The organism is Flavobacterium sp. LB2P53, assembly GCF_003970305.1.
GTDB lineage: Bacteria > Bacteroidota > Bacteroidia > Flavobacteriales > Flavobacteriaceae > Flavobacterium.
Window position 1 is genome coordinate 1 of sequence record NZ_RYDG01000016.1, and the last position, 52,610, is coordinate 52,610.

At 35.6% G+C, this 52,610-nt stretch carries 51 protein-coding genes and 1 tRNA gene; 47 read left to right on the forward strand and 5 right to left on the reverse strand.

What is annotated here, in order from left to right; genetic code table 11:
- Window positions 1–54 precede the first annotated feature (54 nt).
- Window positions 55–1,971: a two-component regulator propeller domain-containing protein gene (locus EKL95_RS14270; RefSeq protein WP_126564488.1), complete on the reverse strand. Its 1,917-nt coding sequence runs from the start codon at window positions 1,969–1,971 to the stop codon at window positions 55–57.
- 230 nt (window positions 1,972–2,201) lie between these two features.
- Here EKL95_RS14270 and EKL95_RS14275 point away from each other — a divergent pair, with 230 nt between their 5' ends.
- From EKL95_RS14275 to EKL95_RS14300, 6 genes are all read left to right on the forward strand, one after another.
- A complete protein-coding gene (locus EKL95_RS14275) occupies window positions 2,202–5,276 on the forward strand; it encodes a SusC/RagA family TonB-linked outer membrane protein (RefSeq protein WP_126564489.1) in 3,075 nt (1,024 codons plus the stop codon).
- A gap of 25 nt (window positions 5,277–5,301) precedes the next feature.
- Window positions 5,302–6,813, forward strand: a complete 1,512-nt coding sequence (locus EKL95_RS14280) for a RagB/SusD family nutrient uptake outer membrane protein (protein ID WP_126564490.1) — start codon at window positions 5,302–5,304, stop codon at window positions 6,811–6,813.
- A gap of 91 nt (window positions 6,814–6,904) precedes the next feature.
- Window positions 6,905–7,990, forward strand: coding sequence for a family 43 glycosylhydrolase (locus tag EKL95_RS14285; protein ID WP_231507428.1), 1,086 nt, complete (start codon window positions 6,905–6,907; stop codon window positions 7,988–7,990).
- A gap of 139 nt (window positions 7,991–8,129) precedes the next feature.
- On the forward strand, window positions 8,130–9,200 hold the full coding sequence (locus EKL95_RS14290) for a glycoside hydrolase family 2 TIM barrel-domain containing protein (protein WP_126564491.1): 1,071 nt from the start codon (window positions 8,130–8,132) through the stop codon (window positions 9,198–9,200).
- A gap of 107 nt (window positions 9,201–9,307) precedes the next feature.
- A complete protein-coding gene (locus EKL95_RS14295; protein WP_126564492.1) occupies window positions 9,308–11,050 on the forward strand; it encodes a family 43 glycosylhydrolase in 1,743 nt (580 codons plus the stop codon).
- Window positions 11,051–11,112: 62 nt separating this feature from the next.
- A complete protein-coding gene (locus tag EKL95_RS14300) occupies window positions 11,113–12,249 on the forward strand; it encodes an aldose epimerase family protein (protein WP_126564493.1) in 1,137 nt (378 codons plus the stop codon).
- 371 nt (window positions 12,250–12,620) lie between these two features.
- Here the strand turns inward: EKL95_RS14300 and EKL95_RS14305 are convergent, their stop codons facing one another.
- Window positions 12,621–13,619 carry a GntR family transcriptional regulator gene (locus EKL95_RS14305; RefSeq protein ID WP_126564494.1) on the reverse strand — a complete coding sequence of 333 codons (999 nt, stop codon included), beginning with the start codon at window positions 13,617–13,619 and terminating at the stop codon, window positions 12,621–12,623.
- A 101-nt stretch (window positions 13,620–13,720) separates the two neighbouring features.
- On the opposite strand from EKL95_RS14305, the gene EKL95_RS14310 reads away from it, so the two are divergent.
- From EKL95_RS14310 to EKL95_RS14330, 5 genes are all read left to right on the forward strand, one after another.
- Complete coding sequence (locus EKL95_RS14310; protein WP_199736853.1) at window positions 13,721–14,773, forward strand: aldose epimerase family protein; 1,053 nt, start codon at window positions 13,721–13,723, stop codon at window positions 14,771–14,773.
- 1 nt (window position 14,774) lies between these two features.
- Complete coding sequence (locus EKL95_RS14315) at window positions 14,775–15,821, forward strand: arabinogalactan endo-beta-1,4-galactanase (RefSeq protein WP_126564495.1); 1,047 nt, start codon at window positions 14,775–14,777, stop codon at window positions 15,819–15,821.
- 487 nt (window positions 15,822–16,308) lie between these two features.
- Window positions 16,309–17,475, forward strand: a complete 1,167-nt coding sequence (gene galK / locus EKL95_RS14320) for a galactokinase (protein WP_126564496.1) — start codon at window positions 16,309–16,311, stop codon at window positions 17,473–17,475.
- Between the two features lie 3 nt (window positions 17,476–17,478).
- Window positions 17,479–18,528, forward strand: coding sequence for a galactose-1-phosphate uridylyltransferase (gene galT / locus EKL95_RS14325; RefSeq protein ID WP_126561267.1), 1,050 nt, complete (start codon window positions 17,479–17,481; stop codon window positions 18,526–18,528).
- A gap of 31 nt (window positions 18,529–18,559) precedes the next feature.
- On the forward strand, window positions 18,560–20,230 hold the full coding sequence (locus EKL95_RS14330) for a sodium/sugar symporter (RefSeq protein ID WP_126458206.1): 1,671 nt from the start codon (window positions 18,560–18,562) through the stop codon (window positions 20,228–20,230).
- Between the two features lie 534 nt (window positions 20,231–20,764).
- Here EKL95_RS14330 and EKL95_RS14335 read toward each other — a convergent pair.
- On the reverse strand, window positions 20,765–21,109 hold the full coding sequence (locus EKL95_RS14335; RefSeq protein ID WP_126561266.1) for a toxin-antitoxin system YwqK family antitoxin: 345 nt from the start codon (window positions 21,107–21,109) through the stop codon (window positions 20,765–20,767).
- Between the two features lie 226 nt (window positions 21,110–21,335).
- On the opposite strand from EKL95_RS14335, the gene aspS reads away from it, so the two are divergent.
- The 18 genes from aspS (at window position 21,336) to EKL95_RS14425 (ending at window position 39,475) form a co-directional block, all read left to right on the forward strand.
- Complete coding sequence (gene aspS, locus EKL95_RS14340; RefSeq protein ID WP_126458214.1) at window positions 21,336–23,081, forward strand: aspartate--tRNA ligase; 1,746 nt, start codon at window positions 21,336–21,338, stop codon at window positions 23,079–23,081.
- Window positions 23,082–23,213: 132 nt separating this feature from the next.
- A complete protein-coding gene (locus tag EKL95_RS14345) occupies window positions 23,214–23,408 on the forward strand; it encodes a cold-shock protein (protein WP_007137066.1) in 195 nt (64 codons plus the stop codon).
- A gap of 289 nt (window positions 23,409–23,697) precedes the next feature.
- Window positions 23,698–24,063, forward strand: a complete 366-nt coding sequence (locus EKL95_RS14350) for an NADH-quinone oxidoreductase subunit A (RefSeq protein WP_126458217.1) — start codon at window positions 23,698–23,700, stop codon at window positions 24,061–24,063.
- Between the two features lie 87 nt (window positions 24,064–24,150).
- On the forward strand, window positions 24,151–24,699 hold the full coding sequence (locus tag EKL95_RS14355) for an NADH-quinone oxidoreductase subunit B (protein ID WP_113664545.1): 549 nt from the start codon (window positions 24,151–24,153) through the stop codon (window positions 24,697–24,699).
- Between the two features lie 4 nt (window positions 24,700–24,703).
- Complete coding sequence (locus EKL95_RS14360) at window positions 24,704–25,225, forward strand: NADH-quinone oxidoreductase subunit C (RefSeq protein ID WP_126458220.1); 522 nt, start codon at window positions 24,704–24,706, stop codon at window positions 25,223–25,225.
- A 32-nt stretch (window positions 25,226–25,257) separates the two neighbouring features.
- Window positions 25,258–26,496: an NADH-quinone oxidoreductase subunit D gene (locus EKL95_RS14365; protein ID WP_126453972.1), complete on the forward strand. Its 1,239-nt coding sequence runs from the start codon at window positions 25,258–25,260 to the stop codon at window positions 26,494–26,496.
- An 86-nt stretch (window positions 26,497–26,582) separates the two neighbouring features.
- Window positions 26,583–27,113 (forward strand): complex I 24 kDa subunit family protein, encoded by a 531-nt coding sequence (locus EKL95_RS14370; protein WP_126515160.1) that lies wholly within the window; start codon window positions 26,583–26,585, stop codon window positions 27,111–27,113.
- Between the two features lies 1 nt (window position 27,114).
- On the forward strand, window positions 27,115–28,482 hold the full coding sequence (gene nuoF, locus EKL95_RS14375) for an NADH-quinone oxidoreductase subunit NuoF (RefSeq protein ID WP_126553081.1): 1,368 nt from the start codon (window positions 27,115–27,117) through the stop codon (window positions 28,480–28,482).
- A gap of 67 nt (window positions 28,483–28,549) precedes the next feature.
- The gene (locus EKL95_RS14380; RefSeq protein WP_126453964.1) at window positions 28,550–29,599 is read left to right on the forward strand and encodes a 2Fe-2S iron-sulfur cluster-binding protein; all 1,050 of its coding nucleotides are present in this window, start codon (window positions 28,550–28,552) and stop codon (window positions 29,597–29,599) included.
- Window positions 29,592–30,644, forward strand: a complete 1,053-nt coding sequence (gene nuoH, locus EKL95_RS14385; RefSeq protein WP_126453962.1) for an NADH-quinone oxidoreductase subunit NuoH — start codon at window positions 29,592–29,594, stop codon at window positions 30,642–30,644. The genes EKL95_RS14380 and nuoH overlap by 8 nt, the downstream gene beginning before the upstream one ends.
- A 205-nt stretch (window positions 30,645–30,849) precedes the next feature.
- Window positions 30,850–31,395, forward strand: coding sequence for a NuoI/complex I 23 kDa subunit family protein (locus EKL95_RS14390; protein WP_126458232.1), 546 nt, complete (start codon window positions 30,850–30,852; stop codon window positions 31,393–31,395).
- On the forward strand, window positions 31,396–31,908 hold the full coding sequence (locus EKL95_RS14395; protein WP_126453958.1) for an NADH-quinone oxidoreductase subunit J: 513 nt from the start codon (window positions 31,396–31,398) through the stop codon (window positions 31,906–31,908).
- Window position 31,909: 1 nt separating this feature from the next.
- The gene (gene nuoK, locus EKL95_RS14400; RefSeq protein WP_066079401.1) at window positions 31,910–32,230 is read left to right on the forward strand and encodes an NADH-quinone oxidoreductase subunit NuoK; all 321 of its coding nucleotides are present in this window, start codon (window positions 31,910–31,912) and stop codon (window positions 32,228–32,230) included.
- Between the two features lie 6 nt (window positions 32,231–32,236).
- A complete protein-coding gene (gene nuoL, locus EKL95_RS14405; protein ID WP_126564497.1) occupies window positions 32,237–34,120 on the forward strand; it encodes an NADH-quinone oxidoreductase subunit L in 1,884 nt (627 codons plus the stop codon).
- Window positions 34,121–34,227: 107 nt separating this feature from the next.
- On the forward strand, window positions 34,228–35,670 hold the full coding sequence (locus EKL95_RS14410) for a NuoM family protein (protein WP_126553087.1): 1,443 nt from the start codon (window positions 34,228–34,230) through the stop codon (window positions 35,668–35,670).
- Between the two features lie 13 nt (window positions 35,671–35,683).
- Window positions 35,684–37,054, forward strand: a complete 1,371-nt coding sequence (locus EKL95_RS14415; RefSeq protein ID WP_126458241.1) for an NADH-quinone oxidoreductase subunit N — start codon at window positions 35,684–35,686, stop codon at window positions 37,052–37,054.
- A gap of 538 nt (window positions 37,055–37,592) precedes the next feature.
- A complete protein-coding gene (locus EKL95_RS14420) occupies window positions 37,593–38,270 on the forward strand; it encodes a glycerophosphodiester phosphodiesterase (RefSeq protein WP_126564498.1) in 678 nt (225 codons plus the stop codon).
- The gene (locus EKL95_RS14425) at window positions 38,267–39,475 is read left to right on the forward strand and encodes an NAD(P)/FAD-dependent oxidoreductase (RefSeq protein WP_126564499.1); all 1,209 of its coding nucleotides are present in this window, start codon (window positions 38,267–38,269) and stop codon (window positions 39,473–39,475) included. Before EKL95_RS14420 ends, EKL95_RS14425 begins: the two co-directional genes overlap by 4 nt.
- A 44-nt stretch (window positions 39,476–39,519) precedes the next feature.
- Here the strand turns inward: EKL95_RS14425 and EKL95_RS14430 are convergent, their stop codons facing one another.
- Entirely contained in the window at window positions 39,520–39,999 is a 480-nt protein-coding gene (locus EKL95_RS14430; RefSeq protein WP_126564500.1) for a TspO/MBR family protein, read from the reverse strand.
- A gap of 113 nt (window positions 40,000–40,112) precedes the next feature.
- Here EKL95_RS14430 and EKL95_RS14435 point away from each other — a divergent pair, with 113 nt between their 5' ends.
- The 4 genes from EKL95_RS14435 to EKL95_RS14450 all read left to right on the forward strand — a co-directional run bounded on the left by EKL95_RS14435 (window position 40,113) and on the right by EKL95_RS14450 (window position 43,499).
- Window positions 40,113–41,213 (forward strand): diphosphomevalonate/mevalonate 3,5-bisphosphate decarboxylase family protein, encoded by a 1,101-nt coding sequence (locus EKL95_RS14435; protein ID WP_126561262.1) that lies wholly within the window; start codon window positions 40,113–40,115, stop codon window positions 41,211–41,213.
- A 44-nt stretch (window positions 41,214–41,257) separates the two neighbouring features.
- Window positions 41,258–41,452, forward strand: a complete 195-nt coding sequence (locus tag EKL95_RS14440) for a hypothetical protein (RefSeq protein ID WP_126458256.1) — start codon at window positions 41,258–41,260, stop codon at window positions 41,450–41,452.
- A gap of 59 nt (window positions 41,453–41,511) precedes the next feature.
- Window positions 41,512–42,450 (forward strand): mevalonate kinase, encoded by a 939-nt coding sequence (locus EKL95_RS14445; protein WP_126458259.1) that lies wholly within the window; start codon window positions 41,512–41,514, stop codon window positions 42,448–42,450.
- Window positions 42,451–42,542: 92 nt separating this feature from the next.
- Window positions 42,543–43,499, forward strand: a complete 957-nt coding sequence (locus tag EKL95_RS14450) for a geranylgeranylglycerol-phosphate geranylgeranyltransferase (protein WP_126458262.1) — start codon at window positions 42,543–42,545, stop codon at window positions 43,497–43,499.
- A 613-nt stretch (window positions 43,500–44,112) separates the two neighbouring features.
- On the opposite strand, the gene EKL95_RS14455 is transcribed toward EKL95_RS14450, so the two are convergent.
- On the reverse strand, window positions 44,113–44,808 hold the full coding sequence (locus tag EKL95_RS14455) for a helix-turn-helix transcriptional regulator (protein ID WP_126564501.1): 696 nt from the start codon (window positions 44,806–44,808) through the stop codon (window positions 44,113–44,115).
- 87 nt (window positions 44,809–44,895) lie between these two features.
- Here EKL95_RS14455 and EKL95_RS14460 point away from each other — a divergent pair, with 87 nt between their 5' ends.
- The 14 genes from EKL95_RS14460 to EKL95_RS14525 all read left to right on the forward strand — a co-directional run bounded on the left by EKL95_RS14460 (window position 44,896) and on the right by EKL95_RS14525 (window position 52,507).
- Window positions 44,896–45,108, forward strand: coding sequence for a hypothetical protein (locus tag EKL95_RS14460; protein WP_126564502.1), 213 nt, complete (start codon window positions 44,896–44,898; stop codon window positions 45,106–45,108).
- Between the two features lie 141 nt (window positions 45,109–45,249).
- Window positions 45,250–47,316: a hypothetical protein gene (locus EKL95_RS14465; RefSeq protein WP_126564503.1), complete on the forward strand. Its 2,067-nt coding sequence runs from the start codon at window positions 45,250–45,252 to the stop codon at window positions 47,314–47,316.
- Window positions 47,313–48,245, forward strand: coding sequence for an AAA family ATPase (locus EKL95_RS14470; protein WP_126564504.1), 933 nt, complete (start codon window positions 47,313–47,315; stop codon window positions 48,243–48,245). Before EKL95_RS14465 ends, EKL95_RS14470 begins: the two co-directional genes overlap by 4 nt.
- Entirely contained in the window at window positions 48,245–48,889 is a 645-nt protein-coding gene (locus tag EKL95_RS14475; RefSeq protein ID WP_126564505.1) for a hypothetical protein, read from the forward strand. The genes EKL95_RS14470 and EKL95_RS14475 overlap by 1 nt, the downstream gene beginning before the upstream one ends.
- A 4-nt stretch (window positions 48,890–48,893) precedes the next feature.
- A complete protein-coding gene (locus tag EKL95_RS14480) occupies window positions 48,894–49,253 on the forward strand; it encodes a hypothetical protein (protein ID WP_126564506.1) in 360 nt (119 codons plus the stop codon).
- A 178-nt stretch (window positions 49,254–49,431) separates the two neighbouring features.
- Window positions 49,432–49,728: a hypothetical protein gene (locus EKL95_RS14490; protein WP_126564508.1), complete on the forward strand. Its 297-nt coding sequence runs from the start codon at window positions 49,432–49,434 to the stop codon at window positions 49,726–49,728.
- Between the two features lie 16 nt (window positions 49,729–49,744).
- Window positions 49,745–50,455, forward strand: a complete 711-nt coding sequence (locus tag EKL95_RS14495; protein WP_126564509.1) for a DUF3164 family protein — start codon at window positions 49,745–49,747, stop codon at window positions 50,453–50,455.
- 107 nt (window positions 50,456–50,562) lie between these two features.
- The gene (locus EKL95_RS14500) at window positions 50,563–50,769 is read left to right on the forward strand and encodes a hypothetical protein (protein WP_126564510.1); all 207 of its coding nucleotides are present in this window, start codon (window positions 50,563–50,565) and stop codon (window positions 50,767–50,769) included.
- Window positions 50,770–50,781: 12 nt separating this feature from the next.
- Window positions 50,782–50,898, forward strand: a tRNA-OTHER gene (locus tag EKL95_RS14980).
- 22 nt (window positions 50,899–50,920) lie between these two features.
- Window positions 50,921–51,169, forward strand: a complete 249-nt coding sequence (locus EKL95_RS14505) for a hypothetical protein (protein WP_126564511.1) — start codon at window positions 50,921–50,923, stop codon at window positions 51,167–51,169.
- Window positions 51,156–51,515 carry a hypothetical protein gene (locus EKL95_RS14510; protein WP_126564512.1) on the forward strand — a complete coding sequence of 120 codons (360 nt, stop codon included), beginning with the start codon at window positions 51,156–51,158 and terminating at the stop codon, window positions 51,513–51,515. The genes EKL95_RS14505 and EKL95_RS14510 overlap by 14 nt, the downstream gene beginning before the upstream one ends.
- A gap of 1 nt (window position 51,516) precedes the next feature.
- Window positions 51,517–51,729 carry a hypothetical protein gene (locus tag EKL95_RS14515; protein WP_126564513.1) on the forward strand — a complete coding sequence of 71 codons (213 nt, stop codon included), beginning with the start codon at window positions 51,517–51,519 and terminating at the stop codon, window positions 51,727–51,729.
- Window positions 51,730–51,860: 131 nt separating this feature from the next.
- The gene (locus tag EKL95_RS14520; protein WP_126564514.1) at window positions 51,861–52,202 is read left to right on the forward strand and encodes a hypothetical protein; all 342 of its coding nucleotides are present in this window, start codon (window positions 51,861–51,863) and stop codon (window positions 52,200–52,202) included.
- Window positions 52,199–52,507, forward strand: coding sequence for a DUF4406 domain-containing protein (locus tag EKL95_RS14525; protein WP_126564515.1), 309 nt, complete (start codon window positions 52,199–52,201; stop codon window positions 52,505–52,507). Before EKL95_RS14520 ends, EKL95_RS14525 begins: the two co-directional genes overlap by 4 nt.
- Window positions 52,508–52,610: the final 103 nt, after the last annotated feature.

Below are 52,610 nucleotides of genomic sequence, written 5' to 3' on the forward strand. Positions count from 1 at the left end.
AATCGAATTCGACCTTTAGTGCTTAAAAATCAAAAAGATGCAATATAAAATTCCTTAACTTAATGACATTGCGCTCGTGCTGCCAAAATAAATCATACCGTTTTTGTCTTTGTAAGCCGAATTATAATTGAATTGATTGTTTAACAGACCATTGTCTTCCGTATACACCTTAATTTTTTTTGACTCTTGATCGAATTCAGCCAGACCTTTTGAAGTACTTATCCAAAGAATATTTTTTTCACCTCCAATAATTGAGTAAAATACATTGCTGGGAAATCCATCTTTAGTAGTATAATTTTTAAATTCATTGCTCTTATAATTATATACATTTAGCCCATTTTCAGTTGCAATCCATAAATCATTTTTATAGTCTTGGAAGATGCCGTTTATAGCATTATTACTGATGCTTTTTGAATTGTCTTTATTATGTTTAAAAACAGTGCGCTTATTAGTCTTTGGATTATAACTAATTAAACCATCCCAATAGGTACCATCCCAAAGAATGCCTTTTTTATCTTCCATAAATGAAGTATAAAAAACCCGTTCTGCAAATCCTTTTATGTTGATGAATTTATCTTTTCCTGCATCGTAAGTTTGTATACCCGTTGAAGTAATAACAAAAATTTGTTTTGAAATATTTTGATAAAGTGTGTAAACAAAATTACTGGACAGACCATGACCATCTCCTACACTGTAATGTTTGATAACTTTTCCAGTGTCGGTATCCATGATGTCAATTCCACGGTCAAACGTTCCGATCCACAGTTTATTTTCTTTGATTAATAGTCCATGAATGTTGTTATGGGTCAATAAGTTGCTATTTTTGGGAAGATCGTAATTAGTAAAAAGTCCCGTCTTGGGATTAAACTTATTAAGTCCAGCATCCTCAGTACCAATCCATAAATTCCCATTTGGGTCCGAACGAATTTCACGAACTGCATTACCGCTAATTGAATTTTCACCAAGTTTTGGATAATATTTTTTGAATTGTATGTACTGTTTTGGATAATAATTAATGCCCCCAAAATAAGTACCTATCCAAACGCCTCCTTCAGAATCTGCTGTCAAGGAATAAACTGCATTATCGGAAATAGAGTAGGGATTATTATAGCTTTTAGTTAAATTTTTATACCTAGAACTCTTCAAATTATAGATAATTAAGCCGGATTCTGTTGCAATCCACAACTCGTTTGGATTAATTTTTAAAAAATCTCTTATGTATAAAGGTTCACCATTATGCAGACGCAATCGTTTGATACTATTGTTACGAATATGATAAACTAGCACACCACTATTTTGTGTTCCGATAAAAATATTATTTTCACCTTCACATATTATTTTGCTAATATTTATGGGAAGTTTGTTTTTTGTGGAGATGTTAATACTAATTTTTTTAAACGAATTTGTTTCTTTATTGTAACCATATAGATTATTATTAAATGCTACCCAAATTCTTCCATCAGGTGCTCTGGTTATTTCTTCTACATTAAACAATAGTTTATTTTTATAACTAACCGTCTTTTTAGTTGCTATTGTGTACTTGAATAAAGTTAAGTCTGCAATGTACCATAGGTTTCCATCATTATCATTCTCAATGTCAACAATGGGTTTGTTTAAAGACTTTCTTAAAAGGCTGAAATCTTCTGCTTTTTCATTGTATTTGAATAATCCATTATTAGTTCCCACCCACAATTGACCATTGTATTCGTGGAGACATTCAATAAAATTACTCCCTATGCTATTAGGACTATTAGTGTCATTTCGAAAAGTTTTAAAAGTGTAGCCATCAAATCTGTTTAACCCATCTTTGGTGCCAAACCACATAAACCCTTTTTTATCTTGAAGAGAGCTAAGCACAGTATTATGTGATAAACCATTTTCGCTTTTATACTTTTTAAAATAAAACTCTTGCCCAAATGAAGAATTGGTCAAGAAATAAATTATGAAGAGGTGAACGATGTATTTTTTCATTTTTTAATCTTAATACTAATTTTGTGAATAAAAGTAAATAAATAGAATGCCAATTTTCAATTCATATTATCCTATAATTATACAATTCATTCCATAAATAATAATATTACTGATAAAATAAATATTATAATTGATTTGTATAAAAAATGACACGTTAAATATAGATTTATTTTTTTTTTTGACCGTGTTTTGTTTAGAAATAACCAAATAACCAAATAAACTATTACAAAATGAAAAAAAATGTACCAAAATTAATTAAATTAGTCATTACCTTAACATTTTGCTTATTTGCGTTCCTAAACAACGCTTATTCTCAAGGCCAAATTAATATTAGCGGTGAAATTAAAGGTAGTGATGGAACTCCATTACCGGGTGCCAATGTCTTAATTTCAGGAACTCAGCTTGGATCTACTGCCGATTTTGATGGGAAATTCACATTGAAAAATGTTTCTTCTAATGCTGTGTTAGACTTTAGCTATATTGGTTATCAGAGCCAATCAATTAAAGTCAATGGACGTACTACAATTAATGTTGTTTTAATTTCAGACAGCGGTAATTTAGACGAGGTGGTCATAATTGGATACCAATCGATACGAAAAAGTGATTTAACAGGTGCTATTGCTGTTATTGATCCAACTAAAACAAATAAAAACATCTCAAACTCCCTTGCTGAATCTCTGCAAGGATTAGCCGCAGGTGTAACTGTTAGAAACGGTGGACAACCGGGACAAAATTCTCAAATAGAGATAAGAGGATCAGCTAGCTTTGTTAATTCTAATCCATTATACATTATTGACGGAATGATTACTGACGCAAATCAAACCATAAATAATAATGATATTGAGTCTATCCAAATTTTAAAAGATGCATCTGCAGCAGCGATTTACGGTTCAAGAGCTGCCAATGGAGTTATTATTATTAAAACTAAATCAGGCAAAGAAGGACCACTTAAAATTTCCGTTACGCTTAACACTGGGATACAACAAATTCCTAAAACTTGGGATGTAATGAACAATGCCCAATATGCCGAATTACAAAAAACAAGTTATACAAATTCTGGATTAATGCCTCCTTTATCAATTGGAGCAAATTTTAATCCCAATATCAATACAAATTGGCAGGATGAAGTGACGAGAACCGGAAATACTGTAGACTTAAACATTGGCGCCTCTGGGGGTACTAAAACTTCTTCCTATTTTCTTTCTGCAAGCCAGTTTGAAAACAAAGGAGTGCTAATTGGAAGGTCTTTTCAAAGAACATCTTTTAGAGTGAATACCCAGATGAAAAAAGGTATCGTAACTATCGGAGAAAATTTATTAATATCTAATTCAACCACAAAACAACCTTTAGGATCTTTTGATACGGGTAATCCTTTTTTCGATATGGTGACTATGTTGCCTGTTATTCCTGTAAAAGGTGACGGGTACATAAATGCTAATAATCCTGGAGGTTGGGGAATAGGAACTGTAGATGCCGTTTCATTTTCAAAGAATCAAGTTGCCGTTACTGATGTTTTACGTGAAAACATAAATTTTGCGAAATTAGTTGGTAATGCTTTTGTAAATGTGGAGATAATAGAGGGTTTAAGCTATAAATTTAATGTTGGTGTTGATGCAAGTTTTGACTTTTCTAAAGGAATAAGACGAAATGGAGTTACCCAATTTAATGCTGCAGTTCGCCCTAGTTTTATCGCTGACAATAGATCAAGATTTATCAGTGTTTTGATGGAACATACCCTTAATTTTAACAAAAAAGTAGGGAAACATAATTTAAATGGTGTAGTAGGTATTTCTGACCAACAAACAAAAAGAGATTTCTCTTTAGCTATGAGAAGTAACATTACGGAATTGGGAGATCAAATATTTACCCAAATAAATTCAACAACAGGAACATCAACTAGCGAAGGTGCAATCACAGATGATTATAGAACTTTTGGTTATCTAGGGCGAATAAATTATGATTATGCCAGTAAATATTATGTAACCCTTACAGGAAGAATTGACAAAGACAGTCGTTTTAGTAAAGACAATAGAACAGGTAATTTTCCATCAATAGCGGGTGCTTGGAGAATTAGTAAAGAAGATTTTTTTAATGTTCCTTGGATTGATGATTTGAAAATAAATGCTTCGTATGGTGAGTTGGGAATCGTAACCTTGGGTTCTTTTGATTGGCAAGGAACAATAAATAACAATACAAGAGCGATTCTTGGCGGTATGCCTCAAGTGGGTTCCTATCAAGCTACATTGGTGAACCCGGATTTACGTTGGGAAAATAGAAAAACACAAAATTATGGTCTAGAAACATCATTATTTAAAAATACAGTAAAACTGTCTGCGGCATATTATAATTCATTGTCTGAAGATGCCTTAGTTACTAATTTGCCTATTGCCGTTTATTTAGGTAATTTAGGGGGTACTCCTCCAGTAAATGCAGGCTCAATTAGAAATACTGGATTTGAACTTGAAGCTTCATACGCGAACAATGTCAATGAATTTAAATGGAATGTTGGTTTAAATTTTACAACCATAAAAAACCGTGTTGAAAAAGTTGGAAACCGTGGAGAAGGCATAGATTACATACAAACTGGATTGACAAGGTCCAAGGTGGGACAACCTTTAGGCCAATGGTATTTGTTAAAAACAGATGGTATTTTTCAAAACCAATCTGAAATAGATGCTCACTCGTTAAATGGCAATTTGATTCAGCCTTTTGCAAAACCTGGAGATGTCAAATTTGTAGACAGCAATGCGGATGGAAGAATATCTGATACGGACAGAGACTTTAGTGGATCTTCATCATGGCCAACTTTACAAACAGGATTACAACTTGGAGCTAATTATAAGAATTTTGATTTAAGTGCGCAGTTTGTGGGGATCTTTGGAAATGAAATATTTAATAGTGTGAGACAACAGTTAGATTCCTATCAAAATACAAACTTTAGAAGTGATGTAAATCCCTGGACCCCAACAAATACAAATACAAGTGACCCGAGAATTGGTGTAGCAACAAATGATCAAGGTTTGGTTGACAACGCTAGATTTAGTTCAGATAGATGGTTGGAAGATGGCTCATACCTTAGATTGCGAAATATTCAACTAGGATATTCATTTGAAGACAGTATTCTAAAAAAATTAAAAATGACTGGATTGCGTGTTTATGCAACAGGACAAAATTTATTTACAATTACCAAATATTCTGGACTTGATTCCGATGTGCAAGGTAATGGTATTCTCGAAAGAGGTGTGGACAACGGAAACTGGCCTTCAAATCGAATTCTTGCATTTGGTGTAAATCTAGAATTTTAAAAACAAAAAACTAAAGTAAAAAATTATGAAAAATATATTAATATTATTTGTACTGTTAACAATTTTTTCTTCTTGTAGTGACGAGTTAGATAAAGTTAACCCAAACGAAGTAACTAACCAAAGTTTTTGGCAGAATGAAAGAGATGCTGTAAAAGGTATTAATGCCTGTTATAGTACCTTGCACAGAGGAGGATTTTCAAGATGGCAACCCATGCTTTATGATTTGCGATCCGATGTGGGTGTAAGTTATAGCCCCTGGAGTGATTTGGCCAATGCGATGAATAATTTCATACAACCAGACTCTAATTTTGGACCAATGGTTGATGTTTATTTTGATAATTATGTTGGAATCAATAGAGCAAATGCTGTCCTTGCAAATGTGCCGGCTATAACTATGGATTCAAACTTGAAAGCAAGAGTATTGGGCGAAGCCTATTTTTTCAGAGGAATGCATTATTATCATTTAGCCAGTTTGTGGGGCAATGTTGTTTTGCAATTAAAACCATCTGCACCAACAGATTTACCAACAACTTCGACTGAGGCTAAAGTTTGGGCTCAAGTAGTTAAGGATTTAACGGAAGCCGTTGCCAGTTTACCAAAGAGCTATGCGGATCCAAAAGATCAAGGAAGAATTACTAAAGGCGGTGCCAATGCTTTATTAGCAAAAGCCTACATGCAATTAGGCGATTACGAAGCTGCTAAAAAAGCGCTTGATTATTTAGTTGTTGGCGATGGAGCTAGTGCCTATAATTTAGTGTCGAATTATTCCGAAAATTTCAAAATCACTTCAGAATTTAATACAGAATCCGTAATTGAATGGAGCTATATTGAAAATCCTACAGAAGGAACAGATAATGACGTACAAACCGCTAACCATAATTATGGAACATCTATTGGTCAATTCTATGCACCACCTGGAGTAGGGTTTTCAGATGCTGAAGCATTAAGATGGGTAGTTGATGAATTTGAAATTGAAAAAACGGTTTCAAACGAAAGAGATCCCAGACTGCCGGCAACATTTTTATACAACTTTACTAACGAAGCCGGTCCTGCTGCCACAATGGTTTATGGTCAAACATTTTTACAAAGATATGGCAACAATAAAAGGGTATCTTTTAGAAAGTTCCTTCACGATCACGCTAGAAATTATGAAGGCTTCAGAGGAATTAACAACTACAGATTTATTCGGTATGCTGATGTTCTTTTAATGTATGCTGAATGTTTGAATGCAACTGGAAAAACTAACGATGCCTACCAATATGTTAATCGAGTACGGTCAAGAGCAGGCTTAGCGCCCTTAGCAACCGGGAAGTCACAGCAAGCATTTTTAACTCAAATCAAGCATGAACGCCTCTTAGAATTATCAGGTGAAGGTCATAGATTTAACGATTTAAAAAGATGGGGTGATTTAGTACCAACATTAAGTAGCAAGGATCCTGGATTTAATAATTTTGTAAAAGGGAAACACGAATTACTGCCTATACCACAAAGAGACTTGGATATTAATCCAAATATGACACAGAATCCTAATTGGTAAAATACAGATTAAAAACCCGTTGGTGCTGTTTTTTTTAATCATTTGCACCTAACGGGTTTTATCCTAAATATTTAATTTAAGAACTACAAGTATGGAATCACTAAAAATAAAATTGAGAAAATGTGGAGCCATTTCTATTGTCTGTCTTACGGTAAGTTTATTTATTTCTTGCAACAGTAGCCAAATTAGCAGTGAAAGTCCAAAAATTGACGCAATGTCTACTGCTACTACGTTTAAAAATCCAATTCTGAGCTCTGGTGCTGATCCTTGGGTGTATAAAAATGGCAATGAATATATTGTGACATTTACTACCGGAAATAATATCACATTGATGCGAACAGAGAAAATGTCTGAACTTAAAAATGGTACAAAAAAAATAATTTGGACCCCACCCTCGTCTGGTTTTAATTCGAAAGAAATATGGGCACCCGAATTACATAAAATTAATGGAAAATGGTATGTCTATTATGCTGCAAGTGATGGCGATAATAAAAATCACAAAATGTGGGTTCTTGAAAATTCGTCACAAGATCCATTTCTGGGAACATGGGTAGATAAGGGGGAATTAAAACTGCCCGATGATAAATGGGCAATCGATGGAACCCATATCGAGATTAACAACGAGTATTACTTTGCCTGGTCTGGATGGTCTGGTGATACTAATGTCAGTCAAAATTTATACATAGCCAAATTAGAAACCCCCTTTAAAGTTTCAACAGAAAGAGTATGTTTATTGAAACCAACCGCAACTTGGGAAACTAATAATACCAATCCTTTGGTAGCAGAAGCACCCCAATTTTTAATTAGAGACAATAAGGTATTCTTGTTCTATTCGGCAGGAGGATGTTGGACAGATGGATATAGCATTGGAATGATATCGATGGAAGTATCAAAAAATCCTTTAGATGTAAACTCATGGACAAGAAGCGAAAACAATCCTCTTTTTAAATCTAATACAACTGGAAACACCTTTGGGCCCGGTCACAATTCTTTCTTTAAATCTTTAAACGGCAAAGAGGATTGGATTCTATATCATGCCAACCCGCAACCTGGACAAGGATGTGGAGAAAATAGATCAATGAGAATGCAGCAATTTACGTGGGATAACAATGGTTTTCCAGTTTTTGGAATTTCGGAACCACTTAATAAAGAATTAATTATCCCTGCAGGGGAATAATTTAAAAATATTTAATCCTTAATGTATTAATATTCATAGGATTAATGGTTTGAGTTAGTTAATTAAACAACCGTTTTTTTATCAAAACGGTTGTTTTTCAATAACGAAAAAATAATAATTAAATCTCAATAATACTAAAATGAAAAAATATATCGTAAACCTGTTTGCTATACTTACTTTAAATGCAGGATTGGCTCAAGAAAACAAACAATACAATCAGAACAAATGGTCTATTGAAAGAGCAGAAAATTGGCATGCTCAAAATAATTGGATGGTAGGAGCTAATTTTATCCCAAGTACAGCTATAAATCAATTGGAGATGTGGCAGGCAGACACGTTTGATCAAGGAACAATTGACAAAGAATTAGGGTATGCTCAAAGTATTGGCATGAACACCATGCGTGTATACCTGCATAGTTTAGTGTACAAGGAGAATCCGGAAGGTTTTAAAAATCGGATCAAAACATATTTAAAAATAGCAGATAAACACAGTATAAAAACTATTTTTGTAATATTTGATGATGTATGGGATAAAAACCCAAAAATGGGTGTACAGCCAAGTCCTAAACCAGGAATACATAATTCTGGTTGGGTACAAGATCCAGGAGATCCTGCCTCTAAAGAAGATAAAAACTTTCCGGAACTAAAAATTTATGTTCAAGATATCATCAAAACATTTTCCAAAGATGACCGTATCGTGATGTGGGATTTATATAATGAACCCGGTAATAGTGAAAAATTGAATACTTCAATGAATCTTCTTTCTAAAGTTTTTGAATGGGCTAGAGAAATTAACCCAAGTCAACCTTTAACGGCTGGATTGTGGACTTGGAGTTTTCAAGAACTCAATGCTTTCCAAGCTTTAAATTCTGATATTATTACATACCACCATTATGGGGACGCTGCAGAGCATCAACAAGTAATTCACTTATTAAAATCACATGGTAGACCCATGATTTGTACAGAATATATGGCTCGAACTAGAAATAGCAGGTTTTCAAATATTCTGCCATTATTAAAAAAAGAAAACATTGGAGCAATTAATTGGGGCTTAGTAGCAGGAAAGTCAAATACTATTTATCAATGGGACACTCCTATGGTAAATGGGGAAGAGCCTATTGAATGGTTTCACGATGTGTTTACAAAGGATGGTGCGCCATATCGTCAAGATGAGGTAAATTTGATAAAAAAATTGACTGCAAAAAAATAATGACATTCAACCTGCTTGATTAGAACAACCAAAGTTTGTAAAAACATCAAAAAAAGAGAAGGGCTAATTTACAGTCCGATTAAATTGAACAATAAAAAATAATATTCATGAAATTAAACAAAGTGCTTTTAGCTTTTTTTATTTGTTGTTTTCAAGCAGGAATTTCTCAGACATTTACGCAACCTATTGCAGATTTAGCAGATCCTCATATTACTTATGTAAACGGATACTATTACTACACTGGAACTACTGGTGGAGACATTTCTATTAAAAAGGCAACAACTCTTGAAGGCTTAAAACAAGTGAGATTAACAAGATTATTTGGACCGGGAAATGTGGGTGCTCAAACAGGAGACTATTGGGCACCCGAATTACATCAACTGGATGGGAAGTGGTATATTTATTACACTGCTAAAGAAACAGGGTCAAATGTTCAAAAATCATTTGTGATCGAAAACAGTACCAGCGACCCAATGTCAAATAATTGGAATTTCAGGGGAAAGCTTTCTTCTACGGGTGCGGATTATTATGCTATAGACGGAACAGTTTTGGAACTTTTAGGGAATCGCTATTTTTTCTGGTCAGGAATAGACGCAACAACAAATGCACTTGGAAGAGATAAACCGCAAAGAATTTATGTGTCTTTAATGAGTAATCCGTGGACTCTGACTGGCTCAAGGTCATTGTTATCAAGCCCAGGGGAATTGTCTGGAGGAAATTTTGGTGATGTAAATGAAGGACCTGAAATTCTTTTAAAAAACGGAAAGATATTTATGGCCTATTCTGCCAATGGTTGTTGGACACCAGACTACAAAATGGGGATGATGTATATGAATGATTCGGCTAATCCTTTACTTCTGTCTTCTTGGACAAAGATGCCTGACCCTGTTTTTGCAACAAATGCGGCAACCCGTAGCTATGGTCCAGGACACAATTGTTTCTTTAAATCTCCAGACGGTACAGAAGATTGGTTTGCCTATCATGCAACGCCAAATTCTGGAGGTGATTGTGGAAATACTAGAACTACAAGAGCTCAAAAAATCACTTTTGATGGAAGCGGAATTCCACAATTTGAACAGCCTTCCGTTATAGGTGAACCAATAAAAGCACCCAGTGGAGAGCCTGCATTACCTATTCTAGCAGTGGCAAATGGGCTGTATAAGATTAAGCAAAAGAACACCACAAAATTAGTTGAAATTGCAGGAGCTGTTTATGGTAATCCTGCAAACATCATTCAATGGGAGGACAACGGAGGACTAGGGCAAAAATGGTGGATTCAAGCTACTGGGGATGGTTATTATACTTTTATATCTGCATTGAGTGGTTTAGCAATGGAAATTGGAGGTTGTAGCGTTTCTAATCTAGCCAGTGCCACAATTTGGACGCCTAATGGAGCTCCTTGTCAATTATGGTCTATAACGGATATCGGTTCAGGGAATTATAGTATTACTAATAAGAATAGTGGTAAAACACTCGAGATAGATGCTGCTGATATTAATGTTAATGGGGGAAATGTTCAGCAAAACACTTCGACTGGAACAGATAATCAACAGTTTAAACTTGAATTTGTAAGAGCAACGTTAAACACATTAAATAGGGATAGGTCTAACACGGTGAAAATTTATCCAAATCCAGCAAAAGAAAAATTTACAATTACTGGACTAAATAACCAAGACAGCATTGTACAAATCAAAATTATTGATATTGCAGGGAAAACTATAAGAGAAACTAATACGACTACAACTGATGGGGAATGTAAGGTTGATGTTTCGTCTTTAAAATCAGGATTATATTTTATTCATATTTCTAATGAAGGAAATACGATTTACGAAAAAATAATTATTGATTAAATCCCTTGTTGAAAAGCATGTAAAACATCCAGAATTGAGTCAAAAACAATTAAAAAAAAACAATGAAAAAAGCGATTTTAATTATGTCTTTTATGTTCATTACAGTAATAACTATTGGGCAAAACAAAAAACACATGAATACTAAACTACTTAAAAAAAGCGATTTTGAAAGAGAAATAGATGGTAAACAGATCTCACTGTATACGTTAAAGAATAATTCGGGAATGATTTCGGAAATTACCAATTATGGGGGTAAAGTTGTTTCATTATGGACCCCAGATAGAAAAGGTCATTATGAGGATATAGTTTTGGGATATCCAAATATTGATGATTATTTAAATTCTAAAGAAAAATATTTTGGAGCTTTAATAGGTAGATATGGTAATCGTATTGCGAACGGAAAATTTTCAGTAGATGGTAAAGAATATGATTTGGCCAAAAACAATGGCCTGAACCATCTTCATGGAGGAAATAAAGGATTTGAATCTGTTGTTTGGGATGCTGTACAGGTGGATCATCAAACTTTAGAACTACGATATGAATCAAAAAACATGGAAGAAGGTTATCCTGGAAATCTTGTTGTAAAGGTTGTTTACAAACTTACAAACAATAACGAATTGAAAATTGAGTATTGGGCATCCACTGATGCTCCAACGGTAGTAAACTTAACTCATCATTCATTTTTTAATTTAAAAGGAGCTGGAAACGGGACGATCAACAACCATCTTTTACAGATCAATGCGGCCTATTACACACCAGTTGACGAAGGGTTAATTCCTACTGGAGAAATAGCCAGTTTAGAGAATACAGCTTTTGACTTCCAAAAAATAACTGCAATTGGGCAAAGAGTCAATGCCGAAAATCAGCAACTCAAATATGGTCTTGGTTACGACCACAACTTTGTCCTTAATCAAAATTTGGAAGGTTTAAACTATGCCGCAAAGGTTATAGAACCTGTGTCCGGGAGAACTATGGAAGTTTACACAAATGAACCTGGATTGCAGTTTTACGGAGGGAACTTTTTAAATGGTACTGAAATCGGAAAAAAAAGTAAAGCTTATGAGTATAGAACAGCTTTTTGTTTGGAGACCCAACATTTCCCGGATAGCCCTAATAAAAATCATTTCCCTACAACTACAGTAAATCCCGGGGAAAAATACTATTCTATTTGTATTTATAAGTTTTTTATTTCAAAATAAGGCAAAATTTTAAATTATATAAGATGACTATCCGCTAAGTGGGCTAAATTTTCAAGAGAGAACTATTTCTAAAAAAGTTAGCCAATAATTTTATTAATTTTCACCAATTTTTTTAAAATTAGAATAGAAATTCGCGGCAATTCGGGGCTTGAATAATGAATTGGTATTAGTTACTGACAACCATTTTATATAAATAAGGACAAGCAATACTTTAGTTTTGTCAAAGCAATAAATTTGTATCTTTAAATCAACAGTTCAACCGATGAGCTGGACCTACGTAGCGAATAAAGTTAACGCCTTATCGCTTGATTAGGACTTCATCGGTTTTTAGTAAAAAGTATCAGAGTAGGGATTTTATAGGGTTTAGCTCATCATAACGAATTCCTGACATTCAAAGCACTCTTATTCTCAATTTGTTCTTTTGTACCTTTTAAAATCATCTGTGCCAAAATTCTTCCCATAGCTTCAAAATTCGTTGAAATGGTTGTGATTCCGTTTTCAACTACTTTTTTCAAAGGCGTTTCGTTGTAGGAAATAACGCCGAAATCACTACCTAGATTTAAGTTTTGAAGTTTTGATTTTTCAATTACACGCACTAAATCCCTGTCACTCGGGATGATGTACACTTCACCTTTATTAATTTCCCGATTCTTAAATTCAGTAATGATTTCATAATCGAAAGCAAAGTCTTTGCAAAAATTCTCAAAACCAATTCTCATTCCCAAAGGTTCACGAAATCCCGGAAAAATCATAATCATTTTTTCATATTTATCTAGTCTGGATTTCCCTTTCAGTAAGCCCTCATAAATGTCTTTTACGAAATTTTGATACACGGCAGGAAAGGATTTTAGTTCTGGATTGGTCTGGTCTAATATGTATACATCATTAACTGGTAGGGTTTTTATCACGATGGCGGCCTGGGTTAAATTGGTCGGCATGATGATGTATTTGGTGTAATTGCCATTACTGTCATTAATTAGTTTCTGGAAAACAGGAGCATTAAAATGATGGAAGAAAATGTCTACCTGAACATTTGTACCAATGTTTTCCAGAAACGAATTATACAGGTCTTCTTTGAAAATATTCAATTCGTCAAAAAGTAAAAAAATCCGTTGTTTTATAGTGACTTCAACACTTTTTATATAATAGCCTTTGCCCGGAATGGCATAAATAATACCTCTTTTTTTTAATTCGTCGTAGGCTAGAAGAACCGTATCTCGAGACAATGAAAACTCTAAGCACACTTTATTTATTGAGGGGAGTTTGTCTCCTTTTATTAATTTTCCTTCTTCAATTCCCTTCTCAACGGTAATGATAATTTGTTTGTATTTAGGAACTCCAATATTGTTTTGAATGGAAATTATTTTCATAAAAAATGGAATTTCTTGGCAATATACAAAAACTGGTAGGTACTGGTATGTAAGTAACAGTAATTATTTTACTTTTGGTTTTAATATTTCATAAATAAATAATGAAAATAAAACACATATCACATTTTAAAGCTAATTCTGTAATGAAATTATTTGGTTTTACATCAGATGGTGAAGAGGTTTCTCTTTATGAATTAACTAACAAAAATGGAATGCAACTTAAAATCACCAATTATGGTGCAACTATTACTTCGTTGAAAATGCCACTGAAAAACGGTGCATTGGTAGATGTGGTATTGGGTTTTGATACTTTAGATGCTTACATAAAATCATTTGATCTGGAAAGTGCGCCATACTTTGGTGCAACCATTGGAAGATATGCTGGCAGAATTAATAATGGCTTTTTTAGTTTGAACGGTAAAGCTTTTCATTTAAATAAAAACAATAACAATAATTCGTTACATGGTGGAAATATTGGATATAGTCAAAAAAATTGGCGAGTAAAAAACGTGAAAGAAGGCAAAAACCCGGCTATTACTTTCGCATATTTTAGTCCTGATGGGGAAGAAAATTATCCAGGAGGCTTATCAGTAGAAATCACCTATATGGTATCGGAAGACAATGAATTAATTATAGAGTATAAAGCTATTTCGACCGAAGATACAGTTGTGAATTTAACCCATCACAGTTATTTTAATCTCGATGGTCACGATTCTGATATTTTAGAACAGGAGTTAATCGTTAACGCTCAAAAAATGGTAGAGACTACTGATCAAAATAGTCCAACTGGTAGATTTTTGGATTTAGATAATATACCTTTCGATTTTAATCAACCTAAAAAGTGTCCTCCAAAAATTGATGCCACTTTTGTATTAGAAAAGGAAAATGAATTTGCTGCTTCTCTTTTTAATAAAAATAATAATTTGAAAATGACCGTTTATACGAATCAACCTGGGGTTCATATTTATGTTGGTGGGAACTGTTTTAATACAATAAAAGGAAAAGAAAATGCAAATTATCATGCTTTGAGCGGTATTTGTTTTGAGACGCAAAATTTTCCTGATGCACCAAATCACGAACATTTCCCGAATGCTATTCTAAAAAAAGGTGAAATATATTATCATAAAACAAGTTATAAATTCCAATCTTTTTAAAATGAAAAATAGTAAAACTATATTGTCGTTGTTACTGTTATTTTTGTTTTTTACGTCCAGTAATTCTCAAACGAATGTGGATCATACGCCAACTCCAATAGTTGCTACTTTTGCAAAAGGAGCTGATATAGGATGGTTGCCACAAATGGAAGCCACAGGATATAAATTTTATGATACTGACGGTATTGAAAAAGATTGTTTGCAACTCCTAAAGGACAGAGGAATGAATACCATTCGGCTTCGTGTTTGGGTCAATCCAAATGACGATAAAGCCAGTGGACATTGCAGCAAGGGAGAAACCGTTGTCATGGCTTTGCGTGCGCAAAAAATGGGAATGCGCATCATGATCAATTTTCATTATAGCGATTCGTGGGCCGATCCGGCAAAACAAGCGAAACCCGCAGCCTGGGCAAATCATACTTTTCAGGAGTTAATGACGGATGTGTATGATCATACTTTTGATGTTTTGAATGCCTTGAAATCAGCAGGAGTTACTCCGGAATGGGTTCAGGTAGGCAATGAAATTCCAGGTGGAATGATGTGGCCGGAAGGAAGTACCAAAAACTGGAATCAATTGGCACAATTACTCAACAAAGGGTATGAAGCTACAAAAGCTATTGATCCTAAAATTAAAGTAATCGTTCATCTTGACGAAGGAAATAATAATGAAAAATTCAGATTATTTTTTGATAACGCTACAGCAAATAATGTAAAGTACGACGTGATTGGACTGTCCTATTATCCTTTTTGGATCAAGAAAGATTACACAGAAACTATTGCGGATTTAGCGTATAATCTAAACGATATGGTGGACAGATACAACAAAGAAGTGATGGTTGTAGAAGTTGGTGGGGAATATGACAAAGCGCAAAATACGTACGAAATGTTAGCAGCAACAATCAAAGCAGTCGAAGCGGTACCAAATAACAAAGGACTTGGCGTAATGTATTGGGAACCACAAGGAGAAAAAAGTTGGAGCGGTTATTCCCTGAGTGCTTGGCAGTCTGACGGAAAACCATCAATGGCTTTAGATGCGTTTAAGGATTAGTTAAAGAAAAGAAATGCCGCTTAATCCTAGGAAAAAACAGCATTTTATTAATTTTTTTTGCAACATAAGTAAGTCGAAAGTTTAAAAGTCGTAAAGTCAAAAGAATTAACTTTAAGTAAAATAGCTTTAAATCAGATTGTTACATAATTTTATCCTGATTTTAAAATACGACATTATACCATGGTTATTACTTATAAGTCATTGAAGTTTTTAATTTGAATTAAATCAAGTAAAAACTCGGTATTCGTTTAAGTAAAGTCATTAATCATTTAAAGAATATTTTAACTTACATTCACTGTAAATGGTTAATTGACAGGCGTACAATGCTATACAACCAGAAGTACATGGAGCAGGACTAAAGAGCGGTAAATTGACCTTGTACGCTACTAAATAAACCAAAATCCATATAGTTTTACTGAATATTTAAAACAACAACAACAACAACAACAACGAGTTCCTAAAAAAGGAAATGGATAATTTTTAAATCATGGATGACATTTTAGTACACAAAACAATTGATTTTTTTCAGGAGACTTTTGGATCAGAGCCTGAAAAAATTGTTCTTTCCCCGGGCAGAATCAATATTATAGGAGAGCACATTGATTACAACGATGGTTTTGTTTTGCCGGCAGCCATCGATAAAATTATTTGTTTTGCTTTCGAAAAAAACAATTCGGATACCGCTAAAATTGTGGCTATAGATTTGAATGACGAGTTCGAAGTTTATACAAACGAAGAGCAAAATCAGACGGATAGTGTATGGACAAATTACCTGCGTGGTGTTCTGAATCAATTGAAAAGGAACGGTTATTCCGTGGAGGGTTTCAATTGTGTTTTCAGCAGTAATATTCCGGTTGGTTCCGGTTTGTCATCTTCGGCGGCTTTAGAATGTGGCTTTTTGTATGGTTTAAATGAACTGTTCAATTTTAAAATTAAACCCATTGATATTGCGCTTATGGGACAAAAAGCAGAACATTGGGTGGGAATCAATTGCGGAATTATGGACCAGTTTTCCAGTGTAATGGGTCTTGAAAACAAAGTCATAAAAATTGATTGCAGGACATTAGAATATGAATACCATAATGCTAATTTTAGTGATTACTCCTTAGTTTTATTCGATAGTAATGTCAAACATTCCTTGTTTAGCTCGGCTTACAATACCAGACGGAAAGAATGTGAAGAAGGAATATCGATAATTAGTGCTTATTTCCCGGAAATTAGTAGTTTTAGAGATTGTAAAGAAGAGGACGTTTGGAGTCTAAAAGATAAAATGTCTGCGAATGTTTTCAAAAGGAGCCTTTTTGTAGTGAAAGAAATGAATCGCGTGAAACTGGCTTGTGACGCTTTGGATGATGGAAACATTGAAGTTTTAGGACAGCTAATGTTCAGTACGCACGAAGGATTATCATTGGATTATGAAGTGAGTTGCGCCGAATTGGATTTTTTAGTACACACGGTGAAAGAGGACAGATCAGTGATAGGCTCTCGATTAATGGGCGGCGGTTTTGGTGGTTGTACCATTAATTTGATTAAAAAAGGACAAGAAGAGCGAATTAAACAGCAGCTTTCTACTCTTTATTTAGATAAATTTGGAATAGAATTAAAAATTTATGATGTTAAAATCGGAAATGGAACATCACTTTACACTGCTTAATAAATGAAAAATTTTGATATCAACGAAGATCCGCACAGACGTTATAATCCGTTAATCAACGAATGGGTGCTGGTTTCTCCACACCGTTCGAAACGTCCTTGGCAAGGACAAAATGAAACAATATCTCCGGATGCCTTGCCGGAATATGACCCGACTTGTTATTTGTGTCCAGGGAATGTTAGAGCGAATGGAATGGTCAATGCGGATTATGAAAGTTCTTTTGTTTTTGAAAATGATTTTGCCGCTTTAAAGCAAGACGAAATTGCTTTTGAAGAGAACAAGAAAGAGACTTTTTTTAAAGCTACACCCGAAAGAGGAATTTCTCGTGTGGTGTGCTTTTCGCCAAAACATAATTTGACATTGCCAGAAATGCCGGCCGAAGCGATTGAAAACATCATTCGTACCTGGCAAAAAGAATATATGGATTTGGGTAATGTGGCGTACATCAACCACGTTCAGATTTTTGAAAATAAAGGAAGTGTGATGGGGTGCAGCAATCCGCATCCGCACGGACAAATTTGGGCCCAATCTTCTTTGCCCACCGAAGTGGAAAAAACGCAAAAAAATCTAAAAACGTATTTTGATAAACACAACACAACACTTTTTCAGGATTACTTACAAGAAGAAATGAAACTGGACGAGCGCATTGTTGTTGAGAATGATCATTTCGTGGTATTAGTCCCTTTTTGGGCGATTTGGCCCTACGAAACTATGATTGTCAGCAAACGAAATGTGAGTAAAATAACTGATTTCACGGAAACTGAAGTGACGGATTTTGCGGTTATTTTAAAGCAATTGACAACCAAATACGATAACCTTTTTGAAACTTCTTTTCCGTATTCATCCGGAATTCATCAGTCTCCAACAGACGGAGAATTGCATCCGGAATGGCATTTTCACATGCATTTTTATCCACCGTTATTGCGGTCTGCAACCGTAAAGAAATTTATGGTAGGGTATGAAATGATGGGTGAATCGCAAAGGGACATCACGGCGGAGAAAAGTGCAGCCGTTTTAAGAGCGCAATCAAATGTACATTATAAAAATAGATAACCATTAACCAATAACTAAATACATTTAACCAATGCAAACTTTAGCAATCCAAGATTATATTGTCTTTTTCTTCTATTTCATCCTGATTGTCAGTTATGGAATATGGATTTACAGAAAGAAAAAGAAAGAAGAAACGAGCAGTAAAGATTATTTCTTAGCAGAAGGATCGCTTACTTGGTGGGCCATAGGCGCATCATTAATTGCCAGTAATATTAGTGCGGAGCAATTTATAGGAATGAGTGGAAGTGGTTTTAAAATGGGACTGGCGATTGCTACGTATGAATGGATGGCAGCTTTTACCTTGATTATCGTTGCTATTTTCTTTATTCCGGTATACTTGAAAAATAAAATTTTCACCATGCCGCAATACCTGAATCAAAGGTATAACAGTAATGTTGCTATGATTATGGCTGTTTTTTGGTTGTTGTTGTATGTCTTGGTCAATCTTACTTCTATATTGTATTTGGGCGCTTTGGCGATAAGCAGCATTTCTGGTCTGGATATTACTTTGTGTATGATTTTCTTAGCGTTTTTTGCGGTGATGATTACGCTGGGCGGAATGAAAGTGATTGGGTATACGGATGTGATTCAAGTTTTCTTTTTGATCTTGGGTGGATTGGTTACTACTTATTTAGCATTGAATTTAGTTGCCGAAGAATTTGGTTCTACGGGAGTTATAAATGGGTTCAATTTGATGACGACTCATGCAAACGACCATTTTCACATGATTTTTGAAAAAACGAATCCTAATTATATGGATTTACCAGGATTGTCAGTTTTGATAGGAGGAATGTTAATCATCAATTTAAATTATTGGGGATGTAACCAATACATTACACAACGTGCGTTGGGGGCGGATTTAAAAACGGCGAGAAATGGAATTTTGTTTGCTGCTTTCTTGAAATTGCTAATGCCTATAATTGTTGTTTTGCCCGGAATAGCTGCTTTTGTATTGTATCAGAACGGGCATTTTGGCGCTGAAATGTTGCAAGATGGTACAGTAAATCCTGATCGTGCGTATCCGGTTTTGTTAAATTTGCTTCCTGTGGGCCTAAAAGGACTTTCATTTGCTGCTTTGACTGCGGCGATTGTAGCGTCATTGGCCGGAAAAGCGAATAGTATCGCTACTATTTTTACGTTGGATATTTACAAAACCAAATTGAATGTGCATGCCGATGAAAAGACATTAGTTAATGTGGGGAAGAAAGCAATTGTAGCGGCGATGTTAATTGCAGTTGTAGTAGCGCCTTTTCTTGGAATTGATAAAAAAGGAGGATTTCAATACATTCAGGAATATACAGGTTTTGTAAGTCCGGGCGTTTTCGCTATGTTTATTTTAGGATTCTTTTGGAAAAAAACAACTTCTAACGCGGCTTTGTTTGCAACAATTGGTGGATTTATGTTTTCTATTCTGTTTAAATTCATGCCGGCTTTTGTAGATTTATCGTTCCTTCATTCTTCCGGTTTTTCAGTTCCAAATGGGAATGGTGTCTATGAAATTCCTTTTATTGATCGCATGGGATTTGTTTTCTTAATTTGTGTCATCGGGATGTACAGCATCAGTATGTATGAAACAGCGCGAGGCGTTAAAACTAATGGTCTGGAAATTGATCGTACCATGTTTAAAATGTCACCAGGTTTTACCGTAGGCATGTTGATTGTTCTTTCGATTATTGCAGCGTTTTACACTATTTTTTGGTAGATAATGTTTTAGATTCAAAAAAAGCGATGCGTTCAATTTCTATTGAATTCATCGCTTTTTTGTTGTTTAAAAAAGTGTATTGAGGATCATAAAAACGATTCAAATCCATTAGTTATGAATCCATAAAAACTTCAATTAATCTTAAATAAAAAAGACATCTAATAAAAACATAGAAAAAAGAGCCAGATAGCCCAATTATTAGGTTGCTTCTCCAGTCCTTCTGTGGTATTGGGCCACATAGATTTGGTTTTCTCTAAAAAAAGTGACAGGCCTACCGGAATTACAAAATCGATATTTCTAGCCAGCACAGAGCGAAGTCGGAGTGAGGTTTAAAAATTAGACCTAATGGCTATAAGGACTTTTTTAATTTAGGACTGATTATTTCCCGAAGAAACGTTATATTTTTAGTTTAATTTTTCATGTCCATTTTTTTATTAGATGAGACAAAACTTTAAAGATGTATTAACCCAAAAATATAAGGCACAAAAAAAAGCCTTCGGAGTAACGAAAGCTTTTATAGTTGTTGAGGTCTTTTTAGTTAGTTACTAATGCATCTTGTTTCCAAATTTTTACGGAAGCAATTCTGCTGTTAGAATAGTCTACTTCGTTTAAATTATTGCCATTCCAAAAAAGCCATTTTCCAGTTTTTTCTCCATTTTCATAAATAGCAACAGATAGTTTATTACCATTTGTGTCGTACGCAGTCCAGATCCCTTCCAATTTTCCATTTTTAAAAAAGCCTTCTTGTTGTACTTTTCCATTTTCAAAGTAGTAAGTTGTTTTTACTAAATCACCTAGAGCTTCTAATTTTGGATTATTTTCTTGAGCGAATGCTATTCCTGAAAAAAGCAGTGCGGTTAATATTATATATTTTTTCATGGTTTTGGGTTTTTAAAATTCATATTGGCTTAACAAATATATAAATTATTTTACAATAAAAAAACTTTTACTTAACAATTTAGTAACATTAGAATAAAATTTAACATTTTAACGAAGTGCCTTGCGTTACTCATTACTAAAATTTCTTATTTCTCAATTCATTATTCATAATTAGTCCTAAATTTGCAGCCATGTCCAAAGGACAAAATAATCAAAAATTTAGAACATGTATAGAAGTCATAACTGTGGCGAGTTGAACGCCTCACACATTAACACCGAAGTTACACTTGCCGGTTGGGTGCAAAAATCACGTGATAAGGGATTTATGAACTGGGTTGATTTGCGCGACCGTTATGGAATTACGCAATTAATTTTTGACGAAGGTCGTTCGGATAAAACAGTTTTTGAAAGAGCTAAAACCCTTGGTCGTGAATTTGTGATTCAAGTAAAAGGTACTGTTATTGAGCGCGAAGCCAAAAATAATAATATCCCAACGGGAGCGATAGAAATTTTAGTAACGGAACTTACTATTTTGAATGCTTCTCTCACGCCTCCTTTTACTATTGAAGACGAAACAGATGGTGGCGAAGATATCCGAATGAAATACCGTTACCTTGATATCCGAAGAAATCCAGTGAAAAACAGTTTGATGTTTCGTCATAAAGTAGCGATGGAAGTGCGTAAATATCTTTCGGATTTGGATTTCTGTGAAGTAGAAACTCCTTATTTGATTAAGTCTACTCCAGAGGGAGCCAGAGATTTTGTGGTGCCTTCCAGAATGAATGAAGGGCAATTTTACGCATTGCCACAATCGCCGCAAACGTTCAAACAATTATTGATGGTGGGCGGAATGGATAAATATTTCCAAATCGTAAAATGTTTCCGAGATGAAGATTTGCGAGCAGACAGACAGCCGGAGTTTACACAAATTGATTGTGAAATGGCTTTTGTGGAACAAGAAGATATTTTGAATGTTTTCGAAGGACTGACCAGACATTTATTAAAAGAAATAAAAGGTATTGAAGTAGAAAAATTTCCAAGAATTACCTATGAATATGCTATGAAGACCTACGGAAATGACAAGCCGGACATTCGTTTCGGAATGGAGTTTGGGGAATTAAATGAAGTAGCACAACACAAAGAATTCCCAGTTTTTAATGCGGCGGAATTTGTGGTTGGAATTGCAGTTCCGGGAGTTGGGAGCTATACCCGCAAAGAAATTGATGGATTAATTGACTGGGTGAAGCGTCCTCAAGTGGGTGCATCCGGAATGGTGTATGTAAAATGCAATGAAGATGGAACCTATAAATCATCTGTTGACAAATTTTACGATCAAGACGATTTAGCACAGTGGGCAAAAATCACCGGAGCAAAACCCGGAGATATGATTTTTGTGCTTTCTGGTCCTACTGATAAAACGCGAACGCAGTTAAGTGCGTTGCGTATGGAACTCGCCACTCGTTTAGGGTTGCGAAATCCAGCTGAATTTGCTCCGTTGTGGGTGGTTGATTTTCCTTTATTAGAGTTTGACGAGGAAAGTGGCCGTTACCATGCCATGCATCATCCTTTTACATCTCCTAAGCCGGAAGATATGCACTTACTGGAAACCGATCCAGGGAAAGTTCGTGCCAATGCGTATGATATGGTTTTGAATGGAAATGAAATTGGTGGTGGTTCAATACGTATCCATGATAAAGCGACACAGGAATTAATGTTCAAATATTTAGGCTTCACAGCGGAAGATGCAAAAGCGCAATTTGGATTCCTGATGGATGCATTTCAGTTTGGCGCACCGCCACACGGAGGATTGGCTTTTGGATTGGACCGTTTAGTAGCCATTCTTGGCGGACAGGAAACCATTAGAGACTTTATTGCCTTTCCAAAAAATAATTCGGGCAGGGATGTTATGATTGATGCTCCGTCTAAAATTGACGAATCACAGTTAAAAGAGCTGCATATAAAGTTAGCGTAATTGTAGTTTGTCGATAAAATTCGTTAGAAAACGTTGAATGTCAATATTTTTGCAAAATAAAAACACAACATCGTATTTCGTATTATATTAAATATTACATTTGCTCCATTATAAATTATTATTACTATTACAATGCGTACAGGTACAGTTAAATTTTTCAATGAATCTAAAGGTTACGGATTCATTACAGACGAAGAAACAGGAAAAGACATTTTTGTTCATGCATCAGGAATCAACGCGGAAGAATTACGCGAAGGGGATAGAGTTAGCTATGAAGAAGAAGAAGGAAGAAAAGGAAAAGTTGCTGCGAAAGTAGCAGTGATCTAAGCATAAAAATTAATTTTTTTGCCTACGAATGTTTAAAACGTTCCGATATTTATCGGAACGTTTTTTTTTTGCACCAAAGCGTAGTATTCAAAAAGACTACTGATATTTGACTTTGTTAAACCCTTGGGATGTTAAACACATCACAAGATAAATATTTTTTGTTATTTATAATTAATAAAAATTGTAAATTTACATCGATATAGTAGCCATGTATTTTTAAGTTTTCATTGCTATTTAATAATTTGAAGGGTATCTTTGTCATTTATATTTATTTAAAAAAACCACAACCATGCAATCCGATCAATTAAGTTATATCCCAATTTTAATGCAGTTAGTTTTAGCGGTGGGATTTGTTGTAGGCACCATAATAATTTCTGGTAAATTAGGGCCTAAAAGATCTTCAGAAGCGAAAGATAAAAACTTTGAATGCGGTGTTGAATCGGTAGGAAATGCCAGAATTCCATTTTCTGTTAAATATTTTCTAGTAGCCATATTGTTTGTTTTGTTTGATGTGGAGGTAATTTTTCTGTATCCCTGGGCAGTCAATTTCAAAGAATTAGGAATGGAAGGAATGGTAAAGATGGTGATTTTTATGTCTTTGCTTTTGATAGGGTTTTTCTATATCATCAAAAAGAAAGCGTTAGAGTGGGAATAAAAATTTATTTTTAAATGCTGAATTTTAAATTTTAAATGGTTTCATTATAATTTACAATTCAAAATTTGTAATTCAAAATAATAAAAGATGAGTGATTCTAAAATAAATATGGTAGCGCCACCCGAAGGAGTTGTAGGAGAAGGTTTCTTCGCTACAAAACTGAATGATGTTGTGGGTATGGCTCGTGCTAATTCATTATGGCCATTACCTTTTGCAACCTCTTGTTGCGGTATAGAGTTTATGGCAACAATGGCTTCGCATTATGATTTGGCTCGATTTGGCTCAGAGCGAGTGAGTTTCTCTCCGCGCCAGGCCGATATGTTAATGGTAATGGGAACGATTTCAAAAAAAATGGCCCCTATTTTACGTCAGGTATATGAGCAAATGGCAGAGCCTCGTTGGGTAATAGCCGTTGGTGCTTGCGCTTCCTCTGGAGGGATTTTTGACACCTATTCTGTTTTGCAGGGAATTGATAAAGTGATACCGGTCGATGTCTATGTTCCGGGTTGTCCGCCAAGACCGGAGCAAATTGTTGACGGAGTTATGAAATTACAAGAGTTGGTTCGAACTGAATCCGTAAGAAGAAGAAGTTCCCCGGAATACCAAGAATTATTAGCTTCGTATAATATCAAATAAAAGAATGGCGCTAGAAACGATACAAATCCAAGAGAAATTAGTTGAGACATTTGATTCAGCTGTTTTTGAATTCAATCAAGAGAGAGATATATTTTCATTTGAAGTTACTGCGGACAAAATTACTGCGGTGATTCTTTTTTTAAAAAATGATCCCATATTGCGTTTTCATTTTTTAACTGATCTGTGTGGAATTCATTACCCAGATAATGATGTAGAACATCAATTTGCGGTAGTATATCATTTACACAATTGGTACGAAAACAAAAGAATTAAAATCAAAGTGTTTATCAATGGTGAAACCCCTGAAATAAAATCGATATCAAGTATTTTCCTAAGTTCAAACTGGATGGAAAGAGAAACGTATGATTTTTATGGGATAAACTTTATTGGTCATCCGCAATTGAAACGTATCTTGAATATGGACGAAATGATTTCTTTTCCAATGCGAAAGGAATTCCCAATGGAAGACAGCGGAAGAACGGATAAAGATGACCGTTTCTTTGGTAGAACAACCGACAATTATTAAAAAAAACAATTATAATTTTTCACATTAAATAAATGTCAGAACTATTATTATCCCCAGAGCATCGCTATGCTAAAAGAATTGCAGCGCAGTTAAATGAAGATGGAAGCGAGCTTTCTATATTGAATTTAGGGCCTACGCATCCTGCGACTCACGGTATTTTTCAAAATATCCTGTTGATGGATGGAGAGCGAATTCTGGAGGCGGAACCAACCATTGGTTACATCCACAGAGCTTTTGAAAAAATCGCTGAAAACAGACCTTTTTACCAAATCACTCCCCTCACGGACAGAATGAATTATTGTTCGTCGCCTATCAATAACATGGGTTGGTGGATGACATTAGAAAAATTATTAGATATTGAAGTTCCTAAAAGAGCACAATATTTAAGAGTTATCGTAATGGAGTTGGCGAGAATTACGGATCACATTATTTGTAATTCAATCCTTGGTGTCGATACCGGCGCCTATACCGGTTTTTTGTATGTTTTCCAATTTAGAGAAAAAGTATACGAAATATACGAAGAAATTTGCGGGGCTCGTTTGACTACCAATATGGGAAGAATTGGTGGTTTCGAAAGAGATTGGTCACCAGAAGCCTTTAGAAAATTAGATGTTTTTTTAGCTGATTTTCCAGCCGCTTGGAAAGAATTTGAAAACTTATTCGAAAGAAATAGAATTTTTATTGACAGAACTGTAAATGTTGGCGCTATATCGGCTGAGCAAGCTATGGCATACGGATTTACCGGTCCTAACTTACGGGCTACCGGTGTTGATTACGATATTCGTGTTGCGCAACCCTATTCTTCTTACGAAGATTTTGATTTTATTGTTCCGGTGGGAAAATCAGGCGATACATATGATCGTTTCTGTGTTCGTAACGCTGAAGTTTGGGAAAGTTTGAGTATTATTCGTCAGGCATTGGAAAAAATGCCAGAAGGCAACGAGTTCCATGCGGATGTCCCGGATTATTACCTTCCGCCTAAAGAGGATGTGTACAACAATATGGAATCCTTAATTTACCATTTCAAAATTGTAATGGGTGAAGTTCCGGTTCCGGTTGCTGAGGTGTATCACCCGGTAGAAGGAGGTAATGGAGAACTTGGTTTTTACTTGGTTACTGATGGAAGTCGGACGCCGTACAGATTGCATTTTCGCAGACCTTGTTTTATCTATTACCAAGCCTATCCAGAAATGATAAAAGGAGCCTTGCTTTCAGATGCAATTGTTATTTTATCAAGTTTAAATGTTATTGCCGGAGAATTAGACGCTTAATGAAATTATAAAAGATGAATTATAAATTTTGAATAAAAGTTAAAAAACATTAAAAATTTAGCATTCAAAATTTGAAATAATAAAAAATGGAACGTACGTATCACAAACAAGAAATAAATATGACTGAAGTCTTGATGTCTCGCATCAATGAATTGATTAGTCATTATCCTGAAAACAAAAGAAAATCGGCGTTATTGCCTATTTTGCATGAAGTTCAAGACGCTCATGAGAATTGGTTGAGTATTGAATTAATGAATAAAGTGGCCGAAATTCTTTTGATTAAACCAATTGAAGTGTACGAAGTAGTGTCGTTTTATACGATGTACAACCAAAGACCAATTGGAAAATACATGTTCGAATTTTGCCAAACCTCTCCTTGTTGTTTGAACGGAGTCGAGGATTTAATGGATTACACTTGTGAAAAATTAGGTGTAAAAGTAGGTGAAACTACTCAAGATGGTCTTTTTGAAGTAAGAGGCGTGGAATGTTTAGGAGCTTGTGGTTACGCTCCAATGATGCAATTAGGAGACTTTTATAAAGAACATTTGACGGTGGCAAAAATCGACCAGTTAATTGAAGATTGCAAAAATGATACAATAGTTTTACACGATACATAATATGTCACAAAAAATATTATTAGATAAAATAAATATTCCGGGGATTAAAACTTACGAAGTGTACCGTCAGAATGGTGGATATGCTTCAGTAGAAAAAGCCATCAAAACATTAACGCCAGACGAGGTTGTCGAAGAAGTGAAAACTTCCGGATTGCGAGGTCGCGGTGGGGCAGGTTTTCCCGCAGGAATGAAGTGGAGTTTCATTGATAAAAAATCAGGAAAACCAAGGCATTTAGTTTGTAATGCAGATGAATCAGAACCAGGAACTTTTAAGGATCGTTATTTGATGGAATTTATTCCTCATTTGTTGATTGAAGGAATGATCACTTCCAGTTATGCTTTGGGTGCAAACCTATCCTACATCTACATTCGTGGAGAATATATGTGGGTTTATAAAATATTAGAAAGAGCCATTAACGAAGCAAAAGCCGCTGGATTTTTGGGTAAAAATATATTAGGTTCAGGCTATGATTTAGAACTATATGTTCATTGCGGTGCCGGAGCTTACATCTGTGGGGAAGAAACTGCATTGATAGAATCGTTGGAAGGAAAAAGAGGAAATCCTCGAATCAAACCACCATTCCCTGCTATTTCAGGACTTTGGGCTAATCCAACAGTAGTTAATAATGTAGAAACAATTGCCGCAGTGCCATGGATTGTTAATAATTCAGGTGCGGAATATGCTAAAATTGGTATTGGTCGTTCTACAGGAACCAAATTAATTTCGGCTTCAGGGCATATTAAAAACCCAGGAGTTTATGAAATTGAATTGGGTTTAAGTGTTTATGAATTCATGAATTCTGATGAATATTTAGGCGGAATGAGCTCTGACAGACCTTTAAAAGCATTTGTACCGGGAGGAAGTTCTGTTCCCGTTTTACCAGCGCATTTGATTTATAAAACTGCCGCCGGTGAAGATCGTTTAATGTCCTACGAATCGTTAAGTGACGGTGGATTTGCAACAGGTTCTATGTTAGGATCAGGTGGATTTATCGTTTATAATGATACGTCTTGCATCGTTCGTAATACTTGGAATTTCTCTCGTTTTTACCACCATGAAAGTTGTGGACAATGTTCCCCTTGTCGTGAAGGAACAGGCTGGATGGAAAAAGTATTGCACCGAATAGAAAATGGTCACGGTCGTGAAGAAGATATCGATTTGTTGTTGAGCATTCAAAGCAAAATTGAAGGTAATACAATTTGTCCATTGGGTGATGCGGCAGCTTGGCCAGTGGCAGCGGCGATTCGGCACTTTAGAGACGAGTTTGAATACCACATTCGTTTCCCGGAAAAAATAAAACATAGAGATCATTTTGTTGCGGAACCTTTTGAAAAAGTAAAGCATTTAGTTTCTAAAGAAATGATTTAAGAGTAAGGATTAACGTTTTTTGATTTCAGAATTAAGATACTCCGTAGGAGTTAAATATTGGTAGATAATGAAAGTAACCATAGACGGTCAAAGCATAGAAGTAGAACCAGGAACAACAATCCTGCAGGCAGCACGTATGATAGGTGGAGAGGTAGTTCCGCCAGCGATGTGCTATTATTCTAAACTAAAAGGAAGCGGCGGAAAATGCCGTTGTTGTTTAGTGGAAGTGGCAAAAGGAAGTGAAGCTGATCCAAGACCAATGCCAAAATTAATGGCATCTTGTGTAACGGGCTGTATGGACGGAATGGAAGTGAACAGTAAATCTTCGCCAAGAGTAACCGAAGCCAGAAAATCAGTAACGGAGTTTTTATTGATCAATCACCCATTAGATTGTCCGGTTTGTGACCAGGCAGGAGAATGTGATTTGCAAAATTTAAGCTTTGAGCACGGAAAGTCAGAAACGCGTTTTATCGAAGAAAAAAGAACATTTGAGCCCGAAAATATAGGACCAAATATTCAATTACACATGAACCGTTGTATTCTTTGTTACCGCTGTGTGATGGTGGCTGATCAATTGACAGACGATCGTGTGCACGGAGTAATGGATAGAGGAGATCATTCTAATATATCAACGTGTATCTCAAAAGCGGTTGACAATGAATTCTCTGGAAATATGATTGATGTTTGTCCGGTAGGCGCTTTAACAGATAAAACATTTAGATTTAAATCGAGAGTCTGGTTCAGCAAACCTTATAATGCACACAGAGATTGCCCAACTTGTTCTGGAAAAACTACCGTTTGGATGTTTGGTGACGAAATTCAACGCGTTACAGGAAGAAAAGATGAGTACCATGAAGTAGATGAATTTATTTGTAATGGGTGTCGTTTTGATCACAAAGATGTTGCGGATTGGATTATTGAAGGACCGAGAGCCTTTGAAAAAGATTCTGTGATCAATCAAAATAAATACAATAGAAAATTACAAAAAGTGGAAATCGCTACCGAAGAGAATATTCTTTTAGGAAGAGAGAAAGACCGCAAGAAAATAAGCATGGTAGAGTTTCCATTGACTGAAGAAGATATTACGAATCAAAAAAGCTTAGGTAATAATGGATAGTACACTTATCATTGATAAAAGCGTCATTATTGTAGTAGTTTTTGCTATAACAATGCTTATGGCGATGTATTCTACTTGGGCAGAACGTAAAGTTGCCGCATGGCTTCAAGATAGAGTTGGTCCTAACAGAGCGGGACCTATGGGATTGTTTCAACCACTTGCTGATGGTTTGAAATTGTTTTCGAAAGAAGAATTTGAACCCAATACGCCAAACCGGGTGTTGTTTTTTGCAGGTCCGGCCATTGCAATGAGTACGGCCTTAATGACTAGTGCTGTTATTCCTTGGGGCGATCGTTTTCATTTGTTTGGCAGGGATATCTTGCTGCAAGCAGCTGATATTGACATAGCATTATTATACTTTTTTGGAGTTGTTTCTGTAGGTGTTTATGGAATTATGATTGGAGGTTGGGCCTCAAACAATAAATTTTCATTGATTGGTGCGGTTCGTGCTGCCTCTCAAATGGTTTCTTATGAAGTGGCAATGGGGCTTTCAATTATCGCTCTATTGATGATGACCGGGACGTTGAGTTTGAGAGAAATTTCAGCACAGCAGTCTGGAATGAGTTGGAATGTTTTTTACCAACCTTTATCTTTTTTGATTTTCTTGGTGTGTGCTTTTGCGGAGACCAACAGAACGCCATTTGATTTGCCAGAATGTGAAACCGAATTAATTGGAGGGTATCATACGGAATATTCGTCGATGAAAATGGGTTTCTATTTGTTCTCTGAATATGCAAATATGTTTATTTCATCTACTATTTTGGCGGTTTTATTCTTTGGCGGCTATAATTATCCTGGGATGAGTTGGGTGGTTGAAAATTGGGGAATCAATATTGCCAATGTTATAGGTATTGGAGTTCTTTTTATAAAAATATGTGGATTCATTTTCTTTTATATGTGGGTACGATGGACTATTCCAAGATTTAGATACGATCAATTGATGCATTTGGGTTGGAGAATATTAATTCCACTGTCTATCATCAATATAGTGATTACGGGTATTGTAATTTTGAGAAGCGATATTGCGGCTTATTTAGGATTTTAATGTCTACTCTTAAAATAAAATTAATTAGCATTAAATTTAATACATAGATCTCAAAATCACTAGCCCTGATAGTAGCGGCATCCTTTTATTTTTTTCTTTAAAAAATAAAAGATACAGCGAATAGCAGGATTAAGCTTCAAATAAAATAAGTAGAAAGGATTAAAATTGAGTGTTCGATTGCTTCGTTCCTCGAAATGACTAAAAAATGAGTATAGAAAACATATCCTTATCGGGAAGGAAAAAAGTAGTCTCTAATAAAGAGATGACTTTTTGGGAAAGAATGTACCTGGTTGCGATTGTCAAAGGCTTGATAATTACGATTCAGCATTTGTTCACCAGAAAAGTAACGATTCAGTATCCGGAGCAAGTGCGTGAAATGAGTCCTGTGTATCGGGGGCAGCACATGTTAAAGCGAGATGAGGAAGGTCGTGAAAACTGTACAGCATGTGGTTTGTGTGCGTTGTCTTGTCCTGCAGAGGCCATCACGATGAAGGCTGAAGAACGCAGAGAGGATGAAAAACATTTGTATCGAGAAGAAAAATATGCCTCGATATATGAAATCAATATGTTGCGTTGTATATTTTGTGGATTGTGTGAAGAGGCTTGTCCTAAAGACGCCATTTACCTGACGACTTCTAAAGTATTGGTTCCTTCAAGTTATGAACGAGAAGATTTCATTTTTGGAAAAGACAGATTGGTCATGCCATTAGATATCGCAATGAAAAATGCTCAACTTAAAAACGCGAACTAAATGTCTACAATACTTATAATTTTTTGTGTATTGGCTGCTATCACATTAGCAACCGCCTTTTTGACAATTTTCAGCAAAAATCCGATTCACAGTGCTATTTATTTAGTGGTGTGTTTCTTTTCGATTGCGGGTCATTATCTATTATTGAATTCTCAATTTTTAGCCATAGTACATGTCATCGTGTATTCTGGAGCGATTATGATTTTGTTTTTGTTCACGATCATGTTGATGAATCTGAACGAAGAAAAAGAAGTCCACAAACCAAGAATAACAAGATTAGGAGCAATTGTTTCTTTTTGTTTGATATGTTTGATTTTGATTGCTATTTTTATCAACTCAAAACCTATTGTTGGCGAATATGTAACCACTGGCGAAGATTATCAATCTATAAAAGTACTGGGTAAAGTGTTGCTCAACGAATATATGGTGCCTTTTGAATTTGCCTCTATATTGCTTTTGGTCGCTATGATTGGTACTGTTTTATTGTCTAAAAAAGAAAAATTGCAAAAATAAAATGAACAATATTTTAAACCACATTGGTATTGAAAATTATATATTCCTAAGCGTGATACTTTTTTGTATTGGCGTTTTTGGGGTGTTGTACAGACGAAATGCCATAATCGTATTTATGTCAATTGAAATTATGCTGAATGCAGTAAACTTATTGTTTGTAGCATTTTCGACGTATCATCAAGATGCGCAAGGACAAGTTTTTGTGTTCTTCTCGATGGCTGTTGCTGCGGCAGAAGTTGCGGTAGGATTGGCAATTCTGGTTTCTATTTTTAGAAATTTAGGTTCAATTACCATCGATAATTTAAAAAACCTAAAAGGATAAATGGAAATGAATACCAATATAGCTTTAGTTTTAGTTCTTGCTCCTTTTTTAGGATTTTTAATTAATGTTTTCTTTGGCAAAAGCCTTGGAAAATCACTTTCTGGAATAATCGGAACACTTTCTGTTGTTGTCTCTTTTATTGCGACTGCTTATTTCTTCGGTGGAATTGCAGCGCAACCAGAAGGCATTCGAATTGCTCTTTTTGACTGGATCCAAATCAGTACTTTCAAAGTCGATTTTGGATTTCAATTGGACCAACTGTCCATTTTATGGTTGCTTTTTGTGACCGGAATTGGATCTTTGATTCATTTGTATTCGATCAGTTATATGCATGAGGATGAAAATATGCATACCTTTTTTGCGTATTTGAATCTGTTTATATTTTTCATGATTCTTTTAGTAATAGGAAGTAACTTATTAGTGATGTTCATCGGTTGGGAAGGCGTAGGTCTTTGTTCGTATTTGTTAATTGGTTTTTGGCATAAAAACCAAGAATTTAATGACGCTGCAAAGAAAGCATTCATCATGAACCGTATTGGGGATTTAGGGTTGTTAGTTGGAATTTTCATTCTGGGTAATTTATTCTCGACTTTAGATTACGCTACTTTAAAAACTGCTATTGCCGGTGCAACGGATCTTGATATGTATTGGCTTTCTGTTGCTGCTTTCGCGTTATTCATTGGTGCTTGTGGTAAATCAGCACAAATTCCATTGTATACGTGGTTACCGGACGCGATGGCGGGACCAACACCGGTTTCGGCACTGATACACGCGGCGACGATGGTAACAGCAGGGATTTTTATGATTACCAGATTGAATTTCTTATTTGATTTGACTCCGGATGTACAATCGATTATTGCTATTGTTGGAGCGGTTACTGCTCTGGTTGCTGCAACCATTGGACTGCTGCAAAATGATATTAAGAAAGTCTTGGCGTATTCTACTGTTTCTCAACTGGGATTAATGTTTTTGGCTTTGGGATTGGGCGCCTATGAAGTGGCTGTTTTCCATGTAATCACGCACGCTTTCTTTAAAGCTTGTTTGTTCTTGGGTTCCGGTTCTGTAATTCATGCTTTGCACGGTGAACAAGACATGCGCAAGATGGGTGGATTGAAAAAAGCAATGCCAATTACTTTTGCAACAATGCTTATTGCTTCATTAGCGATTTCAGGAGTTCCATTATTCTCCGGTTTTTTCTCTAAAGACGAAATATTATTAGTGGCTTTCCATAATAACATTCCGTTATGGATTGTGGCTTCGGTTGCCTCTATAATGACTGCTTTTTATATGTTCCGTTTAATGTTTTTAACGTTCTTCCAAGAATTCAGAGGAACAGCAGAACAAAAGCACCATTTGCACGAAAGTCCAGCTTTGATTACCATTCCTTTGATTGTTTTGGCAATATTGGCTACTATAGGTGGTATGATCAGTTTGCCTGGAAATAGTTGGTTGAATGAATATTTGACTCCTATTGTACCTAAATTAGCCACGGCAGAACACCATTTAGGAACTACTGAATACATCTTGATGGTTATTGCTGTTGTGGGTGGATTGGTTGGAATTGGTATTGCTTACGCTAAATACATCAAACAAAACGAGGTTCCTACAGAGGATGCAGCCATTACAGGATTTTCTAAAGTTCTTTACAATAAATATTATGTGGACGAATTTTATGATGCTATTTTTGTTAAACCAATTAACTTTTTGTCTCGTTTTTTCAGAGACACAATAGAAACGGGTGTAACAGCTTTTGTTTTTGGTATTGGAAAAGTAGCAAACGAAATAAGTTTTCAAGGAAAGAAAGTCCAAAACGGAAGTATCGGTCTTTATCTCTTTGCCTTTGTTTTAGGACTTTGTGCTATTGTTTCGTATTTGTTTTTAGCAGAATAACCGAATTTATACACAAGTTTTCATAATACTAAAATTATAATTTTAAAATAAATTTTCTTTTAAAAATCTGGTTCGAAGGATGTTTAAAAAACAATAAATAATTACAAATGAATGTATCTCTAATATTAATTATACTTTTGGTCGGTACGTTTGCAACGTATCTTGCAGGCGATAAGCTAGCTTCAAAAGTAGCTTTGTTCTTTGGGTTAGCTGCTGCAGGCGCTTCAATTGTATTATTAAATCACTATAATTTAGGTGAAAACATCAGTTTCATCAACCAGTGGATTACGCAACCTAATATTTCTTTCGCTCTAAAAGCAGATGGATTGTCAATGGCGATGCTTTTATTGACTACGGTTTTGACTCCAATAATTATATTCTCTTCTTTTGGAAATCAATACGAAAATTCAAAATCTTTTTATGCGTTAATCTTGTTCATGTCATTTGCAATGGCAGGAACATTCTTAGCATCAGACGGTTTGTTGTATTATGTTTTTTGGGAATTATCATTGATTCCAATTTACTTCATCGCTTTAATTTGGGGTAACGGAGACGTAGAAGAACGCAAAAAAGCAGTAGTTAAATTCTTTATCTACACCTTAGCAGGTTCTTTATTTATGTTAGTGGCTTTTGTTTATATGTATCAAAAAGCGGGAAGTCTTTTATTAGAAGATTTATACAAATTGAACCTAACAGCAACTGAACAATTGTGGATATTCTTAGCTTTCTTCTTGGCGTATGCCATTAAGATTCCATTAATTCCTTTTCATACTTGGCAGGCAAATGTGTATCAGAAAGCACCAACCGTTGGTACGATGCTTTTGTCAGGGATCATGCTAAAAATGGGATTGTATAGCGTTATTCGTTGGCAATTGCCTTTGACACCTCTGGCAGCTAAGGAATACATGTATATTTTCATCGGACTTGGACTTGCAGGGGTGATTTACGGGTCTATCGTTGCATTGAAACAAAAAGATTTGAAGAAATTATTAGCGTATTCTTCTTTGGCTCACGTTGGATTAATAGCAGCCGGAACGTACACGTTGACATTAGACGGATTGCGTGGTGCTGTTTTACAAATGATTGCACACGGATTTGTAGTTGTTGGGTTGTTTTATGTAGCTGAAATTATTTTTAGAAGATATGAAACTAGAGCAATTGCTGAAATGGGAGGCATTCGTTCACAGACACCAAAATTTACATCAATGTTTTTAATCTTGGTTTTAGCCTCTGTTGCTTTGCCAACTACTTTTAATTTCATTGGAGAATTCACCGTTTTATACAGTCTTTCACAAATCAACATTTGGTTTGCTATTTTAGGAGGAACAACCATAATATTAGGAGCGTATTATATGTTGAAAATGTTTCAACATGCCATGTTGGGCGAAACTAATTCAAAACCTTTTGCGGATGTAACGTTCAATGAAGGAATAACTTTGGTACTAATAATTGGTGTTTTATTCTTTTTTGGGATGTATCCAAAGCCAATTACTGATTTGATTACCCCAAGTCTGGAAGAAATTTTAACTCAAATAAACCGAATTAACTAAGTCAAATAAAAAAATGAATACATTAATAGCTATAATAGGATTAGGTGTTTTATGCCTTTTATTTGAAATCTTTAATTTAAGAAGAGCCATTGTTCCAATAATGATTATTGGATTATTGGGAGTGCTGGGTTTAACTATATCTGAATATAATTCAACGGAAAGTTACTATAGCAACATGATTGTTGTGAGTAAATTTTCAACTACTTTTTCGTCTTTGTTTATTGTGCTAACCATTTTCTTGGTAGCTTTAGGACATAATTTTTACGAAAATCACCAATCTAAAATCTCGGATTATATTGCCATAAAAATATTTTTATTAGCAGGGGCAGTGGCAATGGTTTCTTTTGGAAACTTAGCGATGTTCTTTTTAGGAATCGAAGTGTTGTCCATTGCACTTTACATTCTTGCTGCAAGTGACCGTTTGAGTTTGAAAAGTAACGAAGCGGGAATGAAATATTTTTTAATGGGATCTTTTGCCTCTGGAATCATTCTTTTTGGGATCTGTTTAATTTATGGTGCCATGGGAAGTTTTGACGTTACTGAAATCAGTGAATTGTCGCAATCAGCGGAATTGCCAGTTTGGTTTCCAATAGGAATTGTGTTGGTTACCATAGGGATGTTGTTTAAAGTGGCGGCAGTTCCATTTCATTTCTGGGCACCTGATGTTTACGAAGGTTCTCCAGCGTTGACCACTGCATTAATGAGTACTTTGGCAAAAGTAGTTGCTATGGCTAGTTTGTACAAATTACTATCAGTAATGAATGCGGATGTTTCTGAGTCATTCAAAATGGTAGTCGTTGTGATTTCGATGGCTTCGATGACCGTTGGTAATATTATGGCATTGAGACAAACAAACGTGAAACGTATGTTGGCTTTTTCTGGCGTTTCTCATGCCGGTTTTATGTTGATGACTTTGTTGAGTTTGTCTACATCAGCTGGAAGTTTGTTGTATTATGCCTCAGCGTATTCTTTATCTGGAATCGCTGCTTTTTGTGTGATTTTATACGTTTGTAAAAATAGAGACAACGAAGATGTTGTAAATTTCCACGGATTAGGAAAAACCAACCCTTTATTAGCGGCCATTCTTACGGCAGCTTTACTTTCTATGGCAGGTATTCCTATTTTTGCGGGTTTCTTTGCTAAGTTGGTTTTGTTCAATCAAACGATTCAAGCGGGTTATTTGACTTTAGTGATCGTAGCAGTGATCAATTCGATTATAAGCGTTGGGTACTACTTCAAATTGATTTTGGCGATGTACACTAAAGAACCAAACGAGGAACGAAAAGGAACGCCGGTTGTTATTTATGCGGTTGCCATTGTAGCAATTGTGTTGAATATCGCATTAGGGTTGTTTCCATCCTTAGTGTTGGATTTGTTGGCATAAATTAAATCTGTATATTAAAAAAAATCCTGATGACTTAGCTATCAGAATTTTTTTGTCATGTGTTTTTGCAATGAATTGTGTGCTCAATCTAATGGAACGGTATTGTCTTTTTTCAAAATAGATGGTCATAATTTCTGGATCTGTTAAATCTGGCTTATCGTTGTTACTGAATCGCTCACAAGTATATTTTAAATCTTTTCTAATTTTTCACAAATTGTCGAATAAATTTGCACTAATTTTAATGCTTTAGTCTGAATAATCGTATGTTTAAAAGCACTTCGAGAATTCCGTAAGTCGCTTATTTTTATACTTTAATAAGATATATAGAAGGTGTTTCTGTTTTTTTTAATCGATTTGTAATACTGATTCTTAACACTTGTTTCGCATTAGAATTGAAATAATAAAATCTGGGACTCTCCAAAAGCTGGAGACGATACCGAAGAATCTAAACTGACTATGAGTTTACTTTTTAAATCCAAACGCTTTTAGAAATGAAGGCGTTTTTTTTATGTTTATCTTTACTCGAAATTAAAAGGCAATGCTCAAAATTGGACATCGTGGTGCTAAAGGATACGAACCGGAAAACACTCTTGTTTCGTTTCAAAAAGCAATAGACCTACATGTGGACGGTATTGAACTCGACGTGCATTTGAGTGCTGATGAAGAATTAATTGTTATTCACGATGAAACCATTGACCGTACGACCAATGGAAAAGGTTTTGTAAAAGTTTTATCTTTGCAAGAATTAAAGGCATTTCGAATAAATGGAAAGCACCAAATCCCTACGCTACAAGAGGTTTTTGATTTGGTAAACCAAGGCTGCCTGATCAATATTGAACTCAAAAGCTACGAAGCAACAGACAAAGTAGTCTCACTCATTGAAAAACATGTTGCTAAAAAAGGTTGGAAATATGATCGTTTTTTAATTTCCAGTTTTGATTGGAATGCGTTGCAGCAAGTGGCGTTTTTAAATGATAAAATTTCAATTGGCGTTTTAACGGAAACTGATTTAGACTTGGCTTTGGCTTTCGCCAAATTCATTCAGGCAAAATCCATCCATCCGCATTTTCATTTATTGACAAAAGAAAACACGGCGCAAATGCAAGAAAAAGGATTGCAGGTTTTTCCTTGGACTATCAATGAATTAGAAGATATTGAAAAAATAAAAACATTCAACGTAAACGGAATCATAACCGATTTCCCAAATAGAATATGAATCAGAATTTTGATATAATAATAGTAGGCGGTGGCGCAGCAGGTTTTTTTACAGCGATAAATATTGTAGAAAAAAATCCAAAACTGAAAGTCGCCATTCTGGAGCGCGGTGCAGAGGTATTGCAAAAAGTTCGCATTTCCGGCGGCGGAAGATGCAACGTGACGCACGCTTGTTTTGAGCCAAATGAATTGGTGAAGTTTTATCCGCGCGGCGAAAAAGAATTACGAGGTCCTTTTCATCAGTTTTGTTCTGGTGATACGATTGAATGGTTTGAGAAACATGGTGTAGAATTAAAAATAGAAGGAGACGGACGCATGTTCCCGGTTTCGAATTCTTCACAAACAATTATTAATTGTTTTCTAACTGCCACACAAAAACTGGGTATTGCAGTACTTACAGGACAAAGTGTACAATCAATTTTCAAGAAAGAGAATGAATGGAAAATCGAAACCCAAACTGAAAATTATCTTGCCGAAAAACTGATTCTAGCTACTGGGAGTAATCCTAAAGTATGGGAAATGTTACAGAATTTTGGTCATGCAGTTGTCAGCCCGGTTCCTTCCTTATTCACTTTTAATATCAAAGATTTCAGAATAAAAGAATTACCCGGAGTTGCGGCGCAAGTAACCGTAAAGGTAAAAGACACCAAACTTACATCAACAGGTCCGTTGTTAATTACCCATTGGGGAATGAGTGGCCCGGCAATTTTGAAGCTCTCCGCTTGGGGCGCCCGCATCTTGCATGATAAAAATTATCAGTTCAATATTTTCGTGAATTGGTTGAACGATGCTGACAAAGAAGATGTCGAGAAAAAGCTAAAAGACTTAAAACAGGAACACGCGAAAAAATCAGTTTCCAAGAAATCTCCTTTCGAATTAACCAATAGATTATGGGAAAGTTTGGTGTTCGCTTCCGGAATTGAAGCGGAGACGAAATGGGCCGATTTGTCTAAAATTCAATTGACGAATCTTGCGAATCAATTAACGAATGGCACTTTTCAAGTGAATGGAAAAAGCACCTTTAAAGAAGAATTTGTGACGGCAGGCGGAATTGATTTAAAGGAAATTAACTTCAAAACTATGGAAAGCAAACTACACGAAAACCTATATTTTGCTGGTGAAATTGTTAATATTGATGCCATTACTGGAGGATTCAACTTTCAGAATGCGTGGACGAGTGGGTTTATTGTGGCGAGTGCTATATAATAAATCAACGCTTTAACAGTGTGGAAGCCTAAAAGGTTAAAAAACTATCCTCTATTCAGCCACCAGATACTTCCATTCAAAACCGCTGCAAAACTTACCCAAGCCAAATACGGAATGAATAAATAGCCCGCAATTTTATTGATTTTTGAAAACTGAAGGTACGTTTCAAAGATCATCAACCACAATACAATAATTTCTAATCCGGCTAACATCGGGTTGTGTAATCCAAAGAATAAATACGACCACAAAGCATTCAGTGCTAATTGAATCGCAAAGAAAATCAACGCTTTTTTTACTAGTTCTTTTTCTACTTCTATTCGGTCCCAAACTAATCCAGCCGCAACACCCATCATCACATATAGCATACTCCAGACTGGTGCAAAGATCCAATTGGGCGGATTAAAACTTGGTTTTATTAAGGTTGGATACCAAGTGGTAATGGCAGAACGAGTAACCGTACCAGAGAAATAACCAATCGCAAGACACGTAACAACAACAGCTAATATTCGGGTGATTTTATTCATTTTTATATTTTTCTAATGTGAGCCAAATTTACTCAAATCTTTGTAACGATTAACCAACTAAACGAATAAACAAATAACCCAAAAAAAGTATCTTTGCATAAATTTATACATTCATGATTTCAGCAAACGATTTTATTCCATCACAATATACACATTCGATTGAAGAAGGCAATTTTCAATGGAGCGCACCCAGCAATATTGCCCTTGTAAAATATTGGGGAAAAAAAGACAATCAAATTCCTGCAAATCCTTCGGTGAGTTTTACGTTGAACAATTGTAAAACAATTACGAAATTGGCTTTCACCAAAAAAAATACTTCAACTGCGCTAAACATAAAAGATGATTTTTCTTTTGACTTACTTTTTGAAGGACAACCAAAAGAAGATTTCAAACCAAAAATCCAAAAATTTCTGGAGCGAATAGAAATTTATTTACCTTTTTTGAAAGACTACCATTTTACGATTGACACGGAAAATACCTTCCCACATAGTTCCGGAATTGCTTCATCAGCATCTGGAATGGCAGCTTTGGCGATGAACTTAATGAGTTTAGAAAAAGCGCTAAATCCAGGAATGACTAAGGAGTATTTCTATCAAAAAGCGTCTTTGCTGGCGCGTTTGGGTTCTGGAAGCGCTTGCAGAAGTGTAAAAGGACAAGTTGTAGTGTGGGGAAATCATGCAAATATCTCCGGAAGTTCGGATTTATTTGGCGTGGAATTTCCAAATGCAATTCATGCTAATTTCAAGAATTTTCAAGACACTATTTTGCTGGTTGACAAAGGAGAAAAGCAAGTTTCAAGTACCATTGGACATGATTTAATGCACAACCATCCTTTTGCCGAAAGGCGGTTTGCACAGGCGCACGAAAATTTAGACCAATTAATTTCAATTTTCGAAAGTGGAAATCTGGACGAATTCATCAAAATTGTAGAGCGCGAAGCCTTGACGTTACATGCCATGATGATGACTTCGATGCCTTATTTTATATTGATGAAACCAAATACGTTGGAGATTATAAATGCGATTTGGAAATTTAGAAATGAGACTACAATTCCGGTTTGTTTTACGCTGGATGCCGGAGCAAATGTGCATGTTTTATATCCTGAGAATGTTGCCGAAAAAGTTTTACAATTTATTCAGCACGAATTAGTTGGCTATTGTCAAAATGGTCAGTACATTTGTGACGAAATTGGAAATGGAGCGGTATTGCTTTAATTTATTTATTTTTCACTATCTTTAATTTTTAAAGACCTGAAAACATGGACATTCAATCCGAGAAATTAGAATTGATAAAAATGTTGTTAGAAACTGACGACACAGCCATAATTGAAGCTGTGAAAAACATTTTCAAATCACAAAAAAAAGAGGTTTGGAAAAATTTATCACCTGAACAACAAGAAGAAATTGACCTTGAAATTCAGGAAGCGAATCGTGGCGATCAAGTTGATTTATAAAACAGCACATTAAAAAATGCCTAATTGCCAACCCCCAAATTGTTAATTTACAACACCATATGAAAGGACCTTTATTTTACTCAAAAATACTACTCTTTGGAGAATACGGAATAATTCGTGACTCAAAAGGGCTTTCAATTCCATATAATTTTTATAATGGTGCGCTCAAAAGAGACGGAAATTCGTCTGAAGAAGCGGTAAAATCAAATGGGAATTTAAGGCGTTTTGTTATCTATCTAGACACTTTACAAGACGAACACCCCAATCTGGTTACTTTTGATTTAGACCTCTTGAAAAATGATGTGGAAGCCGGAATGTATTTTGATTCCAGTATTCCTCAGGGTTATGGCGTAGGTAGCAGTGGTGCACTTGTAGCCGCTATTTATGATAAATATGCTCAAAATAAAATTACGGTTCTGGAAAATTTGACTCGTGAAAAATTATTGCAGCTAAAAAATATATTTTCTCAAATGGAGAGTTTTTTCCACGGAAAAAGTTCTGGATTAGATCCTTTGAACAGTTATTTGAGTATCCCTATTTTAATCAATTCTAAAGATAACATTCAAGCAACCGGAATTCCAAATCAAAGCTTTGACGGCAAAGGAGCCGTATTTTTGTTAGATTCTGGAATTGTGGGCGAAACCGCTCCCATGGTGAATATTTTCATGGAAAACCTGAAAGACAAAGGATTCCGCGCCATGTTGAAAAATCAATTTGTAAAATATACAGATGCCTGCGTTGAAAATTTCCTGGGCGGAGACATGAAATCATTGTTCATGAATACCAAGAAACTATCTAAAGTGGTCTTGAATAACTTTAAACCAATGATTCCGGAACAATTTCACAGCATCTGGCAACAAGGAATTGACAGTAATGATTATTATTTGAAATTATGTGGTTCTGGTGGCGGTGGTTACATCTTAGGATTCACAGAAGATTTAGAAAAAGCCAAAATTTCCCTGAAAGAGTATAAACTAGAAGTCGTGTACCAGTTTTAAACATCCTTTCCCCAACCCTCTTCAAAGGAGAGGGAGAAGAAAACCTAAAATAGCACCCTTATTATTGGGAGCACATTCTTAAATAAATCTAAATGTTAAGCAGGCACCACAAACTTCTCCTAATGAAAATTGCAAGTTTGTTCTCTGTGGTTAGAGGCTATAACATTCCGGTCATTATCCTGGCACAATACCTCTCAGCCATATTTATTTTGGCTCCTGACACAAGAGCTTTGGCTATTTTACTCGATTTCAATTTATTTATCTTGGTTTTTGCTTCATCACTAACAATTGCTTCGGGATATATTATCAATAATTTTTATGACAGCCAAAAAGATTTAATCAATCGCCCTAACAAGTCCATGTTAGATCGATTAGTGAGTCAAAAAACAAAACTAAACGTCTATTTTACATTGAATTTCATAGTTGCCTTAATGGCTCTGTTTGTTTCTTGGCGTGCTTTTTTATTCTTTTCCCTATACATTTTCGTTATTTGGTTTTATTCCCATAAAATAAAAAAATACCCTATAATAGGAAATTTGACAGCGGCTTTACTTGCCGTGACCCCTTTTTTTGCCATACTATTGTATTACTACAATCAGATCCCGTTTGAAGAAATTGAAAATTACAAAAGACAGCTTGGAGTAATATTTGTGCATGCCTCTTTTTTGTTCTTATTGCTGCTGATTCGGGAAATGATTAAAGACCTAGAAAATCTGAAAGGCGATTTAATTACTGATTATAAAACGATTCCCATTGTTTATGGAGAAGAAATTTCAAAAAAAATCATAACCTTTTTGACACTCCTTACCGTTTTCCCCGTTTATGTTTTAATCGAAATTTACGATGTGGGATATATGGATATTTATTTTTATTCCTCGCTCATAATCCTTATTTTATCCTTGCTTTACTTGTGGAAATCAAATGCTAAACCACAATTTCTATTGCTTCATAATGTCCTGAAATTTTTAATTGTCTCTGGAGTATTTTGTATTGTACTGATTGATCCGAGTGTTTTATGGCACGGCAAAAGATTGCTGATGATGCTTTAGACAATCCCTTTTTAAGAATTACTAAAAAAAACCTCTATCATCAGGCTAGGCATTCTCTTGAAATAGAAGAAGGGTTCTATGGGCTATAAATTAAAATAAACAATATACTTAATAAAAAAAAGGTCGAAAAAAGGTCGAAAAGGCTAATAAAATCAAGCTCTTACAGAAATGTAAGGGCTTTTTTTGTGTAAAATTGAAATGTACAAGTACTATCGTTTACTACCATTATCCTACCGCTTTCCTTAGCGCTATACTACCGTTTGAATGATCTATTACAACCAAGCAATAAAAAAGGCATTAAAAAGGCTAATTTACCAACAAAATAAGTACTTATAAGAACTTTGAATACTTATTTAAACACTTTTTAAACGGTTCTTATTGGGTGTTTAAACGCTTTTTGTGTACATCTCAAAAAAATCCCTTTTAAATCAATGGGTAACCTAATGGGTCACCTCATGGGTCACCTCACAAGCGCAAAAAAAACAAGATGCAATACCCCATAAATAGCAGTTTTTAGAATGAAACTAATGTTTTTTATTAGATAATTACCCCCCTAGCGCACAAATAAGTATATTTAAAAAACATAAGTAATTGATTTTTAATTATTTATGTTTTAATACATGGAGTTGATCCTCACAGATGCCTTGATTAAGGCTAAGCCCTTGATGTTCTTGATGTGGAAGTCCTTTGGCTGGTGGTGGCGGTTCTCACTAACTAACTTCACGTAATCGGTTCCTAATTCACTTTTATGGAGCCATTTTACCATTACAAACTCATCGCCATCATTATTGATCAATGACACCAGGTACATCTCACCCCAAAACATGTTGTCTATCTCATTAGCCACTTTTTTATACATAATTATATCACCGGACTTGAGTAGCGGGTACATACTATCTCCACTAACATAAATCGCACCATCGCATTTAGGTAAATTGGGAATTGTGATGTGATCTACTGGGGTTTCTGTGCTGGAATCCCTAAATAATGCCACAACTGATGCTGAGGCTTGGATATCGTAAAGCGGTACCGACTGATGTTGAATATTAGTATCTGTTTTTAACCTAAAAACATTACTGTTAGTTGTGTCTTCTATTTTTAGCATTGGCTCTTTTCCCATCAATAGCCATTCGGGACTAATTTCTGGACAATTTTCTATTATTTTAATTAGTATTCCTTCTCCTAGATCTGCTTTTCTATTCAATTGCTTACCAAGATAGCCATTTGAAAGGCCGATTTCTTTCTCAAATGGCGAAGGCTTAACACCTTTGTAATCAATGTATTTGTATAGTCTTTCAATTGCTTTCATAAATAAAATAGAAAAAAGGTTATTTTTTGTTTTGTAAATAGAAAATTGTCTATATATTTGCCTTTCAAATAAGAAACAAAAAAAGCAATGAACAAAGCTAATCAAAAAAATAAGAAGTATACCTACGATCCTAAAATATTGGATGCACTGGTTACTAAGTATGGAATGACCAAGGTATACATCAGAATGTGCTTAAAAGGTGATAATAAAAGTCTTACGGCTGATAAAGTTCAAGCGGATTATAAGTCACTAAAAAATCAATTTTCGGAAGCTCTGGAAAAATTCAACAACAAAAACTAAAAACCATGAAGACTAAGATCATTCACCACGTAAACGAAGACTTCACTAGTGAAGTAATTGAAACGATCACTCTACAAGGTGGCGCAATACGAAGCATCACATTTAGTGAGCCTCAAGCACTTTAATTAAAAAATACACAATTTGGAAACTCCATACGAATTTCACGATAAGAAACTAGGTGTTAAGATCAAGTATTTGATTTATGACCGCCACTTTCATAGCGATAGCTTAAAAGTGATAAGCTACAAGGCTATTAATGGCCGTATGAAGTCGTCAACGTGTACTGAACAACAGTTGCGCCGGGCTTCGCTAGGTAGTGATGCACTTGTATTGCACGGTTCTTTATCACAAGAGTGGAAAGATATGTTAGTGATACATTTTGGTAAGCCAAAAGAGGAAATAAAAAATAGCTGGTTTGCGCAACACTATGTAGCTGATCGTGCAGCGTGGGATTTTTACACAGGCTACACGTATGGCGAAAAACTAAGACTTGAACTAGACACGATTGAGTTGTATGTATATCAAGCCTCAGTGCTAAACACGGTGCTACTTATCAAAAACAACCGTCAGCAATATGTAAAAGCATTGGGTTGTGCTAAAGTAGATATTTGGGATAGTTTGAGTAAAGATGTAAATGCTTTTAGAGAGGTAGATCACAAACTGCCAACTACTAAGGATTCACTACGCTACAAGGTTACAAAGTATGCAAAAGAGGGTTATCCTGCTGTTATATCTGGGAAGTTTGGAATGCAAAACGCATTGAAAGTTAAGGAGCGAGAACAAGAGGCTTTAATTGATGAGCTACTTGCAAAGCACACCAACCTAGACAATGAATTGATAGCCTCACTTTATAACATGGTAGGGGAACGCTTAAACTGGCCATCGATCACGGCTCAAACTATTGGGAATCGCAAAAAAGAGAGTAACCTAGTTATTTATGCAGGTCGTAATGGAGTTTCAGCATTATCAAATAATATGTTGATGCAAAACAAACGTCAAGCGCCATCAACGCCAATGTTGTATTGGACACTAGACGGGTGGGATGCAGAACTTTTGTATCAGAAACCAGTGAGCGACAGTAAAGGACAAACAAGAATGACCTATCACAATCGCTTAACTATGGTAGTTGTTTTGGATACTTTCAATAAATACCCAATAGGTTATGCTATTGGATCACACGAGACTCCAGAGCTTATAAAAGAAGCCATGCGCAACTCCATCAATCACACAGCTGAGTTATTTGGTCAAAAATACAACCCTAGACAGTTACAATCTGATAATTACCAGTCAAAAGTATTGACACCTGTTTATCAAGCGTGCGCAAAGTTCTACACTCCCGCAAAGGTGAAAAATGCTAAAGCCAAAGTAATTGAGCCTTACTTCAATCACATCAACAAAAAGTATTGCAAGCTAATGGATAACTGGTCTGGGCATAACGTGAATAGTGGTTCTAAAAATCAGCCCAACTCTGAGATGCTAAACAAGTTGAGTAAGTTCTTTCCTGATGAACAAGGATGTCACCAACAATTAGAACGAATCATAGAAGCAGAAAGAGCTAAAAAAGTTGATGAGTACCTAAGCAATTGGCAAAAAGTAGATGAAGCGTTGAAACTACCAATGCCGCAAGAAAACTTCTTACTAGCATTGGGTAAAACATCAGGACAAACCAACAGATTAGTAGGTTCTGGACTAAATATCAAGATTGAAGGCAGTAAGCAAGTATATGACTCTTACGAGCTAGAATTTAGGAAACAAGCACACCAAGATTGGAATGTATTGTTTGATCCTCAAAATATAGATCAAGTTTTAGCAGTAAGTGCAGATAGCAAGCACCGCTTTTTACTAGAACGAAAATATGTTCAAGCAATGGCACTGGATGATCGAGGCGAAAACGATGCAATGGAGCTTAAAAGAGTAAACGATTACAACAAAGCAGCGATTCAGTACATCACAGACGAACGAAGCGAAAATAGGGATTTATTAGAAAACCTCTTTGAGAACCCGCTACTAAGTGACACTCTGGCCAAACATTTAATAGTTGATTCAAGAGGACAACACAAGGACCAACGAAACAAGCAACGACTAGGAGAAAAAGTGTTACTCAAGCAAGAAATAAAGATTGAAAAACAAGCCGAAAAAACGTGGCAAGAAGAGCAAAACGATTATTACCAACAAAAAACAGACATTAACAAATACTTACAACAATGACAACAGACTTGAAAAACCAAATTGTACAAGAACTAGAAAACTACCTTGAACTACACAAAATGTCGGCTAACGAGTTTGTGAAAAAGTCAGGAATTAATGAGGCTTACGTGTCTAACATGCGAAACAAGAGCTTCAAAATAGGTCCTACTGAAATTGCTGAAAGATGGTTCGAAAAAGTGGCCCAATTCATAGGCCTAGCACTTAAAAAAAGCTATTGGACACCAGTACAAACCAATCAAATGACCGCAATGATGCCAATTCTTGAAGATTCTAAAGAACACGGCTTAACTAATGTGGTGATTGGCGAAACGGGAAGCGGTAAAACATTTAACTCTGAGTTGTTTGCCAAAGCCAACCCACTCGACACATTTATTGTCAAAGTTGGAAGCTCTGATAATCTATCAGATTTGATAGATAAGATTTTAGAAGGTGCCAAAATACCACACTCAAAAACCAAGTCAAAAAACATCAATGGCATTGTAAAATTTATGCAAAAGCAAAAGTTTGACGGATTGAAACCACAATTAATTTTTGATGAGTGCGAGTACATGAAACAACCTACACTGGGAATGATGAAAGAGTTTTACGATGATCTAAAAGGGCATTGCTCGATAGTGTTGATTGGTACTGATGAACTCATTGACAACCTAGATAAACTAAGAAAACGTAAAAAAGCAGGAATGCGCCAGTTTTACCGCCGTATCAAGTTTGGAATACGAGTGTTGCCAAACATCGATAAGAACTACAGAGGTTTCCTGGACAACATTCAAGACAAAGGTTTATTAAGGTTCTTAAAATCAAACTGTGAGAACTATGGCGAATTGCACGACTGTTTAGTGCCAGCGATGCGAGAGGCAGACAGAACTGGTGAACCGCTAACAGAGTTGTTTGTTAGAAAAGTGTTAAACATACCAACGTCAATGTTTTAATGAAAAAAGCACTCACAGTAAACAACATAGTAAATCAAAAAGTAACGCTCATTGACTTCAATAAAACACACCCTCAATTGTATCAAGCATTTGGGAACCCTCAAAACAAGGGAATTTGGTTTGTTTGGGGTGGTTCTGGTTCTGGTAAGAGTAGTTTGCTTTTAGATTTAGCCAAAGCGTTCTCAGAAAGCTATAAAACTATTCATAACGAACTCGAAGAGGATTTAGATGATTTAGATTTTATCAATCGCATACGATTAAAAAACATGCAAGATGTAAAGGATAATTTTCTAACGGCATCCTACAATTACGAAGAGCTGTGTGAGTATTTAGAAAAGAGAGACAGTCCAAAAGTGGTGATCATCAATTCAGCCACCTATTTTTTTAAGGACTTGCAACAATATTTTGAATTTACAAACAAGTATAAACGAAAGAAAATTATTATCGTTTCGGGAATGGCAAAAAGTAACAATCCCTACTCAGAGTTAGAAACAAAGATCATGTATGACGCCAATAAAAAGATTTTTGTTTCAGGCTATCAAGCCCTTTGCAAAGGTAGAACGATAGGACCCAATGGAGGTGTGTATATCATCTGGGCGGAGGGTTATGAAAAAATAAGAGGAACTCAAGAACAAAACAACTGACATTATGAAAACAACAACAGAAAAACTAGCAATTACAGAACACGAATACGAAATGATGGTTTTTGGATTTTACTCCCGCTGGTGCGAAAGCGTAATCACTAACATGAGAGACTTTCAAGCAATTCTCTCTAATGCAGCAGTCAATGCTTGGTTCTTAATGGAACTAACAAAATGCGAATCAGAATTTCATTTATCAACAGATCGCTATATCGATTTACCAACAATAACCAAAATAGACATGCAAAACTGCTATAACGAAAGCACTTTTAGGTTGTTTAATCTTAGACCTATGCCTCTTTTAGAAAAAGCAAAAACCAAAATACCAAAAGGAACTCAAGTGTTTAACTCCATACTCCAAAACTAATGACCCCACAGCATCGAAAAAACAAAATAGCAGAGCTAGAGCAATGGTTAAGGGATAATCCCAACCACGCTAACCGCACCATAATAGAAACCGACTTGCGTAAGCTCACAGAACAACAGCAAGGCAGAACCTACGAACGTGACACCTTCGATTTAAGAAACTATAATATTTACAATGTATGAGTAACGAAGATATCTACCAACGACTTGAAGACTTACACAACGTGCTCGTGTATTGTTCGGATTTGCAAAAGCAAGGTCGCATTCATGTTTTTAAAACTGGGGAGCGCATTTGCATAAACCAAGAGCGTGGCGCACTGCTTTCACAATTAAGCCACTCGAATAACGAAACGTTTAGCCACGAAGTTCGGGAGTATAAAATGCCAGTAGGAATTGAGGTAAAAATCAAGTTCACCATCGAAAAAATAGAAGCCACTGGATGGGGTGGCTTTTCAAATGAAAAATTTATAAAGTAAACACAAATTAATAATTATGAGTACAGCAACAATCGAAGCACCAGTAGATTTAACCAAATTTTCACCTGCACAACTAAAGGCAGCACTACAGGCTCAGGAAACAAAAAAAGACGATGACAGAATCGCTTATAAAGAACTCGTTGAACAAACAGTTCCTAAAGCCATTTTTAAATTATGCCTAGCATCAGAAACCTTATCGAATGCCAAAACCGAAGCGTTTCAATACTTCGAGGACATTTTGAAACTCAAAGCCGATGTATACGGAATCAAAGAAAAACAGCAGTCCCATACTTTCTCCTTTGAAGGTGGCGAAGTGCAAATAGGCTACCGAATTACGGACGGTTGGGATGACACGGTAAACGCCGGGATTGCTAAAGTAGAAAAATACATTAGCTCGCTTGCAAAAGATGCCGAAACGGCAGCACTGGTCGATATGGTTTTTAACCTTTTGAAAAAAGACGCTAAAGGAAACCTAAAAGGTAGCCGAGTTTTAGAGCTGCAAAAATTAACCGCCAAATTCAGTAATGAAGAGTTTACCGATGGTGTTGATATCATAAGTAAGTCGTACAAACCGGTGCGCTCGGTTTGGTTCGTTGAAGCCGCACTGATTGACGAAAACAAAAACAAAACGCCAATCCCTTTGTCAATGTCTGCGGTTGATTTTTCTAAAGGGTACAAGTTTGAGTTTTACAACGAAGTAATTGCAGAAACCAATGCACCCGAGTAATTCAGTAACGGCACTATTGGCAATATTGCTGATAGTGCTCAACGGGAAAGCCATCGTTGAATATGTATTATGGCTACGATTTAAGATAAGAACCACCTTTAAACAATATGAAAATAGAGATAACCATAACGCCGATAATTGACCACGAAAGCTACGATTTGAACGGCCACGTGATTTATAAAGACAGCCTAGGAAACTGGTCTTGTAAAGCGGATTTGACCGCAAGGCAACATCAGGCTTTTCGGAATTATGAAAAGCTGATCATCAAAAACGAGAGATTCAAAAAACATACAAAAGCAACTTACAAGGGTTAGGTTAATTCGGTTTCCCGAGTGGCGAAATGGTAAATGCGTCCTTTTTGTAGGACTGACTTAGGCAAGGTTCGATTCCTTACTAGCGATTGGAAAGACTAAGCAATGCGGGTTCGAATCCTGCCTCGGGAGCAAATTTTAAAACAACAACAAGATGTCAAAAAAAGATCAGTATTTAGAAATTATTTTACAAACAAATGAGTGGTTTGACAAAAAAATAGGCCAGTTGCAATTAATTATTGAGAACGAAAAAGATTCCAAAATTTTAATTCAAGGTAAAGACGGTGAAAAAGTTGAGTTGCCTGAAGATTTAAAAAACGGCTTTTATTTTGGTATACAAACAGCAATTGAAGTATTTGGAGAGTTTCCAGTTAAAATAACTAAACCTAATGACAACAACTAAATCACCCTATCTATTCGAGGGGCAAGGCTCCGCAATAGATGACTACAACGCCCCAAAAAAGCAATTGCAAACTATTGTTCAAGGTGGCAGAGCTCACAGCAAAAACAAATGGGGTTTGTTCGACAAAGACAATCAGCAGCACAAAACAATCCTATCGCTACTACGCCAGGCGCAATGGGTGGTGCCCAATGACAAATGGGGCGAAGTTCCCGACATCAGCAGATTGAGTGATTTTCTTATGAGTGATAAATCACCCGTTAATAAGCCGCTCAAAAAGATGGAACCTGAGGAGGTTTCAAAGATTATCGAAGCATTTAAAGGAATCGTAAAATCAAAATATAAGTAAGATGAATGGAATTATTTGGATTGGCGGGTTTTTTACGGGAATGTCATTTGCCCTTTTTATGACTATTTTTTTTGATACATCAAAAAAGAAAAAAAGAAAATTAAAACCAACAGATTTATATTGTTTTGAATGCGAAATCGAAATGCCAGTCAAAGAAAAAAACGGGCAGTTTTATTGTTCAAATTGTGGCTTATACCATGGAAGAAAAATATAGCATCACAGAGGTATGCCCTCACGACATAGCCGAAATAAGAGTGATTAGTACCACTTGTGGCTGCGAAACTACTGCAGAATTTTGCATAGAATGCCATAAGCAATTAACCCAACCCAAAACAGAATGTTGAAATGAAACCGATTAAAACTAAAGTCACGCCTGATCAAATAATGGCACTAGAAAAGTTGATGAACCAAATCGAAGATTATAAGGCAATCTCGTTAGAAGAAAAAGTAACCCGCTCGGTTCTTTTCGATATTTCAGACAAAATACACGCTCGATACAGAAAAATAATAAAAAGCGTTGACCTGTTTAGCAATAAGAAATTAATCGGTTTAGAACTTAAATTTCACGAGGGATATGCTCTTTATTCATTTATTCAAATTTTTTTACCAAAAATTCCAAACCAAGAAAAGGCGCACAATGACTTGTTAAAACTGAGCCTTGATTTACACCAAAAACTACAACAATGAATAAAACAATCTACATCGCCGGGAAAGTTACCGGACTACCCGCAGAACCAACCGCACTCAAATTCAAAGAAGCTCAGGACGAACTCGAAGCAAAAGGCTTTGACGTCATAAACCCAATTGAACTCATAGACAACCCAAAAGAGGACTGGGACGTGGCAATGAGCAAATGCCTTGAAGCTTTAGAGTTTTGCGACGCCATTTATATGTTACCGTGCTACACGGACAGCAAAGGCGCAATGATAGAACATAGAAAGGCCACCAAGTTAGGGCTGCACATTTATTACGAACTGGAAACAATTATTTAATGGAGCAACTAACCACCTACCGCGCACACAATGTCATTAAGTTAAGGTTTTATTGTTTTGATTTACAGCTATTTATTGTATTTAAAATTAGGTTTTTTATAGT

Bases quoted from the DNA above. Each gene is read 5' to 3' on its own strand.
- EKL95_RS14270 (WP_126564488.1), bottom strand. From the start codon at position 1,971: ATGAAAAAATACATCGTTCACCTCTTCATAATTTATTTCTTGACCAAT.
- EKL95_RS14275 (WP_126564489.1), top strand. From the start codon at position 2,202: ATGAAAAAAAATGTACCAAAATTAATTAAATTAGTCATTACCTTAACA.
- EKL95_RS14280 (WP_126564490.1), top strand. From the start codon at position 5,302: ATGAAAAATATATTAATATTATTTGTACTGTTAACAATTTTTTCTTCT.
- EKL95_RS14285 (WP_231507428.1), top strand. From the start codon at position 6,905: ATGGAATCACTAAAAATAAAATTGAGAAAATGTGGAGCCATTTCTATT.
- EKL95_RS14290 (WP_126564491.1), top strand. From the start codon at position 8,130: ATGAAAAAATATATCGTAAACCTGTTTGCTATACTTACTTTAAATGCA.
- EKL95_RS14295 (WP_126564492.1), top strand. From the start codon at position 9,308: ATGAAATTAAACAAAGTGCTTTTAGCTTTTTTTATTTGTTGTTTTCAA.
- EKL95_RS14300 (WP_126564493.1), top strand. From the start codon at position 11,113: ATGAAAAAAGCGATTTTAATTATGTCTTTTATGTTCATTACAGTAATA.
- EKL95_RS14305 (WP_126564494.1), bottom strand. From the start codon at position 13,619: ATGAAAATAATTTCCATTCAAAACAATATTGGAGTTCCTAAATACAAA.
- EKL95_RS14310 (WP_199736853.1), top strand. From the start codon at position 13,721: ATGAAAATAAAACACATATCACATTTTAAAGCTAATTCTGTAATGAAA.
- EKL95_RS14315 (WP_126564495.1), top strand. From the start codon at position 14,775: ATGAAAAATAGTAAAACTATATTGTCGTTGTTACTGTTATTTTTGTTT.
- galK (WP_126564496.1), top strand. From the start codon at position 16,309: ATGGATGACATTTTAGTACACAAAACAATTGATTTTTTTCAGGAGACT.
- galT (WP_126561267.1), top strand. From the start codon at position 17,479: ATGAAAAATTTTGATATCAACGAAGATCCGCACAGACGTTATAATCCG.
- EKL95_RS14330 (WP_126458206.1), top strand. From the start codon at position 18,560: ATGCAAACTTTAGCAATCCAAGATTATATTGTCTTTTTCTTCTATTTC.
- EKL95_RS14335 (WP_126561266.1), bottom strand. From the start codon at position 21,109: ATGAAAAAATATATAATATTAACCGCACTGCTTTTTTCAGGAATAGCA.
- aspS (WP_126458214.1), top strand. From the start codon at position 21,336: ATGTATAGAAGTCATAACTGTGGCGAGTTGAACGCCTCACACATTAAC.
- EKL95_RS14345 (WP_007137066.1), top strand. From the start codon at position 23,214: ATGCGTACAGGTACAGTTAAATTTTTCAATGAATCTAAAGGTTACGGA.
- EKL95_RS14350 (WP_126458217.1), top strand. From the start codon at position 23,698: ATGCAATCCGATCAATTAAGTTATATCCCAATTTTAATGCAGTTAGTT.
- EKL95_RS14355 (WP_113664545.1), top strand. From the start codon at position 24,151: ATGAGTGATTCTAAAATAAATATGGTAGCGCCACCCGAAGGAGTTGTA.
- EKL95_RS14360 (WP_126458220.1), top strand. From the start codon at position 24,704: ATGGCGCTAGAAACGATACAAATCCAAGAGAAATTAGTTGAGACATTT.
- EKL95_RS14365 (WP_126453972.1), top strand. From the start codon at position 25,258: ATGTCAGAACTATTATTATCCCCAGAGCATCGCTATGCTAAAAGAATT.
- EKL95_RS14370 (WP_126515160.1), top strand. From the start codon at position 26,583: ATGGAACGTACGTATCACAAACAAGAAATAAATATGACTGAAGTCTTG.
- nuoF (WP_126553081.1), top strand. From the start codon at position 27,115: ATGTCACAAAAAATATTATTAGATAAAATAAATATTCCGGGGATTAAA.
- EKL95_RS14380 (WP_126453964.1), top strand. From the start codon at position 28,550: ATGAAAGTAACCATAGACGGTCAAAGCATAGAAGTAGAACCAGGAACA.
- nuoH (WP_126453962.1), top strand. From the start codon at position 29,592: ATGGATAGTACACTTATCATTGATAAAAGCGTCATTATTGTAGTAGTT.
- EKL95_RS14390 (WP_126458232.1), top strand. From the start codon at position 30,850: ATGAGTATAGAAAACATATCCTTATCGGGAAGGAAAAAAGTAGTCTCT.
- EKL95_RS14395 (WP_126453958.1), top strand. From the start codon at position 31,396: ATGTCTACAATACTTATAATTTTTTGTGTATTGGCTGCTATCACATTA.
- nuoK (WP_066079401.1), top strand. From the start codon at position 31,910: ATGAACAATATTTTAAACCACATTGGTATTGAAAATTATATATTCCTA.
- nuoL (WP_126564497.1), top strand. From the start codon at position 32,237: ATGAATACCAATATAGCTTTAGTTTTAGTTCTTGCTCCTTTTTTAGGA.
- EKL95_RS14410 (WP_126553087.1), top strand. From the start codon at position 34,228: ATGAATGTATCTCTAATATTAATTATACTTTTGGTCGGTACGTTTGCA.
- EKL95_RS14415 (WP_126458241.1), top strand. From the start codon at position 35,684: ATGAATACATTAATAGCTATAATAGGATTAGGTGTTTTATGCCTTTTA.
- EKL95_RS14420 (WP_126564498.1), top strand. From the start codon at position 37,593: ATGCTCAAAATTGGACATCGTGGTGCTAAAGGATACGAACCGGAAAAC.
- EKL95_RS14425 (WP_126564499.1), top strand. From the start codon at position 38,267: ATGAATCAGAATTTTGATATAATAATAGTAGGCGGTGGCGCAGCAGGT.
- EKL95_RS14430 (WP_126564500.1), bottom strand. From the start codon at position 39,999: ATGAATAAAATCACCCGAATATTAGCTGTTGTTGTTACGTGTCTTGCG.
- EKL95_RS14435 (WP_126561262.1), top strand. From the start codon at position 40,113: ATGATTTCAGCAAACGATTTTATTCCATCACAATATACACATTCGATT.
- EKL95_RS14440 (WP_126458256.1), top strand. From the start codon at position 41,258: ATGGACATTCAATCCGAGAAATTAGAATTGATAAAAATGTTGTTAGAA.
- EKL95_RS14445 (WP_126458259.1), top strand. From the start codon at position 41,512: ATGAAAGGACCTTTATTTTACTCAAAAATACTACTCTTTGGAGAATAC.
- EKL95_RS14450 (WP_126458262.1), top strand. From the start codon at position 42,543: ATGTTAAGCAGGCACCACAAACTTCTCCTAATGAAAATTGCAAGTTTG.
- EKL95_RS14455 (WP_126564501.1), bottom strand. From the start codon at position 44,808: ATGAAAGCAATTGAAAGACTATACAAATACATTGATTACAAAGGTGTT.
- EKL95_RS14460 (WP_126564502.1), top strand. From the start codon at position 44,896: ATGAACAAAGCTAATCAAAAAAATAAGAAGTATACCTACGATCCTAAA.
- EKL95_RS14470 (WP_126564504.1), top strand. From the start codon at position 47,313: ATGACAACAGACTTGAAAAACCAAATTGTACAAGAACTAGAAAACTAC.
- EKL95_RS14475 (WP_126564505.1), top strand. From the start codon at position 48,245: ATGAAAAAAGCACTCACAGTAAACAACATAGTAAATCAAAAAGTAACG.
- EKL95_RS14480 (WP_126564506.1), top strand. From the start codon at position 48,894: ATGAAAACAACAACAGAAAAACTAGCAATTACAGAACACGAATACGAA.
- EKL95_RS14490 (WP_126564508.1), top strand. From the start codon at position 49,432: ATGAGTAACGAAGATATCTACCAACGACTTGAAGACTTACACAACGTG.
- EKL95_RS14495 (WP_126564509.1), top strand. From the start codon at position 49,745: ATGAGTACAGCAACAATCGAAGCACCAGTAGATTTAACCAAATTTTCA.
- EKL95_RS14500 (WP_126564510.1), top strand. From the start codon at position 50,563: ATGAAAATAGAGATAACCATAACGCCGATAATTGACCACGAAAGCTAC.
- EKL95_RS14505 (WP_126564511.1), top strand. From the start codon at position 50,921: ATGTCAAAAAAAGATCAGTATTTAGAAATTATTTTACAAACAAATGAG.
- EKL95_RS14510 (WP_126564512.1), top strand. From the start codon at position 51,156: ATGACAACAACTAAATCACCCTATCTATTCGAGGGGCAAGGCTCCGCA.
- EKL95_RS14515 (WP_126564513.1), top strand. From the start codon at position 51,517: ATGAATGGAATTATTTGGATTGGCGGGTTTTTTACGGGAATGTCATTT.
- EKL95_RS14520 (WP_126564514.1), top strand. From the start codon at position 51,861: ATGAAACCGATTAAAACTAAAGTCACGCCTGATCAAATAATGGCACTA.
- EKL95_RS14525 (WP_126564515.1), top strand. From the start codon at position 52,199: ATGAATAAAACAATCTACATCGCCGGGAAAGTTACCGGACTACCCGCA.